This window comes from Sphingobium sp. FW305-3-2-15-F-TSA7 (assembly GCF_058787155.1).
Window position 1 is genome coordinate 1 of sequence record NZ_JBYSZM010000043.1, and the last position, 57428, is coordinate 57428.

At 64.0% G+C, this 57428-nt stretch carries 49 protein-coding genes and 2 tRNA genes (1 of these 51 running past the window's edge); 16 read left to right on the plus strand and 35 right to left on the minus strand.

What is annotated here, in order from left to right:
• Positions 1–73: 73 nt before the first annotated feature.
• From AC3WN8_RS26155 to AC3WN8_RS26165, 3 genes are read right to left on the minus strand one after another with little or no spacing between them, the layout of a single operon-like run.
• Complete coding sequence (locus tag AC3WN8_RS26155) at positions 74–808, minus strand: TadE/TadG family type IV pilus assembly protein (protein WP_492672446.1); 735 nt, start codon at positions 806–808, stop codon at positions 74–76.
• On the minus strand, positions 805–1398 hold the full coding sequence (locus tag AC3WN8_RS26160) for a TadE/TadG family type IV pilus assembly protein (RefSeq protein WP_492672447.1): 594 nt from the start codon (positions 1396–1398) through the stop codon (positions 805–807). The genes AC3WN8_RS26155 and AC3WN8_RS26160 overlap by 4 nt, the downstream gene beginning before the upstream one ends.
• Complete coding sequence (locus AC3WN8_RS26165; RefSeq protein WP_492672448.1) at positions 1395–3320, minus strand: TadE/TadG family type IV pilus assembly protein; 1926 nt, start codon at positions 3318–3320, stop codon at positions 1395–1397. The genes AC3WN8_RS26160 and AC3WN8_RS26165 overlap by 4 nt, the downstream gene beginning before the upstream one ends.
• Before the next feature lie 105 nt (positions 3321–3425).
• Here AC3WN8_RS26165 and AC3WN8_RS26170 point away from each other — a divergent pair, with 105 nt between their 5' ends.
• Both AC3WN8_RS26170 and AC3WN8_RS26175 read left to right on the plus strand, forming a co-directional pair.
• The gene (locus AC3WN8_RS26170) at positions 3426–4085 is read left to right on the plus strand and encodes a squalene/phytoene synthase family protein (RefSeq protein WP_492672449.1); all 660 of its coding nucleotides are present in this window, start codon (positions 3426–3428) and stop codon (positions 4083–4085) included.
• Positions 4086–4145: 60 nt separating this feature from the next.
• Complete coding sequence (locus AC3WN8_RS26175) at positions 4146–4619, plus strand: EF-hand domain-containing protein (protein WP_492672450.1); 474 nt, start codon at positions 4146–4148, stop codon at positions 4617–4619.
• Here the strand turns inward: AC3WN8_RS26175 and trmFO are convergent.
• On the minus strand, positions 4561–5946 hold the full coding sequence (trmFO, locus tag AC3WN8_RS26180; RefSeq protein ID WP_492672451.1) for a methylenetetrahydrofolate--tRNA-(uracil(54)-C(5))-methyltransferase (FADH(2)-oxidizing) TrmFO: 1386 nt from the start codon (positions 5944–5946) through the stop codon (positions 4561–4563). The two genes, AC3WN8_RS26175 and trmFO, sit on opposite strands and share 59 nt — an antisense overlap.
• A 146-nt stretch (positions 5947–6092) precedes the next feature.
• Between trmFO and AC3WN8_RS26185 the strand changes: the two genes are divergently transcribed.
• From AC3WN8_RS26185 to AC3WN8_RS26195, 3 genes are read left to right on the plus strand one after another with little or no spacing between them, the layout of a single operon-like run.
• The gene (locus AC3WN8_RS26185) at positions 6093–6524 is read left to right on the plus strand and encodes a DUF488 domain-containing protein (RefSeq protein ID WP_492672452.1); all 432 of its coding nucleotides are present in this window, start codon (positions 6093–6095) and stop codon (positions 6522–6524) included.
• Between the two features lie 10 nt (positions 6525–6534).
• Complete coding sequence (locus AC3WN8_RS26190; RefSeq protein WP_492672453.1) at positions 6535–6924, plus strand: VOC family protein; 390 nt, start codon at positions 6535–6537, stop codon at positions 6922–6924.
• Positions 6906–7571 carry a lysoplasmalogenase family protein gene (locus tag AC3WN8_RS26195; RefSeq protein WP_492672454.1) on the plus strand — a complete coding sequence of 222 codons (666 nt, stop codon included), beginning with the start codon at positions 6906–6908 and terminating at the stop codon, positions 7569–7571. Before AC3WN8_RS26190 ends, AC3WN8_RS26195 begins: the two co-directional genes overlap by 19 nt.
• Here AC3WN8_RS26195 and AC3WN8_RS26200 read toward each other — a convergent pair whose 3' ends face one another.
• The 4 genes from AC3WN8_RS26200 to AC3WN8_RS26215 form a co-directional block, all read right to left on the minus strand.
• Complete coding sequence (locus tag AC3WN8_RS26200) at positions 7572–8435, minus strand: cupin-like domain-containing protein (RefSeq protein ID WP_492672455.1); 864 nt, start codon at positions 8433–8435, stop codon at positions 7572–7574.
• Positions 8432–9586, minus strand: coding sequence for a GNAT family N-acetyltransferase (locus AC3WN8_RS26205; protein ID WP_492672456.1), 1155 nt, complete (start codon positions 9584–9586; stop codon positions 8432–8434). The genes AC3WN8_RS26200 and AC3WN8_RS26205 overlap by 4 nt, the downstream gene beginning before the upstream one ends.
• Positions 9587–9712: 126 nt before the next feature.
• Positions 9713–12466, minus strand: a complete 2754-nt coding sequence (gene gyrA, locus AC3WN8_RS26210; protein ID WP_492672457.1) for a DNA gyrase subunit A — start codon at positions 12464–12466, stop codon at positions 9713–9715.
• Between the two features lie 150 nt (positions 12467–12616).
• The gene (locus tag AC3WN8_RS26215) at positions 12617–13372 is read right to left on the minus strand and encodes a YaaA family protein (RefSeq protein WP_492672458.1); all 756 of its coding nucleotides are present in this window, start codon (positions 13370–13372) and stop codon (positions 12617–12619) included.
• A 195-nt stretch (positions 13373–13567) separates the two neighbouring features.
• Here AC3WN8_RS26215 and AC3WN8_RS26220 point away from each other — a divergent pair, with 195 nt between their 5' ends.
• Complete coding sequence (locus tag AC3WN8_RS26220) at positions 13568–14809, plus strand: hypothetical protein (RefSeq protein ID WP_492672459.1); 1242 nt, start codon at positions 13568–13570, stop codon at positions 14807–14809.
• 129 nt (positions 14810–14938) lie between these two features.
• On the opposite strand, the gene AC3WN8_RS26225 is transcribed toward AC3WN8_RS26220, so the two are convergent.
• The gene (locus AC3WN8_RS26225) at positions 14939–15424 is read right to left on the minus strand and encodes an Lrp/AsnC family transcriptional regulator (protein WP_492672460.1); all 486 of its coding nucleotides are present in this window, start codon (positions 15422–15424) and stop codon (positions 14939–14941) included.
• Positions 15425–15595: 171 nt separating this feature from the next.
• Here AC3WN8_RS26225 and AC3WN8_RS26230 point away from each other — a divergent pair, with 171 nt between their 5' ends.
• Positions 15596–17251: a sensor histidine kinase gene (locus tag AC3WN8_RS26230; protein ID WP_492672461.1), complete on the plus strand. Its 1656-nt coding sequence runs from the start codon at positions 15596–15598 to the stop codon at positions 17249–17251.
• Positions 17244–18299 carry a polysaccharide deacetylase family protein gene (locus AC3WN8_RS26235; RefSeq protein ID WP_492672462.1) on the plus strand — a complete coding sequence of 352 codons (1056 nt, stop codon included), beginning with the start codon at positions 17244–17246 and terminating at the stop codon, positions 18297–18299. The genes AC3WN8_RS26230 and AC3WN8_RS26235 overlap by 8 nt, the downstream gene beginning before the upstream one ends.
• Positions 18300–18302: 3 nt before the next feature.
• On the opposite strand, the gene AC3WN8_RS26240 is transcribed toward AC3WN8_RS26235, so the two are convergent.
• The 5 genes from AC3WN8_RS26240 to AC3WN8_RS26260 form a co-directional block, all read right to left on the minus strand.
• The gene (locus AC3WN8_RS26240) at positions 18303–18899 is read right to left on the minus strand and encodes an HD domain-containing protein (protein ID WP_492672463.1); all 597 of its coding nucleotides are present in this window, start codon (positions 18897–18899) and stop codon (positions 18303–18305) included.
• A 143-nt stretch (positions 18900–19042) separates the two neighbouring features.
• Positions 19043–19119, minus strand: a tRNA-Pro gene (locus AC3WN8_RS26245).
• Positions 19120–19227: 108 nt separating this feature from the next.
• Positions 19228–19302, minus strand: a tRNA-Ile gene (locus AC3WN8_RS26250).
• 159 nt (positions 19303–19461) lie between these two features.
• Entirely contained in the window at positions 19462–19701 is a 240-nt protein-coding gene (locus AC3WN8_RS26255; RefSeq protein WP_492672464.1) for a hypothetical protein, read from the minus strand.
• Positions 19702–19800: 99 nt separating this feature from the next.
• Positions 19801–21156: a M20/M25/M40 family metallo-hydrolase gene (locus AC3WN8_RS26260; RefSeq protein ID WP_492672465.1), complete on the minus strand. Its 1356-nt coding sequence runs from the start codon at positions 21154–21156 to the stop codon at positions 19801–19803.
• Positions 21157–21359: 203 nt separating this feature from the next.
• On the opposite strand from AC3WN8_RS26260, the gene ettA reads away from it, so the two are divergent.
• Both ettA and AC3WN8_RS26270 read left to right on the plus strand, forming a co-directional pair.
• Positions 21360–23039: an energy-dependent translational throttle protein EttA gene (gene ettA, locus AC3WN8_RS26265; protein WP_492672466.1), complete on the plus strand. Its 1680-nt coding sequence runs from the start codon at positions 21360–21362 to the stop codon at positions 23037–23039.
• Between the two features lie 28 nt (positions 23040–23067).
• Positions 23068–24360 (plus strand): O-antigen ligase family protein, encoded by a 1293-nt coding sequence (locus AC3WN8_RS26270; RefSeq protein WP_492672467.1) that lies wholly within the window; start codon positions 23068–23070, stop codon positions 24358–24360.
• Here AC3WN8_RS26270 and AC3WN8_RS26275 read toward each other — a convergent pair.
• From AC3WN8_RS26275 to AC3WN8_RS26285, 3 genes are read right to left on the minus strand one after another with little or no spacing between them, the layout of a single operon-like run.
• The gene (locus AC3WN8_RS26275; protein WP_492672468.1) at positions 24341–25510 is read right to left on the minus strand and encodes an ABC transporter permease; all 1170 of its coding nucleotides are present in this window, start codon (positions 25508–25510) and stop codon (positions 24341–24343) included. The two genes, AC3WN8_RS26270 and AC3WN8_RS26275, sit on opposite strands and share 20 nt — an antisense overlap.
• On the minus strand, positions 25507–26439 hold the full coding sequence (locus AC3WN8_RS26280; RefSeq protein ID WP_492672469.1) for an ABC transporter ATP-binding protein: 933 nt from the start codon (positions 26437–26439) through the stop codon (positions 25507–25509). Before AC3WN8_RS26280 ends, AC3WN8_RS26275 begins: the two co-directional genes overlap by 4 nt.
• Entirely contained in the window at positions 26436–27404 is a 969-nt protein-coding gene (locus AC3WN8_RS26285) for an HlyD family secretion protein (RefSeq protein WP_492672470.1), read from the minus strand. Before AC3WN8_RS26285 ends, AC3WN8_RS26280 begins: the two co-directional genes overlap by 4 nt.
• A gap of 69 nt (positions 27405–27473) precedes the next feature.
• On the opposite strand from AC3WN8_RS26285, the gene AC3WN8_RS26290 reads away from it, so the two are divergent.
• Both AC3WN8_RS26290 and AC3WN8_RS26295 read left to right on the plus strand, forming a co-directional pair.
• Positions 27474–28088: a TetR/AcrR family transcriptional regulator gene (locus AC3WN8_RS26290; RefSeq protein ID WP_492672471.1), complete on the plus strand. Its 615-nt coding sequence runs from the start codon at positions 27474–27476 to the stop codon at positions 28086–28088.
• A gap of 560 nt (positions 28089–28648) precedes the next feature.
• Positions 28649–30466, plus strand: coding sequence for a gamma-glutamyltransferase family protein (locus tag AC3WN8_RS26295; RefSeq protein WP_492672472.1), 1818 nt, complete (start codon positions 28649–28651; stop codon positions 30464–30466).
• Between the two features lie 263 nt (positions 30467–30729).
• Here AC3WN8_RS26295 and AC3WN8_RS26300 read toward each other — a convergent pair whose 3' ends face one another.
• Positions 30730–32376, minus strand: coding sequence for an ArnT family glycosyltransferase (locus tag AC3WN8_RS26300; RefSeq protein WP_492672473.1), 1647 nt, complete (start codon positions 32374–32376; stop codon positions 30730–30732).
• Positions 32377–32456: 80 nt separating this feature from the next.
• Here AC3WN8_RS26300 and rfbF point away from each other — a divergent pair, with 80 nt between their 5' ends.
• Entirely contained in the window at positions 32457–33230 is a 774-nt protein-coding gene (gene rfbF / locus AC3WN8_RS26305) for a glucose-1-phosphate cytidylyltransferase (protein WP_492672474.1), read from the plus strand.
• 5 nt (positions 33231–33235) lie between these two features.
• Entirely contained in the window at positions 33236–34318 is a 1083-nt protein-coding gene (gene rfbG / locus AC3WN8_RS26310; protein WP_492672496.1) for a CDP-glucose 4,6-dehydratase, read from the plus strand.
• Here rfbG and AC3WN8_RS26315 read toward each other — a convergent pair.
• The 10 genes from AC3WN8_RS26315 to AC3WN8_RS26360 all read right to left on the minus strand — a co-directional run bounded on the left by AC3WN8_RS26315 (position 34270) and on the right by AC3WN8_RS26360 (position 45585).
• Complete coding sequence (locus AC3WN8_RS26315) at positions 34270–35232, minus strand: class I SAM-dependent methyltransferase (protein ID WP_492672475.1); 963 nt, start codon at positions 35230–35232, stop codon at positions 34270–34272. The two genes, rfbG and AC3WN8_RS26315, sit on opposite strands and share 49 nt — an antisense overlap.
• Positions 35229–35651, minus strand: a complete 423-nt coding sequence (locus tag AC3WN8_RS26320) for a GtrA family protein (protein ID WP_492672476.1) — start codon at positions 35649–35651, stop codon at positions 35229–35231. The genes AC3WN8_RS26315 and AC3WN8_RS26320 overlap by 4 nt, the downstream gene beginning before the upstream one ends.
• Positions 35648–37474: a thiamine pyrophosphate-binding protein gene (locus tag AC3WN8_RS26325; RefSeq protein WP_492672477.1), complete on the minus strand. Its 1827-nt coding sequence runs from the start codon at positions 37472–37474 to the stop codon at positions 35648–35650. The genes AC3WN8_RS26320 and AC3WN8_RS26325 overlap by 4 nt, the downstream gene beginning before the upstream one ends.
• Entirely contained in the window at positions 37471–38493 is a 1023-nt protein-coding gene (locus AC3WN8_RS26330; RefSeq protein ID WP_492672478.1) for an NAD-dependent epimerase/dehydratase family protein, read from the minus strand. The genes AC3WN8_RS26325 and AC3WN8_RS26330 overlap by 4 nt, the downstream gene beginning before the upstream one ends.
• On the minus strand, positions 38490–39809 hold the full coding sequence (locus AC3WN8_RS26335; protein WP_492672479.1) for a hypothetical protein: 1320 nt from the start codon (positions 39807–39809) through the stop codon (positions 38490–38492). Before AC3WN8_RS26335 ends, AC3WN8_RS26330 begins: the two co-directional genes overlap by 4 nt.
• Positions 39806–40828, minus strand: a complete 1023-nt coding sequence (locus AC3WN8_RS26340) for a glycosyltransferase family 2 protein (protein WP_492672480.1) — start codon at positions 40826–40828, stop codon at positions 39806–39808. The genes AC3WN8_RS26335 and AC3WN8_RS26340 overlap by 4 nt, the downstream gene beginning before the upstream one ends.
• Complete coding sequence (locus AC3WN8_RS26345; RefSeq protein ID WP_492672481.1) at positions 40825–41958, minus strand: capsule biosynthesis protein; 1134 nt, start codon at positions 41956–41958, stop codon at positions 40825–40827. The genes AC3WN8_RS26340 and AC3WN8_RS26345 overlap by 4 nt, the downstream gene beginning before the upstream one ends.
• A complete protein-coding gene (locus AC3WN8_RS26350) occupies positions 41955–43871 on the minus strand; it encodes a polysaccharide biosynthesis/export family protein (RefSeq protein WP_492672482.1) in 1917 nt (638 codons plus the stop codon). Before AC3WN8_RS26350 ends, AC3WN8_RS26345 begins: the two co-directional genes overlap by 4 nt.
• Complete coding sequence (locus AC3WN8_RS26355; RefSeq protein ID WP_492672483.1) at positions 43868–44707, minus strand: inositol monophosphatase family protein; 840 nt, start codon at positions 44705–44707, stop codon at positions 43868–43870. The genes AC3WN8_RS26350 and AC3WN8_RS26355 overlap by 4 nt, the downstream gene beginning before the upstream one ends.
• A gap of 71 nt (positions 44708–44778) precedes the next feature.
• A complete protein-coding gene (locus AC3WN8_RS26360) occupies positions 44779–45585 on the minus strand; it encodes an aldolase/citrate lyase family protein (protein WP_492672484.1) in 807 nt (268 codons plus the stop codon).
• A 163-nt stretch (positions 45586–45748) separates the two neighbouring features.
• Here AC3WN8_RS26360 and AC3WN8_RS26365 point away from each other — a divergent pair, with 163 nt between their 5' ends.
• Together AC3WN8_RS26365 and AC3WN8_RS26370 are read left to right on the plus strand one after the other, a co-directional pair.
• On the plus strand, positions 45749–46471 hold the full coding sequence (locus AC3WN8_RS26365) for a M23 family metallopeptidase (protein ID WP_492672485.1): 723 nt from the start codon (positions 45749–45751) through the stop codon (positions 46469–46471).
• 253 nt (positions 46472–46724) lie between these two features.
• Positions 46725–47423, plus strand: coding sequence for a S1 family peptidase (locus tag AC3WN8_RS26370; RefSeq protein WP_492672486.1), 699 nt, complete (start codon positions 46725–46727; stop codon positions 47421–47423).
• A gap of 382 nt (positions 47424–47805) precedes the next feature.
• Here the strand turns inward: AC3WN8_RS26370 and AC3WN8_RS26375 are convergent, their stop codons facing one another.
• The 7 genes from AC3WN8_RS26375 to AC3WN8_RS26405 form a co-directional block, all read right to left on the minus strand.
• Positions 47806–48372 carry a hypothetical protein gene (locus AC3WN8_RS26375; RefSeq protein WP_492672487.1) on the minus strand — a complete coding sequence of 189 codons (567 nt, stop codon included), beginning with the start codon at positions 48370–48372 and terminating at the stop codon, positions 47806–47808.
• 40 nt (positions 48373–48412) lie between these two features.
• A complete protein-coding gene (locus AC3WN8_RS26380) occupies positions 48413–48934 on the minus strand; it encodes an SCO family protein (protein ID WP_492672488.1) in 522 nt (173 codons plus the stop codon).
• Positions 48931–50376, minus strand: coding sequence for a linalool dehydratase/isomerase domain-containing protein (locus tag AC3WN8_RS26385; RefSeq protein ID WP_492672489.1), 1446 nt, complete (start codon positions 50374–50376; stop codon positions 48931–48933). The genes AC3WN8_RS26380 and AC3WN8_RS26385 overlap by 4 nt, the downstream gene beginning before the upstream one ends.
• A gap of 310 nt (positions 50377–50686) precedes the next feature.
• A complete protein-coding gene (locus AC3WN8_RS26390) occupies positions 50687–52360 on the minus strand; it encodes an alpha/beta hydrolase family protein (protein WP_492672490.1) in 1674 nt (557 codons plus the stop codon).
• A 391-nt stretch (positions 52361–52751) separates the two neighbouring features.
• Entirely contained in the window at positions 52752–53276 is a 525-nt protein-coding gene (locus AC3WN8_RS26395) for a hypothetical protein (protein ID WP_492672491.1), read from the minus strand.
• A 23-nt stretch (positions 53277–53299) separates the two neighbouring features.
• On the minus strand, positions 53300–55282 hold the full coding sequence (locus tag AC3WN8_RS26400) for a S9 family peptidase (protein ID WP_492672492.1): 1983 nt from the start codon (positions 55280–55282) through the stop codon (positions 53300–53302).
• Positions 55283–55289: 7 nt separating this feature from the next.
• On the minus strand, positions 55290–57428 hold the 3' portion of the coding sequence (locus tag AC3WN8_RS26405) for a TonB-dependent receptor (RefSeq protein WP_492672493.1). Its footprint extends 105 nt past the window's final position; only the last 2139 of its 2244 coding nucleotides appear in the window; its start codon lies beyond the right edge, outside the window — the gene reads right to left on this strand; the stop codon is at positions 55290–55292.

Genomic DNA, 57428 nt, shown 5'->3' on the forward strand with positions numbered 1-57428 from the left:
CCAACACTTCCTCGGATTCATCAAACTCGCCAGCATCATGCTATGGCTCAAATGATTAAATCGTCACCACAGCCTAGCAGAAGCGAATCTGGGCGTCCGGTACCGCAGGTGTGGGGTTGTACACATTGGCGTATTTGCCTGTTTTCGTGCTGTCGCCCGTCAAGTCACGTTTATCCCGAACCAGAAATGCCGCGTTATATTTGATCTGCGGCGTACCGAAATATGCTGTGCTGATGAGTGGTTCGTATTGGTAGGTGATTTCCACGAACATAACCGCACTGCCCGCAGGTGCCGTCATGCGGTTGTCCGCTGGCCCCATGCCGAGAAATGCGGTTCCGCTGGCGCCCGTGCCCTGCGTCCCGTACGTACCCAGCGTGCCGTAGGCGGACTGGATGAGGGTGCCGTTCTTTTTCAGCGTGCCCATGCACCGTTGCCAGTGAATCCATTGCCCTCCCGAGCTGTTTCGCTCCAGGCTCGAAAGCACGATTCGCGCCTTGCTGGAGATGTTCAGCTTGCCTGCCTGCTGAGTGGCGGCCGCAAACGTATCGACGACGTCGACTTCTCGAATCTGGGTTTGCGAGAGCGCGCCATCCTGACCGATACGCGACGTGTTATCCGCCATCGAGAGCGCGATCTGGCTAATTCTCATATGAGCCATGGCAAGATTGGCTGCCTCGATACCGCCCGCACCGACTGCCAGAACGATAGGGAGGGCATAGGCAAATTCGACATATGCAACGCCGGAGCGCGCACTGGCGATGCGCGACATGAGTGTACGAAGGCAGCGAAGGCCGATCGATATCTTCATGATGCGCAGACCACGACGGGGATGACCTGGTTGCCATAGGGCTGATTGCGGAGCACCGTCGTGGCAGTTGCCGTATTGTTGGCGGACCATCCGAAAATCTTGATCGGCATTATTCGAGGATAGGTAACGGTCACTGTGTAGCGTACGATATCGTCCGGCCCACCCGATCCATCCTTGCCTCGATCAAGGTCGAATGTGCCGTTACCATTGAGATCCTGATAGCATTCGTTGCTTGAACGTATTCCATCATTGTTTGAGTCTGTGAAAGGTTCCGGATTTCCGACATCCGAAAAAGTAGAATAGCTCTTTCGAGCGCTGATAAAGGTTGCGTTCTTTGATATGGTTTTCACCTGATTTTCGACCCGTTGATCGATCGCCGTGATCTTGCTGCTGGCGTTTTCGAGTGTCGAGTTACGACCCGCCTCATTTAGGGCGCCCTGCAGCACCGCGACGATATAGGCCTGATAGCCAACTTCCAGACATCCGCAGACCGTGAGGATCATGACGGGTGCTATCATGGCGAATTCGACGGCTGTCACGCCTTTGCGATCGGACGTGAATTGCCGGAGTCGGGAAATGGCGTCGATCATTTCTGTAGCCTCAGTTCGGCGATCTTTGCCGCGATCTCCTTGAATTTGTCCTTCAAGGCCTGATCGGTCGAGGCAATGAATGCCTTCCCGGAATTGGCGCAGCCGCTCAATTCTGTCGTGATCGCCGGTGCATAGGCGACCACCCAGATCGTGATGTTCTTTGCCTTTGCGGCAGCACAGATCGCGCTGAAGCGCAGATTGTGGCGTGCTTTCATATTCGCCAGCGTGGGGGTGGTGCCGCTTCCCATCACTCTGCGGTCGAGCTTTTCAAATCCGTAAAGACTGTAAATGCCCGGATCCGGCCGCATCTCGCCATCCGTCATATAGATGATATGGCGGCTGATCGGCTTGCCATTCGGGGCGGTCGTATTCTCGCTGCCGAAGATGCCGGTGGGTGACAACACGCGCGCGCCCCACAAAATGCCAATGTCGTGATAGGTGCCACCATCGGCAACGAAGCCATTGGACGCCAGCAGGTAGCTCTGGACCTGGGCCAGCGTCATTGTCGTCAGCTTGGACACTTGCTTGGGGCAGACATCGTCCGGATTGCTCGTTGCGTCCGTGTCGAAGATCATCTTGCCGAATTTTGGCCGCCAGCTGGATGCAGTCGAATCGGGAATCTTGTCGATATCGAGATCGATCGCGCCACTGGGGATCGGCGTAAATGAAGTCGCTGCCGTCGTATCTCGCTCTTCCAGGCACCCCGGCCAGGTCACTGTTTCTGTGCTCAGTCCAGTCGCTCCGGCCAGCGTCGGCAATTGAACGAGGTCGTATTCACCGGATGTCAGCACATGGCCGGACGATCCGGTGGCGATCGTTATTGGAGTCTTGACTTTATATTGACTGACATCGATGCTTTCCGATCTGTATATCCAGTTCGTAAATTTGAATCCAGGCAGATAGGTGTCGACGATCTTATCGCGCCGGCATGTTTTGTTGCCACTTCCGGAAATATTTGTTGAACCGCCCCAATCTTTTACGACGTATCTCGTTACGGTGCGAGTGTTTGGTAGATTTCCGACGGCGGGTAACGGAGTTCCTGCTGGATTCGGAGCAAACCCAGTAAATGCTTGATTGCTTCCGTATTTAGAGCAATTTGAAGACGATATTGCAGATCCATAAGTTTCGATTACTGGTGCTGCGGAAGAATTTGGCTGATCTGCATATGAGGCGGTCGAGAATTTAGCGACGCGTGAACGATAATTATGTGCATCGTTTATATACGTGCTGGGCATCAAGGTGCCCATGTTCACTGTCGTTGAATAAGGAACGAAAGCAAATCGCAAACGCGCTTCGTTGCTTATGGCGCCATTGATCGTTGTGTAGAAATCCTCAACCGCAGTTCGCAATGCCTTGATTCTGGCGTTCGTTTTTTCGACGTCGCCGTTGTTCAGGCATGTTGCATCGGTATCGCTCGCCGCGCAGTTCATCGTGCCGCTAACGTCGAGCACGAATACGACATCCGTGTTCGCGATCTCCAGGATCGCCTCGCAGCTTACACTGATCGCGATCGCGGGCTTGTTGAACAAGCGCATGAGCGTCATGGGGACGGTTGCGGTTGCGTCTGCTTCGACCTGACCAGCGGCGGTGCCACGGGGGGTGAAGTCGATGCCAGTTGTTCCGAACGAACCAACCGGATAGTTGAAACTGAAGAAATTTTCAGCCTGCGTCTGCGCAGCCGTCTCTGTATCGAAATTGGCGGTTGTCATGGCCTTTCGACCTGCCAACGCCCCCGCGTCGCAGGCCTGCTGGAGGCGTGACTTGACCATGTAGAGGCGCGCCATGTCGAACGCGGAGCCGACCATGCCGATGATCGGGATCATCGAGATCGCCATGATCATCATTGCATTGCCACTGGTATCCGCCGCGAAACGCATTATGCGCCGCGCCATGCTCCGTTGCCTGTCCTGCCGCTTCTTCATGCCCCAACCCGATCCCCACGAGGCGTGCAGGGCACACCTCATCGTGCACCCTTGCCAGCAATTGACTAACAACTGGTTTCCTGAACCGGCGGGGTTGTAACTGTAGTGGTTGATGCGGAACTCGCTCTGGCCTTGGTCCATGCGCCTGCACGGAAACGAGACTCCTTAAGATTGCTCTTCGCGCTCGATGCTCGCCTTGGCGGCATCGTCCGGGCGACGCGTGAGCCATTGATCGGTGAGATGCGGTTGACCTGGTGGCGTGATGCGCTTTCGGCACTGGGCAAGGCTGATGTGCCGGCGGAACCGCTGTTGCGCGACATGGCCATGCTGGTTGAACGGCACGATCTCGACACCGATCTGCTCGCGACGATGGTCGATGGCTGGATCGAATTGCTCGCACCCTTTCCTGTCCCAGATGATGCACTTCTAGCGTTTGCCGGCGCGCGAGGCGGTGCGTTGTTTCGCACGGCAGGCCATATATTGGGCGCCGATATGTTCGACCCGCTCCAGATGGCCGGCCAGGGCTGGAGTTTGACCGACTTCGCCTGCCATTGCTCGGATGCCGACACCACCCGCCGCGCTATGCTGTTCGCCGTTCCAATGCTTGAAACCGCATTCGCGACGCGCTGGCCCAAACAGGCGCGGCCACTGGGCATGATCGCCACATTAGCGCGCCGCGATGCGCGCGCCGGCGGGCCACCGGCCAGGCGCGGCTCGCCCGCGCGCCAGTTCGCGATGCTGCGGCACCGTTTGACCGGTCGCTGAGGCTTTACGCTGCGGCCCGCGCCGCGCTAGCATGGCCGTTCGCGCATAGGGGAGGGCGAAATGGGACGGTTCGTGGCCGGTGTGGCGTCTGCATTGCTGCTCGCGGGGGCATTTTTCCTGTGGTGGCAGGGGCGGGCGAGGGACGATCTGCCACAGCCGAAACAGGTCGCTGCGCGCGATCTGAGCCTGCCCTTGCTGGGCGATGCGATGGCTCAGCCGCCGGCGGCGAGCGACAAGACGCGCGAGGAAAAGCGCTTCAACCGCATCGACAAGGACAAGAATGAGGAGATCGCGACCGAGGAATATTTCGCGAGCCGGCGCAAGGCGTTCGCGAAGCTCGATGTCGATCGCGACGGCCGGCTGTCGTTCGACGAATGGTCGATCAAGACGCGCGAGAAATTCGCCAAGGCCGATGCCGACAGTTCCGGACGGCTGACCCGCACCGAATTCGCGACGACTGCGGTGGTGCGAAAGGTCAAGCCGAAGCCGGATTGCCCGCCGGCGCGGCCGGTTTCGGAGGAGGAGGAGAGCTGATCGCTTCCTCGCCGATCCATTCCGCCAACGCGGCGCGCGCGCGATCGGTATAGAGCAGCTTGCGATCCGCCTTCTTCGTCTTGCGTTCGAGCGCGAGCGGCGGGAACAGACCGAAATTGACGTTCATCGGCTGATAGTCGTCGATCGCGGCGCCGCCGGTGATATGGCCGAGCAAGGCGCCGAGCGCCGTGGTCGGCGGGGGAGGTGCGAGCATCTCCCCCAATATCTCGGCGGCGGCGAAACGGCCGGCGAGCAGGCCGACCGCGGAGGATTCCACATAGCCTTCACACCCGGTGATCTGCCCGGCAAAGCGGACATGCGGCGCGCTTTTGAGCCGGAGTTCGCCGTCGAGCAGCTTGGGCGACTGGATGAAAGTGTTGCGGTGGAGGCCGCCCAGCCGCGCGAACTCGGCCTTTTCCAGTCCCGGAATCGTGCGGAACAGGCGAACCTGTTCGGCATGTTTCAGCTTGGTCTGGAATCCGACCATATTCCACAAAGTGCCCAGCGCATTGTCTTGCCGCAACTGGACGACGGCCCATGGCCAGCGGCCGGTGCGCGGATCGTCGAGGCCGACGGGTTTCATCGGGCCGAAGCGGAGCGTGTCGAGGCCGCGTTCGGCCATCACCTCAATCGGCATGCAGCCCTCGAAATAGGGTGTGTCGCGCTCCCATTCCTTGAACTCGGTTTTTTCGCCGTCCATCAGCCCCTGGTGGAAGGCCAGATACTGGTCCTTGGTCATCGGGCAGTTGATGTAATCCTTGGTTTCGCCCTTGTCCCAGCGGCTCGCCATCCAGCAGATATCCATGTCGATGCTGTCGCGGTGGACGATGGGGGCGATGGCGTCGAAAAAGGCGAGCGCGTCCGCGCCGGTCTCAGCGCCGATGCTTTCGGCAAGGCGCGCCGCGGTAAGCGGGCCGGTGGCGACGATGGTCAGGCCCGAGACGGGAAGCGCATCGATCCGCTCGCGGACGATCTCGATATTGGGATGGGCTTCGAGCGCCGCGGTGACGCCGGCCGAAAAGCCGTCGCGGTCGACCGCAAGCGCGGAGCCGGCGGGCACTTTGTGGATATCGCCCTGCGCCATGATCAGCGAGCCGAGCGCACGCATCTCGGCATGGAGCAGCCCCACGGCATTGCTCGACGCATCGTCCGAGCGGAAGCTGTTCGAGCAGACCAGTTCGGCTAGCCCCTCCGTCTGGTGTGCCGGCGTCATCTCACCGCTGCCGCGCATTTCGGAGAGGCGTACCTTCACGCCGGCATTGGCCAGCTGCCATGCGGCCTCGGAGCCGGCAAGTCCGCCGCCGATGATATGGATCTGATGGGTCATGGGTGGCCTCTAAAGCATCGCGCGGAAAAGTGGGAACCGGTTTTCCGCCCAAGCGATGCGGCCGTCAGAATCTACAGCAAGTTTCGCGATCCGCGGATCGCGAAACTTGCTGTAGGCAGAGCGGGCGTCTTTGCTATGCTGCGTTCATGAAGCTGTTCACCATCGGCTATGAGGGCGCGACGCAGGATGCGTTCGTCGCTGCGCTCCAGGCTGCCGGCGTGGCGCGCGTGATCGACGTGCGTGCGGTCCCGCTGTCGCGCAAGCCCGGTTTCTCGAAGAATGTGCTGGCCGCGGGGCTGCGCGAAGCAGGCATCGACTATGTCCATCTGAAGGCGCTCGGCACGCCACCCGAAGGGCGCGAAGCCGCGCGCAAGGGCAATCGTGCCGGGTTGGAGCGCGTCTATGCCGGCCAGCTCGAATTGCCCGAGGCGATGGTGCAGGCGGCGCAGATGATCGAACTGGCGCGTGAAAAGCCGAGCGCCTTGCTCTGTTTCGAGCGCGATCCGGGCATATGCCACCGCACCTTGCTTCACCAGGCGGTCGCCGCCGATGCCGAGATCGTCGATCTCTATATTTGAGGAGGATGCCATGCTCGACCATATTGGTGTCGCGGTTTCGGATCTGGCGCGTTCGCGCGCCTTTTACGCAAAGGCGCTGGCCCCGCTCGGCATCGTCGAGATGATGGAAGTCGGTCCCGAACTCACCGAGTCGAGCGGCACGGCGGTCGGTTATGGTGCGGACGGCAATCCCTTTTTCTGGATCGGCGACAATGAACGCGTGGGGCAGGGGACGCACATCGCCTTCCGCGTCGAGGATCGTGCGATCGTCGACGCCTTTCATACCGCCGCTCTCGATGCCGGGGGCCGCGACAATGGCGGCCCCGGGATCAGGCCGCATTACGGCTCCGATTATTATGCCGCATTCGTGCTCGACCCCGACGGGATCAACGTGGAGGCAGTGTGCCACAAGCCGGCCTGAGCAGCATGACGCGCGCGTTGATCGCGCTCAGTATCGCCTTTGGTCTCAGCTATATTCCGATCCTCGGGCTCTCCTGGTCGCCTGGCCTGACCATTTTTTGGAAGGGTGCGGGCGTAGCGCTGCTCGCGGTCGCGGCGGCGATCGAGGCGCGGGGACGTGACGGCTGGCTGCTGGCGTTGATGCTCGCACTGGGCGCGCTTGGCGATGTGCTGCTCGAACTCGCTGGTCTGACCGTTGGTGCGATTGCCTTCGTGGCCGCGCATATCGCGGCGCTCGCGCTTTACCTCACCAATCGCCGGCCAGTGATGACGGGCAGCCAATATGCCCTCGCGCTGCTCGTGGTGCCGCTTGGCGCCTTCATCGCCTGGTCGTTGCCCGCCGACCGGGCACAGGCGCCGGGCATCGCGCTCTATGCCCTGTTCGTGGCGGCAATGGCCGGCGCTGCATGGGCGAGCCGATTCCCGCGGTTGCGGACCGGGCTCGGCGCGATGATGTTCCTGCTGTCCGATCTGCTGATCTTCGCACGGATGGGGCCGCTGGAGGGGGCGGTCTGGGTCAGCCCTGCGATCTGGCTGCTCTATTATCTCGGCCAGCTTCTGATCTTCACGGGGGTGACGCGCTCGCTGCCGCGTCCGATTTCGGCCTGATCAGGCGCCCTTGATCGTTCGGACCGCCTTGGCATAGGCGCGATGCGCGATCGCCTTGGTGCGGTTGCGCTCAGGGAAGCGGCCGGGCGCGCGCGGATCGAGGCCGAGCTTGCGAAGATAATGGTTCGCCAGGCGCGCATCCGCCTCTTCCATGCTCCAGTCCGATCGCCACGTCACCGAGAGCGAGATCGAGACTGCCGGGCCGTTCTGCACCCAGTGCGGCGCCTTGACCGGCACATGGATGGCATCACCCGGCGTGAGCGTGAAGGCACGCCCCTTGGCGGCGAACGCGTCGTGCCAGGGCAGGTTGCGATGATGTTCGCCGCGGTGGAACGCTTCGTGTGCATAATGGCTGGCGAGTTCGGCGTCGTCGGGCGGGAAGACCGTCATGATCTTGTTGCCGCGGATCTGGAGCAGGATATTGTGCTCGGGATCGAAATGGAACGGCGTGACCGCGCCAGGCGAGGAGACGAAGATGAACGCCTCGAGCTTGCCCATCGGCCCCGTCACCGGATCGATAACCGGCACGATTTCTGCGAGCGCGCCGTTCAGCAGCGCGGCGTAGGCGGGATCCTGCTCGACATTCTTGAGCACCATCCAGGATCCGTTCTCCTCGATCGAGCGGATCGTATCCTCGATGCCCAGGCCATTGCCCGGCGTCGCCGCGGGATCGACGCCGATCGGCAGCGCGCCACTGTTATATTCGACGCTTTTCGCGGGCAGGCGCGAACCCAGCGTGGCGAGCGACTCCAATGTCAGCAGCGGATGCGTCAGCAGCCGGTGCGGGATGATCGCGGGCGTTTCGGGATAGGCGGCGGCCAGCGCGGCGCGGGATGCGTCGTCGAAAGCGAGGATATCGGTCATGTCGCGCCTTTCCGGTCGGCGAGGAGTGTACGGAGCGCCGCGGACGCGTTTTCGGCGGTGCGGCACAGTGCGAATTCGGCGCGACGGGCAAGGCCCGACAGCGGCAGGGTGATGCGGACGATCGAACGGCGTTCGGTCCAGAGCCGGTCGATCATCGGATGGCCTTCGGCGGCGCAACTGTCCATCCAGCGGATGGTGTCCGAGCCGAGCACGCGCGTGATGTTCGCAAGCTCGATCAGCACGCCGGGAGAGAAGCGGGCGAATTCCTCGTCATAGGCGATCTTGTAGGAGAAGCTGCCCGGCGGTGCGGCGAAGTTGACCAGCATGGCGATAGCGCGGCCGTCGATGTCGATGCGCAGTATATCGAGCATGCGCGCATCGGCGGCGCCGGTGACGACATCCTCGAAGAAACTGCGTGTGGCGATATCGTTGGCCAGTGCCTCACCGTCGCTGCCTTTCCAGCCAGCGCTTTCGAGGCGCAGGAAATCGGCTGCCCAGGCGGCTGCATCGTCTCCCGGGCCGAAGGCGCGGGTCTCGACCCGGCCCAGTTCGGCAAGGCGGTTGGCAAGGCGTCGGAATTCCTTGCGCTTCTTGCCGCGGATCGCCCGGTCGACATAGGCGTCGGCGTCGAGCTCGCTCTCCAGCAGCGCGCGTGAGCGGCGGTTGACCGTGTCGCAAGGGCGTCCGCGTGCGGCGGCGGCGGCGATGAAACCCTGATGCACCGGGCCATGCTCGGCGATATGGGTGATGTGGAGGAAGCCGCGCGCCCAGTCATGACCGTCGAACAGGCTGATCAGCGCCGCGGCGGCCTCGGTCTCATGCCCGGTCCGGATCAGCGGCGTACCGAGGAAGCTCTGGCCATGGACCCAATTCTCGACATGCGATGCGGGCATCCGGCCATAGCGCTGCGCGATGACGACGGGCATGAGCGCGATCATCGCGCGGCCCGCCATGACCATGGCGATGCGGATGTCCGCGCCATCCGAAAGATGCTTCAGGCTGGGCAGCATGAACCAGGGGTGGAGGAAACAATTGGGCTCGGCGGCATGACGCGCCAGATCGCGCCATCCGGTCAACTGCGCCGAATCGAGCGCCGCCGGCACGACCAGCGTCGCCGCCGGCGCGGGGCCGGCGGGCAGACCCCGCGCCATTGCGGGGATTCCAGGCTCTACACCCATGCGGATTGCCGGCAGCGGACCATGTGCCGGCCTTAGGCCATGACGCTTAATTTTCCGGAAAGGCGATGGGTTAACAGCGCGCCGGGCGCTGGCCGGCGATCACTCGCCGGCCGGCTCGTCCGCAGTGCCGTTTCCGGCTTCGCTTTTCGCTTCGGCTGCCGTCCCGGTTTCCTCGCCGGTCTCGGCGTCGTCGTCGCTTTCCTCGATCTTCGCGGCGCTGACAACATGTTCATTGTCCGAGACGTTGAACAGGCGGACGCCGGCACTGCCGCGACCGATGACGCGCAGCGTGTCCAGGCCCATGCGGATCAGCTTGGCCTGATCGGTGACCAGCATGAGCTGTTCATGCGCATGCGCCGGGAAACTTGCCACCACCGGGCCGTTGCGGCCGATATTGTCGATATTGGTGATGCCCTGGCCGCCGCGATTGGTGCGGCGATATTCATAGGCCGAGCTGCGCTTGCCATAGCCATTGGCGCAGACGGTGAGGATGAACTCCTCCGCGTCCTCGAGCTGCTTCATGCGCTCGGGCGACAGCGTCGGTTCGTTCTCATTGTCCTTCCACGGCGCTGCGCGAAGATAGGCTTCGCGCTCCTCGGTGGTGGCGTCCGAACCGCGCAGGATCGACAGCGAGATCACCTCGTCGTCTTCCTTCAGGGTGACGCCGCGCACGCCGGTCGACGTGCGGCTCTGGAATTCGCGCACCGCCGTCGCCTCGAAACGGATCGCCTTGCCCTGGCGCGTGGCGAGCAGGACATCGTCCTCCTCGGTCAGCAGCGCGACGCCGATCAACCGGTCGGTCGCATCTTCGTCGAAGCGCATCGCGAATTTACCGTTGGTCGGCACGTTCGAGAAGGAATCCATGCTGTTGCGGCGGACGCCGCCATGCGCGGTGGCGAAGATGACGTGGAGCTTGCTCCACTCCGCCTCGTCCTCGGGCAGCGGCAGCACCGTCGAGATCATCTCGCCCTCGGCCAGCGGCAGCAGATTGTTCATCGATCGGCCGCGCGTGGCGGGCGCGCCCTCGGGCAGGCGCCACACTTTCATGCGGTAGACTTTGCCGTGCGTGGAGAAGAACAGCACCGGCGTGTGGGTGGACGTGACGAACAATTCGGTGACCGCGTCCTCGTCCTTGGTCGCCATGCCGGCGCGGCCCTTGCCGCCGCGCTTCTGCGCGCGGAAGGTGTCGAGGCTGGTGCGCTTGATATAGCCGCCCAGGGTGACGGTGACGACCATCTCCTCGCGCTCGATCAGATCCTCGTCGTCGATGCCGTCGGCCGCCGGCGCGATCTGCGTCCGGCGCGGCGTCGCGAACTCGTCGCGGACCGCCTGGATCTCGTCGCGCATCACGCCGTAGAGCTTGATGCGATCCGCCAGGATCGAGAGCAGCTCGGCGATGCTGTCGGCGAGGATCTTGAGTTCGTTGCCGATTTCGTCGCGGCCCAGCGCGGTCAATCGATGCAGGCGCAGGTCGAGGATCGCGCGGACCTGGAGTTCGGACAGCTTGTAGCTGTCGCCTTCGACCTCATGGTCGACCGCTTCGACCAGGCGGATATAGCCCGCGATCTCCGCGACCGGCCATTCGCGCGCCAGCAATGCCGCACGCGCTTCGGCGGGGCTCGACGAACCCCGGATGATGCGGACCACCTCGTCCAGGTTGCTGACCGCGATGACGAGGCCGAGCAAGAGATGCGCGCGCTCGCGCGCCTTCATCAGCTCGAATTTCGAGCGGCGGGTGATCACCTCTTCGCGGAAGGTGACGAAGGCCTCGATGATGTCGCGCAGGTTCAGCAATTCGGGGCGGCCGCCGCGAATGGCGAGCATATTGGCCGGGAAGCTGTTTTGCGCCGGCGTGTGACGCCAGAGCTGGTTGAGCACGACATCGGGCGTCGCATCGCGCTTCAGGTCGATGACGATGCGCACGCCGAGCCGGTTGGATTCGTCGCGAATGTCCGAAATGCCTTCGATCCGCTTGTCCTTGGCGGCTTCGGCGATCTTTTCGACCAGATTGTTCTTGCCGGTCTGATAGGGGATTTCGGTGAGCACGATCGAACGGCGGTCGCCGCGACCTTCCTCGACGACATGCTTGGATCGCATGATGATCGAGCCGCGCCCGGTGTGATAGGCGGAACGGGCGCCATGCTGGCCCAGGATCAGCGCGCCGGTCGGGAAATCGGGACCGGGCACGATCTGGATCAGATCGTCGATAGTGACCTCTTCACCGCCGAGCACGCCACGATCGATATAGGCCAGGCAGGCGTCGATGACTTCGCCCAGATTGTGCGGCGGGATGTTGGTCGCCATGCCGACTGCGATGCCGCCGGCGCCGTTGACCAGCAGATTGGGGAAGCGCGCGGGCAGAACCTGGGGCTCGGTCTCGGACGCGTCGTAGTTCGGCGTGAAATCGACGGTGTCCTTGTCGAGATCCTCGAGCAGATAATTGGTCACCTTGGCCAGGCGGGCCTCGGTATACCGCATCGCCGCCGGCTCGTCGGGATCCATCGATCCGAAATTGCCCTGACCATCGATCAGCATCACGCGCATCGACCAGTCCTGCGCCAGACGGGCGAGGGCCATGTAGATCGCGCTGTCGCCGTGCGGGTGATATTTACCCATGACGTCGCCGACGATGCGGCTGCACTTGCGATAGGGACGTCCGGCGACATAGCCCGCTTCCTGGCAGGCGTAGAGAATGCGGCGATGGACGGGCTTCAGGCCGTCGCGCACATCGGGCAGCGCGCGGCTGACGATCACCGACATCGCATAGTCGAGATAGCTCGACTTCATTTCGTCGACGATGTTGATCGGGGTAATGTCCGAAGGGTCGGCGAGGACGGTCTCGTCGGTGCTCAATTTGGTGCTTTCAGATTTGTTTCGTGTCGATGACACGTCCTAGCCCATGGGCGACGGCAGCGCCACCCCTCGCGCGTACGTACGCGCACGCGCGCGAGGATGTGAATCGGAGCGGGCAGGCGGCCGATGCGGCCTTTCTCGAACGGATTCTCAGCGCCGGATGAAGCGCCAGAGCGTCTCGTCGCTGCCTTCGGGCTCGTAGCGATAGCCGTCGGTCTCGAAGCCCTTGAGCGCTTCGACGTCGCGGTGATGATGTTCGCAGATGAAGCGGGCCATCATCCCGCGCGCGCGCTTGGCGGCGAAGCTGTTGAAGCGGAGACCGGCCGGCCCTTCCTCGCGGAAATCGATGGTGATCACGCGGATGCCGGGATCGAGTCGTCCCTCGACCGCGCCCCAATATTCGCGGCTGGCGAGATTGACGATAGTGTCCGACCCCTCGGCTTTCAGATCGGCCATGGCGAGATCGGCGATCCTCTGGCCCCAGAAACCGTAAAGGTCCCCGCTCGCCGGCGCCCAGCGCGTGCCCATTTCGAGCCGATAGGGGCGGATTTCGTCGAGTGGCCTGAGCAGGCCGTAGAGACCGGACAGGATGCGGACATGATCCTGTGCGAAACGGATCGCCGGCTCGTCCAGCGTCCGCGCCTCGAATCCGACATAGACGTCGCCGGCAAAGGCGTAGATTGCGGGCCGCGTCGGCAGGTTGGCGAAATTCGCGTACCGCTCCACGTTCAGCACCGCGAGATTTTCCGAAATGTCCATGATTGCCATCAGCCGCTGTGCGGAAAGCGTCGCGGCGGCATCGGCGAGAATCGCCGATTCGGATTCGAAACGTGGGCTCGTCGCCGCAAAAGGCGGAATTTCAGAGCCATAGTCGAGCGATTTTGCGGGGGAGAGGAAGGCCAACATTGCGCGCCGGGTAGACCATCGCCATCGGCCGCGTCAAAGTGATAGCGCACAACGACGTTCAAGTGCGATTAAGCGCCGGAACTCCAAGAGGAACGCGTGGTTGTGAGGCTTGTGCCACAAGGCGGGCGCGATTAGGCAGCGTTTGAGAACGCGCGGCGACAGCGCGGCCATGCGATCAAGATGGAGAAACGATCAATGAAATTGGTATCGAAGACGGCGCTCGGACTCGCGCTTGCGCTGGGCTCCGTGTCGATGGCGGCGATTCCTGCGCAGGCGCAGAAGAAGCCCAAGGAAGAAAAACCGGCCCCGCTCAAGCTGAGCAAGGAATTCCGCGAAGCGGCGGGGCCTATCGACAAGGTCTATAAGGCGCAGGATTGGCCGGGCACGATGGCGGCCGTCGATGCTGCGGAGCCCGCGGCGAAGACGCCCGAGGAAATCTATACGCTGAACCAGTATCGCCTGGATGTCGGCACCAAGATGCAGAATGCCGCGGCGCAGGAAAAGGCGATCAACGCTATGCTCGGTACCGGGCTTCTGCCTGCCGCCGATGTCGGAAAATATCGTTTTTTTGCAGGCAAGTTCGCGTCAGACCGCAAGGACTATGTGAAGGCGGAGTCTGACTATGCCGCCGCCGCGGCCGCCAACTACAACACCACCGACCTCTATCTGAGCCAGGCCAAGATCTATTCGGATACCGGCAAATATCAGCAGGGTCTCGCCGCGCTTGAAAAGGCGATCCAGACCGAGGAGGCCACCGGCAAGAAGGCGCCCGAAGACTGGTACAAATTCGGTTTCGGCCAGGCGTACAAGGGCAAGCTCAACAGTGAAGTCACCCGCTGGACGGTGATGCACGTCAAGGCTTATCCGTCGCCCGAGAATTGGCGCACCGCACTGATCGTGTTCCGCGACAGCCAGAACCCGACCGACAAGCCGCTGATCGATCTCTATCGCCTGATGCTCGCGTCCGACTCGCTGGCCGGCGAGAAGGATCATTATGAATATGCCTTCCTGGCGAGCCGCGCGGGCCTGCCGGGTGAGGCCAAGCTGGTGCTGGATCACCTGAAGGCGAGCAAGACGCCGGGCACCAGCCCCGACGTCAACGAGCTTCACAAGGAAGTGACGGCCAAGGTCGCTGGCGACCGTGCCTCGCTCGCCACTGAAGAGAAGAGCGCGGGCAGCGCCGCCAACGGCGTGAGCGCCGCGGGTGTCGCCAATGCCTATCTCGGCTATGGCGATTATGCCAAGGCCGCGACGCTTTACGAACTCGCGCTCAGCAAGGGTGGCGTCGATGCCGACGAGGTCAATACACGCCTCGGCATCGCTCTGGCGCGCCAGGGGCAGAAGGACGCCGCCAAGGCTGCCTTCGCCAAGGTCCAGGGCACGCCGCGCGCCGGCATTGCCCAATATTGGGTGGCCTGGCTCGACAAGACTGCCTGAGCCTTCACAAGCGAAGAAAAGGGGGGGGCGGTGCCTGTGTGCCGCCCCCCTTTTTGTGCCTGTCGATTAGAGCATCGCCCAGAAAGATGGGCAGTGACCCTGCACGGAATATGATTCGTCGGCGCCCGATCAGAGCAGCTCGACATCCTCCAGCGGGACGCCGGGTTCGTATTTGGAACGCCGGATGGTCAGGGAGGTCTTCACGCTGATCACATTGGGTGCTGGCGTGAGCTTTGAGGTGAGGAAATTCTGGAAGCTCTGGAGGTCGCGTGCGACGATCTTGAGCAGGAAATCGATCTCGCCATTGAGCATGTGACATTCGCGGACCTCGGGCAGGTCGGCAACATGATGCTCGAATGCCTGGAGATCGGCCTCGGCCTGGCTGCGGAGGCTCACCATCGCGAAGATGGTGATGCCGTACCCCAACGCCGCCTGATCGAGCCGGGCATTATAGCCCTGGATCACCCCGGCATCCTCGAGGCTGCGGACTCGCCTGAGGCACGGCGGGGCCGTGAGCCCGATCCGCGAGGCGAGTTCGACATTCGTCATGCGTCCGTCGCCCTGCAAAAGGGCGAGAATCTGACGATCGAGATCGTCGATGGACAATTGCGCCATTCTGAAGAACTTCCATTCCCGTATAGCGCCAACTGTATAATTTAATTACGAGCCATTGCAATTGTCCCACATTGCAACGGCGATTTTTCACACCTTCCCCTGACGGGTCCCCTTGGCTATCCACCAATCTCATGGCCGTGGCGTCGCCCGGCAGCCCGAGGGGACCATAGTTTGCGGTTCGACGACATGGCGGCAACGGTGATTGCGCGATCGGGCGCGACGCCGGAGGCACGCCGGGTCGCCTGGCGCCAACTCGTCGATCTCGTCGCCCAATCCCGAACTGACGACGATCAGGCGGATACCGTCTACGGCACGTTGCGCGCCTGGCGCGGCGCGGTTCCCGCATCCGACCGCGCACAGGCTGCACGCGCGCTGGCCGGTCGCCGTGTTCCGCCGGCATTGTTCGTCTTCTTCGCCGAGGACGGGGCCGGCATCGTCGCGCCATTGGCGCGCACGGTGCGATTCGATGCCGATCAGTGGAAATCTCTGCTGCCGCGGCTGGCGCCCCCGGTCCGCGCACTCCTGCGTCATCGCACCGACCTCGATCCAGTGGTCGGCCAGGCGTTGGCGAGCTTCGGCGCGACCGATATGGTCATCTCCGGCCCGACATCCGAACGCGTCGCCGCGGAGCAGGAGCGCCCCGGCCCGATGGAGGGGCCGCCCGAGCCCGATCCGCTGACGGGGGGCGTCCAGATTCGCGAACTGGTCGATCGGATCGCCGCCTATCGCCGCGACCGCCCGTTGCCCGCTGCCGAAGCGGGGCCGAGCATCGAGCCGCCACACGCCGACAATTTCCGGTTCGAGACCGGATCGGACGGCATCGTCACCTGGGTGGAAGGCGCGCCGCGCGAGCCGCTGATCGGCATCTCGATGGCGGCGGTGGCCGATGCGCACGATCACGGCGTCGACGGTCACGTCGCCGGCGCCTATCGCCGGCGCGCGCCGTTCCGCGACGCGCGGCTTTCGGTCGCGGGTGGTGGTGCCTCATCGGGCGAATGGCGGATTTCAGCGGTTCCCTTCTTCAATTCCAAGGATGGCCGATTCACCGGTTATCGCGGCACCGCGCGCCGGCCGCGAATCGACGAGGTCGCGCGTGTCCCGGCGGGCATGGGGCTTTACGGATCGGCGCTGCCACCCGAATCGTTGCGCCAGCTCGTCCATGAACTGCGGACGCCGCTCAATGCGATACTGGGCTTCGCCGAGATGATCGACCGGCAGATGCTCGGCCCCGCGGCACAGGATTATCGCGCCAAGGCGATCGAGATATTGGGTGAGGCCCGCCGGCTGCTCGGCGCGGTCGACGATCTCGACACGGCGGCGCGCGTGGACAGCAACGCATTGCGGCTGGAGCGTGCACGCGTCGACGGTGCGGCGCTGCTCGAACGCATCTGCGGAGAGCTTGCTCCGCTCACCGACGATCGCGGTGTCCATCTCCGCGTCGCGGTTGCGCGTGGCCTGCCTGCGCTGTCGGTGGACCCGGCCGCGCTGGAGCGCATGTTCTCGCGCCTGCTTGCGGCCGTGATCGCGGTCACCGCGCGCGGCGAGGCGCTGAGCGTCAAGCTGGAGCCGGAGACGCCGCAGGTCGCGCTGCGGGTCGGGCGACCGCGCGCCCTGGGCGAGCAGGACGAGCGCGCATTGCTCGATCCCGGGTACAGTCCGGACGGCGACTGGCCGGAAGCGCCGCTGCTCGGGCTGGGGTTCGCGCTGCGGCTGGTCCGCAATCTGGCGCTGGCGGCGGGGGGGCAGTTTGTGATCGGTGCGGACAGCTTCGCGCTCATCCTCCCCGGTGCGATCGGCACGCCGGCTGCGGGAGAGAATAGTGGCTAAGGCCATGGCCGGGGACATGACTGTCGGCGAATCGAACAAGGGCGTGCGGATCGATATTCCGCCACCGGTGGCCGCGCATGCGCCGCTGGCACGGGATTTCGGCCGTCGATTCTTCGTGGTGTGCGACACCGAGGAGGAATTCGACTGGACCAAGCCGCTTGCGCGCGAGAACGTCGCGACCGAGACGGTCCGTGCGTTGCCCGAGGGGCAGGCGATGTTCGAGGCGAACGGCGTCGCGCCCTGCTATGTCGTCGATCATCCCATTGCCGACAGCGACGAAGCGGTCGCGATCCTGAGGCCTTGGCTGGAACGCGGCAGCTGCACGATCGGGACCCAGCTCCACACCTGGGTCAATCCGCCGTTCGAAGAGGAGTTGACGCCGCGCAACAGCTTTTGCGGTAATCTTCCGCCCGCACTCGAACGCGCCAAGATCGTGGCGCTGACGGAGCGCATCGCCGAGCGTTTCGGCAAGCGGCCCGACATCTATCGCGCCGGCCGTTACGGCATTGGTCCGAACAGCGCTGCGATTCTCGAATCGCTCGGCTATCGGCTCGACGTCTCGGTCCGCAGCCTGTTCCGTTATCATGGTGAGGGCGGCCCCGATTTCCTGGATTTCGGGCTCGAGCCTTTCTGGGCGGGGCCGGACGGCACGTTGCTGGAAGTGCCGCTGACCGCGGCGTTCATCGGGCACCTGCGCGGATTCGGCCGGTCGCTCCACCGGTTCAGCCAGCGTATTCCGCGCGGCGAGGGTGTCCTGTCGCGCACAGGATTGTTCACGCGCGTGCCGCTGACCCCGGAGGGCTATGGCGCGGCCGAGGCCTGCGAAGCGATTCGCGTGCTGGCGGGGGAGGGGACGGATATCTTCAGCCTGTCCTTCCACTCGCCGTCGCTGGAGGCCGGATATACGCCCTATGTCCGCGATGCGGCCGATCTCAGAGCATTTTACGGCTGGTGGGACGCGGTGTTCGCGCAATTCGTGAAACTGGGGATCCAGCCGACCGGATTGAACGAGATCGTCGACGCGGCGTGGCGTAACCGGCCCGCCTGACGGTCAGCGGCCCACGCCGCCCACAGCGCCGGAATCGCGCAGCAGCTCGATCTCCCATTGCAGATTGGCGTGCGCGTGCGGCTCCCAATCCGCGAACCGGTTCGTCCTGAATATCCGCATGGCGTTGTAGCGTTCGAGGACGAGGATACGGTTGGCGGTGTAGATATCCCGCGGCACGAACGCATATTCCATCCTGATCCGCTCCGCGTAGCGACCGTAACCGCTCTGGGATGCCGCGAAGATGCCGAGATCGAGGTCATTGAGAAGATTCTGCATCGCAGAGCCGCATTCATGACGCTTGGTGCCGCGGATCAGCTCAGCGACGCGCTGAGCGTCGATATCCACCCCCTGCAGATCGCGAAGGGCCTGTTCGGCCGATTTCTCCTCATTGTCCGCAGCGCGCGGGTCGTAGACGATGTCGTGCAGCCAGATCGCCGCGATCATCTCCCGACTGGCCTCGGTGGTCGGGAGATGGGACAGCATATGCTCGATGTGCGTGCGGGTGTGGTAATGCCGATGTGGTTCCGCCAGCTGGTATAGCCAGGTGGCGGTGACGGATGAAGGGAGGTCGAGCGCCTCCAGGGATTCGGTGACGTTCATGGACGATCATCCTCGGTGTCGCGCGCAGCATGCTGGAATGGCGCGAGCGTGTCACCGGGTGACTCGCGGTATTGGCGAGGATGGAGCGATGCCTGCTCCGGCTGGCCCAAAGGCATGTGCTGAGAATCGTCATTCCCAAGCGATGGTCGGGGAGACAGGATTCGAACCTGCGACCCCCTGGTCCCAAACCAGGTGCGCTACCAGCCTGCGCCACTCCCCGACGCGATAGCCCTTAGCAACCTCAATCGGTTCTGCGAAGGCCTGAATGATCAATAAAGCAAGTGTCGGTTTGTTACGCCTGACGGGCCCTGGAGCCGTGGCCGCATACTGGTGGGCCCGGAGGGATTCGAACCCCCAACCTAGCCGTTATGAGCGGCCAGCTCTACCATTGAGCTACAGGCCCCCAAGGTGTGGAGCCGCGATAGCGGAGCGTCCGGCACCATGGCAAGAGGGGAGCATCCGCTGTTTCTCTGATCAATTGGTAGACAATAAAAAACGGGCGATCCGTATCCGGACCGCCCGTTCTTTTCGCATCCACCCGCCGAAGCGGGCAGGCACTGAATTAGGAAGCGCTCGCCGCGACGTTCGCAGCAGCGTTGTCGACCGCATTCGCGGCGTCTTCCGCAACGTTCGCAGCGCCATTGGCGGCGTCGAGCGTCAGGTTGCCAGCGGCATCCTCGAGGTTGTCGGCAGCGGCATCGACGTTCTCGACAGCGTTCTCGACGGCGTTCTCAGCAGGCTTGTCGCAGGCGGCCAGGGTCATCAGGCCGGCGGCAGCGAGAACGAAAGACATTTTCTTCATTCGGTTTGCTCCCATAGCATTTGTCGCGGCCGGCCCGAACGCCGTCGCGAGCCGACCCAAATAACGATGAATCCTGCACGGTCAACGACAAATTGAGGATTAACGGTTAACGGGCCCGAGTTCTTCGGGTGCATTGGCCACGATCGACAGCATTGCGGTCCATGCCGCGACGTTCTGTCGCAGTTGTTCCGGATCGACCTTGTCGAGCGTATCGTCGGGTGTGTGATGCACGTCGAAATAGCGGGTTCCGTCCTGTTCGAGGTCGATCACGGGCACGCCGGCACGCACCAGCGGCGCGATGTCCGCCCCGCCGCCGGCGGGGGCCTGGTTGCGTCCGATGCCCAGCGGCGCGAGTGCGATTGCCAGCCGGTCCGCAACCGGCTTCGCGGCATCGGGCAGCTTCACCGCGAATCGCCAGACGCGGTCCGCGCCGAAGTCCGATTCGGCGGTCAGGGCATGGCGCTCGTCCTTGCGGCGCGCGAAATAATCGGGACCGCCGCAGCCGCCCACTTCCTCCGCACCGAACCAGACGACGCGGATCGTGCGGCGGGGTTGGCCGGCATCCATGATCCGCTTCGCTGCCGCAGTGGTGATGCCCAGGCCCGACGCGTCGTCGATCGCACCGGTGGCGAGATCCCAGCTGTCGAGATGACCGCCGATCGTGATGATTCCCGCATCGGGATCGCTTCCCGGCACTTCAGCGACCACATTGCCCGACTGTCCCTTCTCGGCGCGGCTGGGGGTCAGCAGCAGCTTCATCCGCACCGGCTTTGCGCGCGCGAAGATGCGTTCCAGATTCTCGGCGTCGGGGATCGAGAGGGCAGCGGCCGGAATCGGCTTCGTACCCTCGGGGAACACGGTGCCACCGGTATGCGGATTGCGGTGATAATCGGTACCGATCGAGCGGATGATGATGCCGACCGCGCCCTTGTTCGCGGCGATCGCGGGGCCGTTGCGGCGCAATCTGCCGAAATAGCCGTAGCTCGACCCGTCCTGCGTCCGTTTCATCGCATGGCTGACAAAGGCGATCTTGCCCTTGAGGCTGCCGGCCGGCGCCGCTTCCAGATCGGCGAGAGTTGGAAAATAGACGAGCTCCGCCTCGATGCCGCTGGCTGGCGTGGCGCCGCTATTGCCCAGCGCGGTGATGGCGAGTTTCGCGGGAAAGGGGGCAAGGATCGATCCGCTTTCCGCGCCGCGCGTCCAGACTGGCATCTCGCACATCTCGATCCGGACATTGCGGAAACCCAGTGCTTCGAGTTTCGCCTTGCCCCAGATGCGGGCGCGTTCCTCGGCCTCGGTGCCGGCCTGGCGCGGGCCGATTTCGGTCGTCAGCCCTTCGGTGATGTCCCAGGCGACATCGTCCTTGAGCGCGGCATCGCGGAGTGTCGCGGCATCATTCGAGGCGGCGGACGCGAGCGAAGGGGCGGCAAGTGCCAGCAGGATCAGCTTTTTCATGGGCTTGTTTCGTAACTCCCCACTTCCGATATGCAAGTGCGCCGGAGCATCGCGCGGAAAAGTGGGTACCGGTTTTCCGCAGAAAGCGATGCGACAACAAATAATGAGAGCAGCCTGCTCTGGCGGCGTTTGCCAAGCGTTTTTGCCTCCGCTAGGGCTGCCGGCGAAATTCAGCCACATCTATCCGACGGAGTCCCGCGCCGATGGCCGCACAATATGCTTATGTCATGAAGGGGATGACCAAGAGCTTCCCCGGGGCCCAGAAGCCTGTCCTCAGCAACATCAACATCCAGTTCTACCAGGGTTCCAAGATCGGCATCGTCGGCCCCAACGGTGCCGGCAAGTCGACGCTGATCAAGATCATGGCCGGCATCGACACCGACTTCACGGGCGAGGCCTGGCCGGGCGAGAACATCACCGTCGGTTATCTGGCGCAGGAACCGCAGCTCGACCCCACAAAGACCGTGCTCGAGAACGTTAAGGACGGCGCGCGCGAGACTGCCGACCTCGTCGATCGTTTCAACGAGATTTCGAATCTGATGGCGGATCCGCCCGAAGACGTGGATTTCGATGCTCTGCTGACCGAGATGGGCGAGCTGCAGGAAAAGATAGACGTGGTCGATGGGTGGACGCTCGACAATCAGCTCGAGATTGCGATGGAGGCATTGCGCTGCCCGCCCGGCGACTGGTCGGTGGAAAATCTTTCAGGCGGCGAGAAGCGCCGGATCGCGCTGACGCGGCTGCTGATCCAGAAACCGGATATCCTGCTGCTCGACGAGCCGACCAACCATCTCGACGCCGAAAGCGTCGACTGGCTGGAGAACCACCTGAAGGAATATGCGGGTGCGGTGTTGATGATCACCCACGACCGCTACTTTCTCGACAATGTGGTCGGCTGGATCCTCGAGCTCGATCGCGGGAAATATTTCCCCTACGAAGGCAATTATTCGACCTATCTCGAAAAGAAGGCGAAGCGTCTGGAGCAGGAAGACCGCGAGGACGCCGGGCGCCAGAAGGCGATCAAGGAAGAGCTGGAATGGATTCGGCAGGGACCGAAGGGCCGCCAGACCAAGTCCAAGGCGCGTATCTCCAAGTTCGACCAACTCGTCGCCGCGCAGGAGAACCGTACGCCGGGCAAGGCGCAGATCGTCATCCAGGTGCCTGAGCGCCTCGGTGGCAAGGTGATCGAGGTCAACGGCGTTTCCAAGGCCTATGGCGACAAGCTGTTGTTCGAAGATCTGTCCTTCACATTGCCCGCGGGTGGCATCGTCGGCGTGATCGGGCCCAACGGCGCCGGCAAGTCGACCTTGTTCAAGCTTATCACCGGTCAGGAAACGCCCGATACCGGCAAGATCGATATCGGCGAGACCGTTCGTCTGGGCTATGTCGATCAGAGTCGGGACCATCTCGAAGGATCGAAGAACGTCTGGGAAGAGATTTCGGACGGTCTCGACTATATGAAGGTCAATGGCCACGATCAGTCGACGCGCGCCTATGTCGGCGCGTTCAACTTCAAGGGGCAGGATCAGCAGAAGAATGTCGGCAAGCTCTCGGGCGGTGAGCGCAACCGCGTTCACATGGCCAAGATGCTCAAGCGTGGCGGCAATGTGTTGCTGCTCGATGAGCCAACCAACGATCTCGACGTCGAGACGCTGCGCGCGCTAGAGGATGCGATCGAGAATTTCGCGGGTTGTGCGGTGGTGATCAGCCACGATCGCTTCTTCCTCGATCGCCTCGCCACCCACATCCTCGCCTTCGAAGGCAACAGCCATGTCGAATGGTTCGAGGGCAATTTCGGGGCCTATGAGGAAGACAAGCGTCGTCGCCTGGGCGATGCTGCCGACCGCCCGACTGCGCTGGCGTACAAGAAGCTGACCCGCTAAAGTATCGCGCGTGGCGGGGCGCGTGGACATGGGACAGGGGGACGGGAAGGCGGGCCTCAGGCCGGCCTGGATCGTCTGTCTGATCGTCGTGCTGGCACCTGCGATCATGGCGGTGACGACTTGGACGCCGGACGGCTATTTCTCCTTGCCGCTCTATTTTTGGCGCTTCCTCGCTCCGCCGGTGATCGCGATCGAACTGGTGGCGATCGCCGTGGCCTGGGCCTCGGGATACCGGCCGCTGGCGACGATCCTGGCGCTGCCGGGCTGGGCGGCGGCGGCGCTTGGCCTGCTTGTCGCGATCGATATCGGTGATGCGTTTCTCATCGCGTCCGATCGTAACGGGGCGCTGATGCGCAGCGCGATGACGCTTGTCCATCTGATGTTCGGCTTCGCCGTCGTGGACCTGCTGCGCGCCCGTGGTTTCGAGAATTATCGCGCACTCTGGTGGGCATTGCTCGGCGGAGCCATGCTCTATGTCGCGATCATGATCGCCTTCGTCTGCGCAATCGTGCAACCGCTGCGCTTCGACTGGCTTCATTTCGGGCTGGGCGTCGTCAATATCCGCCATGCCGGCTTTTATGTGATGGTGGGCGCTGCCATTGCCTTCGGGATCGCCGCCACCGAGATTCGACCGCGCTTCTATTGGCTTGCTGTCGGCGCGGCGACATTATGTTGCGCGGAATTCTTTTGGTCCGGATCGCGTGCGCCTGTCGCGGTGCTCCTCTTGTCCTGCATTGTTGGGGCCGTATTGATCCCGGCGCTCAGAACGCTGCGGCTGCCGTTCGCGATGGCGGTGGCTTACGGCGGAGGGGCTGCGCTTTCACTGCTGCATACGCCGCCGCTCGGTAATTACGGGCTGACGCGCATGGTGACGTCGGGGTCGGCCGCAACGATGGACGGCGTCACCAGCGGTCGGGTGGAGTTATGGCGTGTCAGTATAAGCGCGCTGCTCAACCATCCTGTCACCGGGCATGGCCAGGGCCAGTTCATCGTGGCGACGCCGGATGCCGGGTTGGCGGTCTATCATCCGCACAATGTGGTGTTTCAGGCACTGGTCCAGTGGGGGATTGGCGGCACGTCGCTTTTTATAATATTGGCCTCAATGCTGTGGTGGCGAATGCTGCTCGGTGTACGCCGTACCGGTTCGCGCGCGGCGCCGGCATTCCTCGCAGTCAACGCCTTCATCATCTATGCGATGGTCGATGGCGTCTTCTTCTTCGTCTATCCGTCGATGATTCTGGCATTCCTGTGCGCCGCGGTACTGGCGGCTTCGCGGCCGTTGGAAATGCGGGCCGCCATGCCTAATCCAGAGTCTGCCTGAAACGCGCAAGCGCGACTGCCGCCGCCACGACGACGAAGGCGCCGATCCCGGCGATGTCGACCCACATGTCGGCAGCGCCATTACCCTTGAGCATGATGCCGCGGACGATGCGCAGGAAATGCGTAAGCGGCAGCATTTCGCCGATCCATTGCGCCCAGTCGGGCATGCCGCGAAACGGGAACATGAAACCTGAGAGCAGGATGTTGGGCAGGAAGAACAGGAACGTCATCTGCACCGCCTGGAGCTGATTCTGCGCGACGGTGGAGAAGGTGTAGCCGACCGCGAGATTCGCGAGCACGAACAGGGTGGTGAGCGCCGCGAGCAATATCATGCTGCCTTCGATCGGCACGCCGAACAGGAAATGCGCGGCAGTGATGATCAACACGGCCTGGAAGAAACCGACCGCGACGAAGGGCAGGATCTTGCCGAGCATGATCTCCGCGGGACGGATCGGCATCGACAATAGGCTTTCCATGGTGCCGCGCTCGATCTCCCGCGTGACCGCGAGCGAAGTGAACATCATCATCGTCATGGTCAGAACGATGCCGAGCAGGCCGGGCACGATGTTGAGCTGGGTGCGACCCGTAGGATTGTAGCGGCGATGGACGACCAACTCGAAAGGGTCGGGGCCGGCGCGGACCATGGTATCCGGCCCGCGTAATTCGCGACGAAGGGCGGTTTTCGTTATGCCCTGAAGCGCGGCGACGGCATTGCCTGATGCGGATGGATCGGTGGCGTCCGCCGTCACCAGCAATTGCGGCATATCGCCACGGCGGAGATCGCGTTCGAAATTGGCTGGAATTTCGATCGCGAACTGGACGCGGCCCGATGCGAGCAGCGCATCCAGCTCGCGCTGGGTCCGCACCACGCGCGCAATGTCGAAATAGCCGCTGTTCGAAAGGCTTGCGACCACCGCGCGACTGAGCGGGCCATTGTCGCGGGCATAAACGGCGGTGGGCAGATGCTTGGGATCGGTGTTGATTGCGTAGCCGAACAGCAGCAACTGCATGATCGGCACCGCGATCATCATGCCGAAAGTCAGCCGGTCTCGCCGCATCTGCGAGACTTCCTTCACTGTCATCGCCCAGACGCGCTGCCAGAAACCGGGAGATGCGAGGATGCGGGAAAGGGCGGCAAGACGGGTGGTCATTGGAAATTGTCCGTTGCTTCGCCCATCAGGTGGATGAATACGTCTTCGAGCGTCGGTTCGCCGCGACGCGCGGTGATGCCGGCTTCCTTGGCGATCGACTGGACGGCGGCATCGAGTTTTGCCCGATCGATGCCCGAAACGTGAAGCGCGGTCCCGAACGGTGCGACCATCTCGACACCGTCCATCGCTCTCAGTCGCTTAGCCACCGCGTCGAGACCCGTGCCGCCGACCGTCCAGGTCGACAGCCCGACCTGCGCAATCACGTCGTCGGTGGTGCCGGTCGCGAGCAGGTCGCCATAAGCGAGATAGGCGATACGATGGCAGCGCTCGGCCTCATCCATATAATGGGTAGAGACCAGCACGGTAATACCTTCGGCGGACAGTGCGTAAATCTCGTCCCAGAATTCGCGGCGTGCGCGCGGATCGACGCCCGCCGTCGGTTCATCGAGCAGCAGCAGTTTCGGATCCGGCAGGATGCAGGCGCCAAGTGCGAGACGCTGCTTCCAGCCGCCCGAAAGCTGGCCGGCGAGCTGATCCGACCGGCCCTCCAGTCCCAGCCGCTCGATCGCCTTGCGCGCCGCACCACGTGGATCGGGCACGCCATGGACGCGCGCGACGAACTCCAGATTCTCGCGGATCGACAGGTCGGTATAGAGGCTGAAGCGCTGGGTCATGTAGCCGATCGAGCGTTTGATCGCTTCACGGTCGGTGAAGATGTCATGGCCGAGGCACGTGCCGCGTCCGCTGTCGGGCGTCAGCAGGCCGCAGATCATGCGGATGGTGGTGGTCTTGCCCGATCCGTTCGGCCCGAGAAAGCCGTAGATCGTGCCGGTCGGCACTTGCATCGACAGATCCTTCACGACGGTGCGGCCACCGAAGGATTTGGTCAGATGTTCGACGTCGATAGCGAGATCGGGCGTTGCCGTCATTTGAAGCGGACATCGATCGGCTGGCCGGCCGCCAGCCGACCGGTATCGCCCAGCGGCACCGCCTCGATCAGATAGACCAGCCGCTCACGGTCGCCGCGCGAAAGAATGACGGGCGGGGTGAATTCGGCATCGCGCGAGACGAAGGCGATGCGCGCTGTCAGCTCGGTCGGGCAGGAATCGCACGAAACCGAAACGGTGCGCCCGACCTTGGCCTCCGCCAGCCGGGCCTCGGGGACGAAGAAACGTACCCTGAGGCGCTCGGGTGGCAGCAGGGCGATCACCGGCTGCCCGATGCCGACGACTTCGCCTGCGCGAAAATAGACCTGTTCGACACTGCCCGAGGCCGGCGCTGCCACACGGAAGCGGCTCAGGCTGACATCGGCGCCGCGCCTGGCGGCGCGGGCCTGGACGAGCGCCGCCTCGGCGGCCCGAATCTGACCGGCGCGCGCGACCTGTTCGCCCTGGGTGATGCGGCCGCGCGCTTCGGCGAGTGCCGCCGTGTCGCGGTCGCGCGCCGCGCGTGCCGCATCGAGCCGGGCCTTCGAAACGAAGCCTCTGCCGGCGAGTGCGCTGTTCCGTTCGAAATCACGCTGGGACAGAATGGCGGTCGCCTGTGCCTGTCGAACCGCCTGTTGCAGTACGGCGAGATCGGCGGGGCGCTGAACCGGCGCGAGCGTATCGGCAAGCTGTGCGTCGGCCTGGATCACCTGCGCGCCGGCCTGGTCGGCCTGGGCCCGGGATTCGGTATCGTCGATCTCGAACAGGGGTTGGCCGACTTTCACCGCGCCGCCTTCCTCGACGGAGAGAGTGCTGATCCGTCCCGCGCGCTCGGCGCCGACGAACAGGAGCTGCGCCTCCATATAGCCGGTGAAGGGCTTCTCTTCGCGCTGGCCGCATCCTGACAGCGCGAGCGCCAGCATGGCCGGGATCGCGGCCATCGGCAGGGATGTCACGCGCAAGGTCATGCTAGACTCGCTATTGACTGACTGGTTGGTCAATATCATAATGTGCACCATGTGCAAGAGTGGTGCGAGATGAACGAAGGCGTGCGCAAGCGGCGGAAGGAAGCGCGTCCGGGCGAGATTGTCGATGCCGCGCGCGACGAGTTCGTCGCCAAGGGCTTCAGCGAGGCGCGGATCGACGACATCGCCGCGCGGGCGGGCGTCTCCAAGGGGCTGGTCTATGTCTATTTCCCGTCGAAGGAAGCACTGTTCGAGGCGGTGATCCGCTCGGCCGTGTTGCCGGTCATCGATCAGGCAGCGGCCCTGATCGCCGCCGACCAGACCACGCCCGCGCCGGACCAGCTTCGCATGGCGATCGGTACATTCTATCGCGAGCTGGTCGGCACCGATCGGCGCCGGCTGATCCACATGATCATCGCCGAAGGGCCGCGTTTTCCCGAAATGGCGCGCTTCTATCACGCCGAGGTGCTGAGCAAGGGCAAGGCAGCACTGCGCACGCTGATTGAACGTGGTATCGCGCGCGGTGAATTCCGGGCCGGGGCGCTTTCGCGCTATCCTGAGATCCTGATCGGCCCGGCGCTGATTGCGGCGGTGTGGAAGTTGCTGTTCGAGCCCTATGAATCGATCGATCTAGACGCGTACAGGGACGCGCATGTCGATACGATGCTGCGGGCGCTGGCGGCGTGAATTCGCCTTGCTACGCTATATCCGAGAGGTAGATTGATTGGATATGAGCCGTTCCCGTCAATCTCGTTTCCTGACAGCCGGGTTCTTTGTGTGTTTTGCCATCTGGTACACGACAGTCAGCTATGCTGGCCCGAATGTTTACCGATTTGCAGTTGGTGAAATCGGGGAGTGGATGTTGTGGTCATTGACGCTTCTAACGGCTGGCGCGTTAATCCTATTGCCTTTTGTTCGAGCTGAAGATCATTCAGCCCCTCGTTGGGGAAATGCCGCAATCTGCTTTGGTGCTGTGGTCTTTTCCGATTTGCTCTGGCGAAACCGGATGTTCGGGGCGTCATCGGATCTCACGAAGATTCTGGGCCTCGCTCTCGATATGGCTACGCCTGTAATCCTGGGGCTGGGATGTGTTGCGCTGGTCGTGGCTTGGAGATCGGTACGCCCGATGTCGACGAATGCCAGAGCGAGGAATGACGAGGCGATGTAATGTCCGTCTTCACCCATCTCGGCCGTTCCCGTTTGCGGCGCCGCACACTAGTCTTCCCGGCAATATAGGGGAGATTCGCATGAAGCGTCGTACGTTCATCGCCGGCGTGCCCGCCGCCGCAGTCGCGCTGTCGCTGAACGACGCGTCGTCGGCGCAATTGGCGCCAGCTGCCGGACAGCCTGGATTCCAGTCACAGGGTGCGGAAGATTATGCGCGCTCCGACGTCCATGCCGGCGACCGGCCCGTCGGCGCCAGCTTCGCGTCGCGGTCGACGGTCTATGGTCGTTCGGGCGCGGCGGGCTCGTCGCATCCGCTCGCCACGCTGGCGGCGATCGAGATATTGAAAAAGGGTGGGTCGGCGGTCGATGCGGCGATCGCGATGAACGCGTGTCTCGGTTTTCTTGAACCCACCGCCTGCGGGATCGGAGGCGACGTTTTCGCGATGCTCTGGGATCCCACGCAGAAAAAGGTCGTCGGCATCGCAGGCTCGGGCCGATCGCCGCGTGCGCTCAGCCTGGAAACCGCGCGATCACGCGCGAAGGATGGTACCTTGCCTGCTTATGGTGCGGTGACCGTGTCGGTGCCGGGCGCGGTCGATGGCTGGTGGACGCTGCATCAGCGCTACGGCAAGCTCAAATGGGCCGAATTGTTCGAGTCCGCCATCGCCTATGCCAGTGAAGGCGTGCCGGTGCCTGAGGTGATCAGCCATTATATACGGCGCGGCATGGCCAATTTCGTCAGGCCGGGGCGCGGCATCGAGGAAGTCGAGAACGCGAAGAAGACTTTCGGTACGGGGCCGGGGGTGGGGGAGATCTTCCGCAATCCCGATCTCGCGCGCACCTATCGCCTGATCGCGAAAGGGGGACGGGACGAGTTCTACCAGGGGGCGATCGCCGAAACGATCGATGCCTATTTCAAGCGGATCGGGGGCTGGCTGTCCAAAGCCGATCTTGCCGCGCACAAAGCCGAGTGGTCGCAGCCCTACGCTACCGACTATCGCGGCGTCACCGTCCATGCGCTGGGCGCCAACACCCAGGGTATCGCGACCTTGCAGATGCTCAACATGATCGAACATTTCGACATGCGCGGCGCCGGCTTCCAGTCGGCGCGATCGATCCATATCCAGGCGGAGGCCAAGCGCCTCGCTTACGAGGATCGCGCCCGATACTACGCCGATCCGAATTTCTCCAAGGTGCCGGGCGAATGGCTGGTGTCGAAGGAATATGCCGCCGAGCGCGCGAAGCTGATCAACCCCGGCCGGATCAATCAGAAGGTCGATCCGGGCAGGGCGCCGAGCCGTGGCGACACCACCTATTTCACCGTTGCGGACGCGTCGGGCATGATGGTGTCGATGATCCAGTCCAATTTCCGCGGCATGGGATCGGGGCTCGTCGCCGATGGACTGGGCTTCATGTTCCAGGATCGCGGCCAGCTTTTTTCGCTGCAGTCGGGCCATCCCAATATCTACGCGCCCGGTAAGCGCCCGTTCCAGACGATCATTCCAGGCTTTGCGACCAAAGGCGATGCGCCATGGCTGTCCTTCGGGGTGATGGGCGGCGATATGCAGCCCCAGGGCCAAGCGCAGATCATCGTCAATCGCGTCGATTACGGGCTCGATGCACAGGCGGCCGGCGATTCACCGCGCTGGCACCACGAAGGTTCGTCGCAAAGCATGGGCGAGGATTCACCCGGGCTCGGGCCAACAGGGATATTGCGCCTCGAAAGCGGTGTGCCCGATACGACGCGCAAGGCGCTCGTCGATATGGGCTGGGTGATGGCCGAATCCGATGGTGGCTTCGGCCGCTACCAATGCGTCGAGCATCGCATGAGCGGCAGCGAGCGTGTCTATGCCGCGGCTAGCGAGATGCGGGCCGACGGGCTGGCGCTCGCTTATTAGGCTCCAGACCCATTATTTATGAGGCCGTGATGGTATGAGATCGGGATGAGCCGCCAGGAGGAGCGCGCAGGGCGTGGCATCGCCACATCCAAGCGGTTCGACGCCGCGGATCGCCCGATATGATACCACCCTTCGGGCGAGGGGGAATTGGGCTCCTGGCGTCGTTGCTCGATTGCCGGATAGCGATGCTATCCGGCGCACTCGCGCCTAGCCATGAGCCTAATTCGCCTTCGTCACGGCCTCATCAATAATGGGTCTGGACCCTAAGGCCCGGTCGCTCCGGCCAGGCGGACGACATGCACGACCGGTCCGCTGCTCGACCCAGGAATGGGCTGGAATTCCGCGACGATATCGCCGCCGCGGATCAGTTGCTGATATTGTTCGAATTCGGGCCTGAAATGTGGATCGGTGCGGTAACGGCCATAGTGGCTGAATATCGCGTAGTCGGTGCGGCAGGTGGGCAACAGTGCCGGATCGACATGGCCGAGATCGACCAAGGGCTTACTGGCGCGCAAACCCTCGACCTTCGAATAGCGTATGCGACCGCCAAGTGCTGCGCGCACGTCCACGCAGCCCGCGCTGCCAAGGGGAAACAGGAAGCGCCAGGGACCGTTGGTCAGGTCGAAGGCGGCGTCCTCGATCAGGATGCTGCTGCCGGCCGGCACATGGCCGCGTACCCAGGCCGATGCCATCTGTCGCGTGTCGTGGGTGCGTTCGCGCGCCTCGATCAGCGCGGTGTGGATCATCGGTATCCCCAGCAGCATGATCGCCGCCGGTTCGATCCAGGGCATCGGGTGCGCCATGCGTCGGCGCAGCCAGTCGGCTAGCCCGCACAGCGCGAATGCGGCGAGCAACATCAGGAAAGGCAGCAGCGGGACCAGCCAGCGCTCCCATCGCAGCGCTTGCAGGCAGATGATCGCCAGGAACAGGAGAAAGCCTGGCGCGACGGCGAAGGCGATCAGGCGATCACGCCATGCCGCCAGAACTGCCCCGGCCGCGACGAGCGCCAGCCCGATCGGCCCCATGGAGGTCAGCAGCGGGTGCCCGATATACCAGGCGAGATTGGCGAAGATGCCACCACCGGTGGCGCCGGGATGTTCCGGTCGCGCTTCGCCAGCAAGGTTGCGCAGCACCGTCGGATAATCGAGCAGCAGATAGGGTGAGGCGATCACCAGTGCCGCCGCCGCAGTCACGCCGAACAATGCCAGAAATCCGATCTGTCTGGCCGCATCGCTCCGGTCCCGCGCGATGCGCCAGAACCCGGCGCAGATAGGGGAGAGCGCGATCACCGCGCCGGGCCATTTGGTCGCGGTGGCGAGGCCCACGCAGATTCCGGCGAAGAGATAGGCGCGCCGCCGACCGGTCTGCGCGATATCGATGGCGCAGAGAGCGCAGAGCAGCATGAACAGGCTGGCCTGCATGTCGGTGCGGATGATCTGCGAATATTCGATATGGACCGCGTTGACCGCAAGCAAAGCGGCGGCAGTGAGCCCCAGCCGCGTGCCGCCCAGCCGCCGGCCGAGCCGATAGGTCAGATAGACGCAGCCGATCGCGCACGCGGCGATGAACAGGCGTCCGGGCAGGAAGACGATGCCCGGATCGGCATAGAGCGCGCCGGCGATGGCGTCGGCATCGGCGAACCTCCCGGTGGCGAGCCCGATTCCGCCGACGGCCAGGCAGATCAGCGCCAGGCAGTAGAGCGTGGTTGTGCCCGGATGACCGAACCAGCCCGGATTGAAGCTCTGGTTCCGGAGCATTTCGAACGCGGTCATCATGAACAGCGGTTCGTCCGGATCGTTGAGCGCCGGCAGGCCGAAACCGATGCCGTGCAGGCGCAACGCCGTCGCCACGCACAGGATCAGCAGCAACAGCAGCGGGGTGGACGTGATGCGGAGGCCGGCGATCCTCATGCTGATGCTCCGTTGCGGGCCGGGCGTGCCGACTCCGTCATGGTCGATGTGGCCCGTTGGTCCCTGATGCAGGAGTTGCAATGCGTACCGTGATATTGGCCGGCGGCCTGGGAAGCCGGCTGGGTGAAGAAACGGCCGTCCGGCCGAAGCCGATGGTCGAAGTCGGCGGCATGCCGATCCTGTGGCATATCATGAAGATCTATTCGGCCGCCGGATTCAACGATTTCGTGATCTGCCTTGGCTATAAGGGCTATCTGATCAAGGAGTATTTCGCGAACTACTTCCTGCATACCGCCGACGTCACGATCGACCTGCGCGGCGGTAACGGCATGGAAATCCATCATACTCGCAGCGAGCCATGGCGCATCACCTTGGTCGAGACCGGTCCATCGACGATGACGGGCGGTCGGCTGGCGGCGATCCGCCCTTATCTCGAACCCGGTGAACCCTTTTGCTTCACCTATGGCGATGGCGTCGCCGACATCGATATCGCCGATCTTGTGCGTTTCCATAAGGCGCATGGGCTGCGCGCGACGATCACCTCGGTCTCGCCACCGGGGCGCTTCGGCGCGCTTGAGTTCGATGAAGGACGTGTCGTCGATTTCCGCGAAAAGCCGGCCGGCGACGGCGGGCAGATCAACGGCGGCTTCTTTGTCGCCGATCCGTCGGTGCTCGATCTGATCGACGGACCGCAGACCGTATGGGAAGCCGAACCGCTCGAACGGCTGGCGCGCGGCGGTGAACTGATGGGTTATCGTCATGAGGGATTCTGGCAGCCGATGGATACGCTGCGCGACAAATTATATCTCGACGACCTCTGGAACAGCGGCGACGCCCCGTGGAAGCGCTGGTGAGCGGTATGGGTGAATGGCGTGGCCGCCGCGTGCTGGTGACGGGGCATACCGGGTTCAAGGGCAGCTGGCTCAGCATGTGGCTGCATGCGCTGGGCGCGAAGGTGACGGGTTTCGCGCTGCCGCCGCCAACGCAGCCGAGCCTGTTCGATGCGGCGCGGCTCGGCGAGTTGATCGACCATGTCGAAGGCGATGTGCGCGATGCTGCGGCAATGCGCGCGGTGGTCGATCATGCGCGGCCGGAGGTGATCTTCCACCTGGCAGCCCAGCCGCTGGTCCGCCTGTCCTATGACGAGCCCGTCGAAACCTATGCGACCAACGTCATGGGCACGGTCCATCTGCTCGAAGCCGCGCGGACGGTGCCGGGCGTCGCGGCGGTGGTCTGCGTCACCAGCGACAAATGCTACGAGAACCGGGAGTGGATCTGGCCCTATCGCGAGAATGATCCGATGGGCGGGCACGATCCTTATAGCAGCTCCAAGGGGTGTGCCGAACTTGTCGTCGCGGCTTATCGCCGATCCTTCTTCCATCAGTCGGGCCCTGCGGTCGCTTCGGTGCGCGCCGGCAATGTCATCGGCGGCGGCGACTGGGCGGCAGATCGCCTGCTGCCCGATCTTGTTCGCGCGTTCGAAGCGAGCGTTGCGCCGCTGATTCGCTCGCCCGATGCGGTCAGGCCCTGGCAGCATGTGCTGGAGGCGCTGGGCGGCTATCTGCTGATCGCCGATCGGCTGCTGGCGGGAGAGGCGCAGTTCGCCGATGCCTGGAATTTCGGGCCCGCCGACGACGATGCCCGGCCAGTGTCTTGGATCGTCGAGAGGATGCGCGCCGCCTGGGGTGATGGCGCCTTCGATCCCCAGGCCGATACGGGGTCGCGCCCGCATGAGGCCGGCCTGCTGCGGCTCGATTGCTCCAAGGCGCGCACGGCGCTGGGCTGGCGCCCCGCGCTGACGCTCGATCAAGCGCTCGACTGGATCGTTGCATGGCACAAAGCGACCGGCGTGGGAGACGATGCCCGGGCAGTCACACTCTCGCAGATCGCGGATTATGCTGCGGTCTCCAGGCTTTTCGAAACGCGTGCGGCCGCTGCCTGAACAGGTGCGGTCGCGATGGTGATGATGTTGCCGAGGCGCAGCCCGATCGCGCGCCGCGGCAATGGCAGGCGGTCGAGCTTGAGCCCGACCATCCACGCTGCCTGGCGGACAAGGAAGTCCAGGGGGAAATGGTTGACGCTGCGTTCGACGGCGATGTCGGCATAGCCGGCGCGCGTCAGCAATCCCTTCATCACCTGCGGATTGTAGAGTTCGGGATGCTGGAGGCAGAAGGGCGGCCAACGCACCCCCATCAGCGTCCGCAACAACGACCGTTCGTTGTGCGTGACGATCATCAATGTGCCGCCCGGGCGTAATTTCGAGCGAAGCTGTGCGAGCATCGCCAGCGGATCGAGCAGGTGGTCGAGGACATGCACCATCACCGCCAGTCCGATCGAAGCGTCGGGCACCGCAGACAGGTCGTCCATATCGGTGAGTAACGTGGTCGGTCGGCCGGCGGTCGCGGCGCGTAGGGCATCATGTGTCGCACGATTGGGCTCGAACAGCCAGAAATGGCCGAATTCGCCGGTTTGAGCCGCCTCGGCGGCGATATGACCAATGTCGGGCCCGATCTCGAGATAGCCGCCGCGAAGCCTGCCGCGCCTGGCGGCGAGATCGAAATAGCCGCGCTGGGTGGCGGCTATGGCATCGCTGGAGACGACCTCCATATTGGGTGCCATTTGCGAATAGAGGTCGGAGAGCTGCGTGCCGTCGAAAAAGACCGGTGCGTAAAGCAGGCCGCAACCGGTGCAGCGATGATAGGAGAAGAACAGCTTCTTCTTGAACAGGCCGGACCAGAAGGGGCGCAGCGCGTCGAGCGTCATCGCCTCGGCACGCTCGGTGCTGGACACTTCCTCATGTGCGGTGGTGGCGCCACAGATCGGGCACGCGCGGCGCGGGAAGTCGGTTCGAGTCATGTGCGGTCGCCTGTCGGTCTGAAGGTAACGCGGCTGTGCCAGAAATAGCTGCCCACGATCAGGATGGCGTTGAAGCCGAGTTGTGCGATGACGGGAGGCAGCCCAGCGGCCTCAACGAGCAAGGGCAGAGCGAGCCAGTTCGCGGCATAGTTGATGAGATAGAAGCTCGAAAAAGTACCGAATTCGCGCGCGACATTGCCGTTCGTGCGGAAGACGCCGAGCTTGTAGGTGGCAAAGGCGAAGCACAGGCTCACCGCCTGGGCGATGGCGAGCGCGATCATATAATGGGTGCGCAGCGCCGGCACGCTCCACAGCAGCAGCGGATAGATGGCGAGGCCGAACGCGGTGTTCATCGCGCCCGCGATCAGAAAGCGCAGCGGGCGCTTTCCGCCGCGAATGAGCGTGTCGCGCAGCGTCATGCTTCGTCCAGCAGGTCGATCAGCATGTTTTCGCGAAGCACGTCGCGCGGCAGGAATGGGGAAAGATCCTCGAGCGCGGGTGAGGTGATCCGTCCGTCGGGATGCTGCTTCGCGCCGAGCTTCGGGGCAAAGGCGACATGCTCGTCGACCACGATCTCGCACACCACCGGCCCGTCGGTCGCCAGTGCGGCGGCAATGGCGCCGGGCAGTTCGACTTGGGTTTCCGCGCGATGATAGGCGAAGCCGAAGGCGCGTGCGACCTTGCCGAAATCGGGGAAGGTCACGTTGCTCTTGGGGCCGCCGCCAACCTCGACGCCGTTGAAGAAATTGCGATGCGTCTGGAAGATCGAGACATAGCCGTTATTGTTGAGCAGGAAGACCTTCACCGGCAGGTCGTAGCCCGCGATCGTCTGCATCTCCTGCAGGTTCATCATGATGCTGCCGTCGCCCGCGATACAAATGACGCGCTGCTGGTTGCCCGTCGCCGCGCACACGCCGATCGCGGCAGGCAGGTCGTAGCCCATCGTCGCGCAGCCGGAGTTGGTCCATAGCCGCTGGCCGCGCTTGATCTCCGCCACCTGGAAGCTGACGACGCAGGCGCTGCCATTGCCGGTGACGATGATGTCGTCCTCGTCCAGCGCGCCGAACAACGCGTCCATCGCGACATAGGGATGCAGCGCGGGGCCATGGCTGCGATATTCGGGAAGCACGGTCGGAAAGCGCCGCACGCGTTCGCGCGCCCAGCCCAGCCATTCGGTTTGTGCTGGTGTCGGGCCGCCATGATCGGCGGCCAGCAGCGCCGGGATCAGGTCGGCGAGATCGGCGACGACCGGCATGTCGGGGGAGACATTGGGTTTTTGAAGTTCGAGCGGATCGATATCGACCCAGATCTTGTACGCTTCGCGCGCGAAGCTTGACCAGTTGTAGCTCACCTGGCGGATGTTGAGCCGACTGCCCAGGATCAACAGCACGTCCGCGCTCTGCGTCACCATGTTGCCGCCGCGGTCGCCCACCGTACCTGGGCGACCGGCATAGAGCGGGTGATCGTTCCACAACGTGTCGTGCGCATTCCAGCCGGTGACGACGGGTACGCCCAGTCTCTCGATCAGCCGCAGGAAATCGGCATGGGCGCCGCTCAGCCGGACGCCCGCACCCGCGAACACCACCGGCCGTTCGGCCCGGCGCAGTTTCTCCAGGATCGCATCCGCCGTCGTGGCCAGATCGGTCTGTTTCCAGGGCTCGTCCAACTCGGCGGGGTCGAAACCGGGCAGCAGGTCGTCGGGATCGATCTTCGCTGCCTGGACGTCGAGCGGAATGTCCAGCCAGCATGGGCCCGGCCGGCCGCTTGTCGCCAGATACAGCGCCTTCTCCAGATGGTAGCGGATCGAGCGCGGATCGGTGACCATGGTGGCGTATTTGGTGATCGGGCGCACCAGTTCCTCGATGTCGAGTTCCTGGTCGCCATATTGGCGCAGGGGCAGGCCGGTCGAGCGCACCGTGGTTTCGATCTTCACCTGGCCCGAAATCACCAGCATCCCGATCGAATCGACATAGGCGCCGTAGACGCCGGTGATCGCGTTGGTACCGCCCGGGCCCGAGGTGACGTTGACCACCGGCAGGCGATTGGTCAGCCGGTAATAGGCCTCCGCCGCCATCGCCAGCGCCTGTTCGTGATGGGTGAAGATCGTCTCGAGCTCAGCATGGGTACCGAGCGAATGGTTGAGGTGCATCGCGCCGCCACCGGTCAGCATGAAGACATGGCGCACGCCATGTTCGGCCAGCCGGTCCGCCACCCAGGCGGAAAGCTTTATCGTCTTGGTCATGATTTCCATCCGTTCCAGATCGCCGTGCGGCGGATCGCTTCGTCGAGGTCGATTGTGGGCGCGACGCCGAGTTCGCGGCGGATCAGCGCGGTCGAGGGCACATAGCGGCCGGCATTCCAGCCCGGATCGGGCTTGCCGAGGATCTCGACGCCGCCGCCGCCGAGCAGCGTGTCGATGCGCCGTGCCAGGTCCGCGATCGAGATCGCGTCTTCCGATCCCATATTATAAGCGGCGCCGGGCTCTCCCGCGATCAGCAGCGTCCAGAGCCAGGCGGTCAGATCCGCGGCATAGAGATAGGATCGCACCGCTTCGCCGCTGCCTTCGATCACCAGCTTGCGCCCGGCCAGCGCGTCGCGGATGAAATTGCCCGCGGCGAAATGGATATCGAGTGACAGCAATGGGCCGAGCAACGCGAAGATGCGGGCATTGACCACATCCAGGCCGAACTGCTTGCCGTAGATGGCGCAGAGCATTTCCGCGGCGCGCTTGCCCTCGCCATAGGCGAATCGCGGGTCGCGGGGATCGGGGCCGCCCATCCAGTCCTCGCCGACATGGGTGAGCTTCCAGGGCTGGATGCCGTAGACCGCGCCCGAACTCAGGAAGAGCAGGCGGGCTTTGTTTTCCACGGCCAGATCGAGCGCGCGCCGGGTGCCCGCGACGATCGTGTCGAACATGCGACGTGGATCGTCTCTGTTGAGCGCGGCACTGGCGTCGGTTGCTGCATGGATGACATGGGTGAAGGTGCCGCCGGTGCGAGGGTGGTCGAGAATGTCGCCGGGCAGCATGCGGCAAAAGGCGGCAAGGTGCGGCGCCCTGGCTGCAAAGGCGGCGGGGTCGCGGCTAAGGAGGGTGATGTCGATGCCGAGGCCAAGGCGCCGGTCGGCGTCGCGGAGTGCTTCCAGCATCCAGCGGCCGATGAAACCGGTCCCGCCGGTCATGAAGATGCGCGCGCCCGCCAGGCGCGGCCAGAGTGGTGCGAGCGTCGTGAAGACGGCGTCGAGGTCGCGTTCGAGGATCATGCCAGGGCCGCCCGGGCAAGGCCGAGCGAGGGGCGCTCCGACCGGTGCGCGCGGATCACGCGGGCGAGGCTGTCGAGCGCGAGCGCCCAGAGCAGCAGCACGACCAGCCCCGGCCGGATGAAATGACCCATTGCGAGGCCGAAGCTTGCCGTCACTGGCCGTTCGCCCAGCCAGCTGTTCGCCGACACGTCGAGGATCGTCGACAGCGGCCAGTCGGCGGCGATGCACAGCAGATAGGCGCAGACGATCGCGACGATCGGGCCGGGACCGCGCCAGCGCTCCATGAAGACGAGGAACAGCAGGAAGGTCTGGGTGTAACCGCCGGGCGACTGGGTGACGAGATAGGCGGCGAGCAGCAATGTCGAGATGCGGTGCAACGGCAGCGCGCGGGGCTGGAGCCAGGCGCCGGCCAGGCAGAGCAGGGTCAGCGCCTGGCTGGCGCGGATGATGATCGGCACGATCGTCTCGATCGCCTCCACCGTGCGCGACGGGACGAAGCTGAGGATCGGGATCTGCGACATGCGCACCTGGAGCAGCGGCGCGTAGCTGGTCGAATAATGGACCTCGTTCCACACCTGTCCGCCCTGGAAGATCACCCAATCGGCGGTGTTGGACGCGAGCTCCATCGGCGTGCCGCTGCCGACGATCGCCAGCGTGACGAGATAAAGCGCGACGGTGGCGATGCCGGCGGCCTCCAGCATGCGCCAATGCCGCTTCACCGCGAGCGCGAGCACGGGCAGCAGCAGATAGGGTTTGAAATTGATCGTGACCGCCATCGACAGCCAGCGCCAGCCGCGCGAGCGCGTGATCCGGCCATAGGCGATCACGAAAAAGGCGAAGGCGACCAGGATCAGGTTGCCGCGCTCTAGCGTGAACAGCAGCGGCAGGCCGAGCGCGAAGGCGATGGTGCGGAACGGGGCGGTGCGCGGATCGGTGCGGCGCAGGCTGATCCACACCAAAGCGACGTCGATCAGATAGAATGCGATGATCGTGCCGCGCGCGAACCAGTCGCAATCGCGCGCGTAGAAGGACGACTGGAGATAGCAGCCCGGCATGCTGAACAGGTCGAGAAAGACGAAGGACAGCGGCGGGTAGATGCTCCGCCACACATTATAGGCGCCCGGATGGTTCGCCCAATAAGCGGTGTTGAACCAGTCCATGAAGGTGTCGTTGGTGTCGAAGACGAAGGGCTGGGGCAGAAAGCCGTGCTCGAAGAAGAGCGTCGCGGTCCAGACCACGCTCGCCACCACCGCGATCGCCAGCACGATCTCCGGCAGCAGGGCGGTCAGCGCGATCGTGCGCCGGCGCGCTGTCACGGCCGCGCCGCCGTCACGGGCTGGACGATCGTGCGTGCGGCGGGTCGTGCGCGCGCCGGCGGAAAGTTCAGCCGTTCCTCCTCGATCACGAGCGGCACGTTGCGCGTCCGTTCGGCGAGCATGCGGACCTGCTCGCCGATCAGGCCCAGGAAGAGCAGCAGCACCGCGAACATGGCAAAGGCGGTCGTGAAGCCCAGCAACGGCCAGGCGGGGCCGCCGAGCAACGCCGCGCCGATCGTGCCAACGAGCAGCAGCAGCGCCACCGCCCCGGCATAGAGCGAGAGCAGGATCGGCATGCGCAGCAGTGACTTGGCCGAACCGGCCAGCCCGGACAGCGCGAAGGAGGTGAGCGAGGCGAGATTGTTCTTGGTCTCTCCCGCGGCGCGCGGCGGGCGATCGAACGGTACCACGGCCAGGCGGAAGCCGCTTTCGATCACCATGCCGCGGAAAAACGGCTCGGGCTCGTTCCAGGCGGCGAGCGTGTCGACCACGGCGCGGTCGAACAGGCCGAAGCCGGTCGCGCCGGGGACGATCGGATAATCGGCGAAGCGGCGCAGCAGCCTGTATCCCCAGCGGCGCGCGGTGGTAAGCACGAACGAGGCGGCTTCCGAATGGCGCTGGCCGAGCACGACCTGCGCGCCCGCACGCCATTGACGGATCATTTCGCCGATCAGAGCAGGCGGATCCTGGAAATCGGCGCACATGCCGATCACCGCCGCCCCCTCGGCCTGATAGATCGCATAGGTGGGCGACCGCATCTGGCCGTAATTGCGATTGTTGAAGATCGCACGGATGCGCGGATCCTCGGCGCACAGCGCGCGCATCAGCTCACGCGTGCGATCGGTCGACCCATTGTCGATCAGGATGATCTCGTGCGAGCGCGCGTGCAGGCTCGCCTCGGCGGTGACGGCGGCGCAGATCGCACGGACATTCTCCTCTTCATTGAAGCAGGGAATGACGATAGAGAGTTCGGGCGAAAGCTCGGGCGTGTCTGCCGCCGGCGGGGCGGCTCCGGTCATTGCCCCGCGTCCGTCGGTGGACGTCGCCGGAAAAGCGCGATGCCGGTCGACGGTGCATAGATCTCGGTAAAGAACACACCGACCAGCAACAGGATCAGCAGCGCCACGGCGGGCACGTTATAGTGGCGAGCCGCGTCGAGATGCGCCGATTCCACCACCTGCACGTCCGACGCGGTCTCGGCGGCCAGCGTCTCGACCGCGACTTCCTCCGACGAGCGCGCATAGACTTCGTACAGCGCCTGGGCGAAGCGATAGTCGCGATAACGGTCGAGATATTCGCCCGAAATCTCCGACAGTCCGGCAACGTTGGGGCCGGCGGCACCCTGGCCGGGCTGTACGGTGCGCGAGATCTGGGCGCGCAGCGATGCCACTTCGGACTGGGCCGCGAGAAGCTGCGGATTTTCCGCACCCTGAAAGCGCTGCAAGGTCTGGAGCTCGACCAGCTTGGCCTGAAGCCGCGCCTCCAGCCCGGTGCGCAGCGCCAGTGCGGAGCCGAGCTGCGCTTCGGGTTCGGCCAGGTTGTTGCGGCGGCGGAACGCGTTCAATGCCGCTTCGGCCTTGACCACGCGGTCGCCAGCTTCCTCGAAGCGTTCGAGCACGATCTGGCGCTTGCGGGCGATCCGGTCGCGGCCCAGCGCGATGATCCGGTCGCTGAGCGCACCGACATAGGCCTTGGTCAGCGCCTGTGAGCGTTCCGCATCATGCGTCCGCGTCTCGATCTCGATGATCCCGCCGGTCAGCGAATGGATATCGACCTTGCGCGCCAGCGCGACGCGTGCGTCCGCCGTCGTCGCATAATCGGCGGACGGGCCGACGAGCTTGAGCCGGCGGATGACGTCGTCGGTCACTTCCGCGCTGCGGCCGACGGCCAGATAGAAGTCGATGGGCTGCTTGGCGCCGCCGAACAGCGAAGCGAAGCTTTGCAACTGCCCGCCGACCGCGTTGAGCATCGAGCCGAGCCCGACGCTGTTATTGTCCTGCGGCGTCACCTTGGCGCGCGCGACATAGGGCTGCGGGAGAACGCACAGCAGCGCGAGCAGCAGTGCGAGCACGGCATAGCCGATGCGGCGGCGGCGGTCGTCGGCGACCAGGTCGGTCGCCGACTGCCAGAGCTGAAGGGGCCGGCTCATTCGGCGAGCGTCTTGATCGTGGCGGCGCCGGCGAGGCCGCCGAACAGGCTGCCGGTGATGTCGCGCACGCGCGCCCAGAATTCGCCGCGATCTGCGTCGATCGGCACGAACACCAGATCGCCGGGCAGTGCGCGTTCGCTCAGCGCGCGCCGGCCATGCGGGGCAAGCACGGTGCCGTTGGCGCGGACGATGAAGATCTCGCTCTTGTCGCCCAGTTTCTGCACGCCGCCCGCCGAGCGGACGAAGTCGCCGATCGTGGCGCCCTCGCGATAGGCGAAGGAGGCGGGGCTCGGCACCGCGCCGAACACGCCCACCGTCACCGGCCGCGACGGCACATAGATGGAATCATTATTCTCGAGCACGAGATCCTCGGGCAGGGCGGCGGCGGTCACCGGCAGGTCGAAGACCAGCCGCCCGTCGGGCTCGCGTTCGCGGAGCTGGTCGACGACCGATCGGACCAGTGCCAGATTGGCGGGATTGCTGAGTTGCGCGCGATTGACCGAGGTGACGGGCTGCGCGGTCAGCAGCAGTTCGAGATCGCGGATCGCGCGATCGAAGCTGACGCGTTGCTGTTGCTTGACGCTCTCGCGCGTGATCACGCTGGCATAGGGAAAGGCGTCGCGCGTCAGCCCGCCGGCCTGGCCGACGACATCGGCCAGCCTGGTGCCGGGCGCGAAATAATAACGGCCGGGCTTCGCCACTTCGCCGCTGATCGTGACGAGCACCGATTGCTGCTGCAGCGGGCGGGCGATGCCGACATTCGAAAGCACGCGGACGATGTCGCCGCGGCTGGCCCGGCGCGTTCCCGCTTCCTCCGCCGAAAGCTGCTGCCAGCCGGCATCGCGCTGACCGAGCGAATCCAGCACCATCAGGCGGCTGCCATCGGCGACGGTGTTGATGCCGCCGGCATAGAGCACGGCGTCGTTCACCGTCTCGCCGGGGCCGACCTCGAAGATCGCCTCGCGATTGACACTACCGATCACCGCGACCTGAGCGCCGGCGGGCGCGACATAGATGACGTCGCCATTCTGGAGCGCGGCGTCGCCGCTCTTGTCACCCTTGAGCAGCAGATCGTACAGATCGAAGTCCGAGACGAGCCTGCCGCCCCGGCGCAGCTGGATCGAGCGGAAGCTGCCGCCGGCGGACGGCCCGCCCGCGGCAAGCACGGCATTGACCAAGGTGGACAGGCTGCTGACCGTGTAGGATCCGGGCGTCGCGGCGAAGCCGGTGACATAGACGGTGATGCCGCGCAGCCGGCCGACGGTCACTTCGAGGTCGAAGCCGCGATACTGGCGCGAGACCTGGCGGGAGATCACGCCCTGGACGTCGCCGTAGCGCACGCCGCCGACATTGATCGCGCCGACGCGCGGCACGAAGATCCGCCCCTCGCTGTCGATGACGAGCCGCAGGTTCGATGCCTGGACCGATCCGGTCAACCCCAGGACCAGCTCATCGCCGGGATTGAGACGGTAATCGGCGGGAAGGGTGGTGGTCGGCGGCGCGGTGAAGTCGCGCGCGTTCGGCAGCAGCAGGTCCGCGCCGAAACGGCGCAGCGGCTTGCCGACGATATCCGAAACGAAAACCTCGAACTCGCTGGCGGGCGTCAGCGGGCGGGGCGGGTTCGGCGCGCGCGTCGCACCGTCCACCGGTTCACTGCCATCCTTTGGCGGGGTGGGCGACTGGCCTTCGATGATCGCGGGCTGGAAGCTCGGGGTCTGATCGGCTGGCGGCAGCGCGACCTGGCCGGCGGTCGCGCCGCGCGCGGCCGATCCGGACGCCGTGCCGCCTTGCTGCTGTGCGCCGCTTGCGACGGGGGACGCGAACTGGGCGGTGGTGCTTGCCGGCAACAACAGCGCCGCACAGGCACCGCCGATCAGCAGCCGGTGACGCAGAGGGGAAGGGAAGGAGATCATGCCGCGCGCTGTTCCAATTGATTGAGGCCGAGTTCGGCACCGAGCAGCGTGTCGGCCGCCAGCGCCCACAGGCGCCGATCGGACGCGGCGAGCAGCCCGGCCTTGCCGTCGCCGACGCGATAGGGGCTGCCGTCCCAGCGGGTCGCATGTCCGCCCGCCTCGGCGAGGAACAGCATGCCGGCGGCATGATCCCAGGGAAGGGTGCGCTGGAAAAGCGCGACGTCGTTCTGGCCGAGGCAGAGCCGGGGATAATGTTCGGCCGCGCAGCGCGGGATCGGTACCAGATCGAGCCGTCGCGCGGCGCGGGCATGGATATGGGCGCGCAGCTCCGCGCTCATGAACTGCGTCGCCAGCGCGGCCACCGGCCGCTTCCGCCCGGTCGCGCGGGCGCGGACCACCGCGCCGTCACACCGCGCGCCGCCGCCGCGGACCGCCTCGCACATCCTGCCGCTCACCGGATCGAACAGCCAGCCGGCGACGGGAATACCGTCCTCGACCAGCGCCACCATCAGTCCGAAGGGTTCGCGTCCCGCCGCGAAATTGGCGGTGCCGTCGAGCGGATCGATCAGCCAGACCTGCCCGGCGCCGATGCCGCGCAACAGGCCCGGACTTTCCGCCGCGGCCTCCTCGCCGACGATGCGGGCGCCGAGCCCCAGCGCGTCGAGGCCGTCATACAGGCGCAGCTCCGCTTCCCGGTCGGCGCGGGTGACCACCTCTCCGGGCGATTTCTCAGTGATGTCGTCGGATGCGAGCATCCGGAAATAGGGCATGATGGTGGTTGCGGCGACGTGGCGCAGGAGCGCAGGCACGCGATCGCGCAGGACGGGAGATGGCAAGGGCGGGCTCACGACAGGGGTTCGGATCGGCGAAAGGGGGCGGAGCCAGGCCGCCCCCGGCCATGGATCGGTCAGGCCGCCACGCTGGCGAGCGGCGCCCGGCCGGCCGAACGCTCGCGCATCATGCGGATGCGGGCGCCATCCTCCTCGGCGATCTCGCGGTAATAATCGCGCTTGTTCTCCAGCCAATCGAGTTCGAACGCGATCGCGCCGGCGACCGCCTCGTTGAAGCCGTCGCTCTCGGCGACGGCGCCGTCGAAGACGATCTTGCGCGTTTCGAACCGGTCGAGCCGCACGCGCCGGATCTCGCGCAGCGCCGGCAGCGCCTCGGGCGCGACCGAACCGCCGACCACCAGTTCGAGATCGGCGTCGGCGCAGGCGCGCGCGACCTTCAGCACGGCGTCGGTGATCTGGCGATCGTTGATCGCCTTGCGCTGCAATCCGCGCGACAGCGTGAAATCGACGCGGCCGAAGACGATGCCGTCCACTCCGGCGCGGGCGACGGGCAGGATCTCGTCCAGGTTGCGCAGCGTCGCTTCGGTTTCCAGGTTGAACAGGAACTGGGTGGTATGGCCGGTATCGCCATGCGTCTTCGTCTTGGCCTCGACGAATTTGGTGAGCGCATAGGCGGTCTCGACCATCGGCGCGATGATATAGTCGACCCCGTAGAGCTTGGATGCATGCAGGTCCGAAATTGCTTCGCAGCCGCCGATCTTGAGCGCGACCTTCAGATCGGCGCGATGGGCGAGTTCGAGCAGGCGGAGGAACTCGTCGGGGCGGGTGCCTTCCGCTTCGAACTCGGCCTTCACCGCGACCATGCCATGGCGGTCGCGGCCCTTTTTGAGCATGTCGAGCATACGGCGTTCGGTGGGGGTCAAGGCGGTTCTCCCTGAAGTACTCGGTTACAATCGAACGTAAGACGGAGCCCCTTCGCCGATCCCGCAATCGATCGTTCACTTTTCGGTGATATGCTCGTGGGATGCCGCTTTTTCGGGACGGACGCTTCCGTGACGGCTGCCGAAGCGCTAAGAACCTGCCCCCATGCTCAAGCTCAATGCGCCAATGCATGTGTTTCGTCTGGCCTCGATCGTGGCGATCACGCTCACCGCCGCGACGTCGTCCATCGCCAGCGAACCGCAGAAATCCGGGGGTCATGCGGAGTCCGTCCTGCCGTCCGGCGACGGTTCGGCATTCCGGCAGCGGATGATGGACTGGTCCGCCGACGCACCGGAAGCGACGCCGGAGTCGCGGCCTGCGCCTCAGCGCTCGCGCCCGATCGACCTGCCGCATCTGTCGTCGCGCTTCGGCCCGCGCAGCGATCCGCTGCGCGGCGGCCATGCCCGGCATGCGGGCGTCGATATTCCGGCGCCGCTGGGCACGCCGGTGCTGGCGTCGGCCGATGGCGAGGTCCGCTATGCCGGCAGTGCCGGCGGCTATGGCAATATGATCGAGATCGCGCATTTGGGCGGTATCCGCACGCGTTACGCGCATCTTTCCCGGATCCTGGTGGGCGAGCGCGCGATGGTGCGGCAGGGGCAGGTGATCGCGCTGATGGGATCGACGGGACGATCGACCGGCAGCCATCTGCATTTCGAGATGCGGGAAAATGGCACCGCGATCGACCCGCTGCCGCATCTGGGCGATGACGCGCCGCAGCGCCCGATGATGCGGACCGTGCCGGCGAAGCCCTTCGTATCGGCGTTTGCGCGTGCGCGTCAGGTCAATGCGCAGCCAGAGGCGGTCGCAAAGGGCGTTCGTCCTTAGGGGTGGAATTGAGCCAGATTATGAGGCTCATCTGTCGCCTGAGCCCGCTGGTTCAACTCATCTCATGTCGTTCCCGCGTTCTCGGGAACGCCGATATTGTATCTTGCCGGAGGTAGCCGTCTGACCCTCCTTGGCAAACGGAGAATGGCAGCTTTGCGCCTCATTATAGCCGTTCGCCGACCAGATTGTTGATCCCGGAAGCTGCCGTTCTTTCGGAATGCCGGCAGGCACAGCGAAAGTCCGAGCTTGGGACATGATTTGCTACCGGCTCGATACCGACCTGCTCCGCCTCGACAAGGCCCATTATGCCGACCGCAACTCGCGGCGCATGGTCACCGGCGTCAAAATCAATGCCGGCCTCAATGTCGATCGCCGCTACATCCGCGCGCTCCTCCACTCGATCGAGACGCTGGGCCTGGCCGACGCACAGCCCAAGTTCACCGGCCTCGGAGGCAAGGGCGCGCTTGCCGCGCATCTGCGCGGCAAAATCGCCTCTGTAAGCCATCTCAAGGGTGCGACTGATCTCGTCGTGCGTGCGTTCGTGCTGCGCTACAACAAGAGCTTCGGCGGCACGCCGATCACGCTCGTCCCGACGGCGGAGGAGCGGCGCGACCGCTCAGTCTGGGTGGTCGATCACATCGACCAATATGGTAGCGCCTCCTTTCTCAAGGGCGTCGGCCTGGTGACTGTGGCCCATTGCGTGAACGGCCTGAGCGAGGTCGAGATCCTCCACCCATCCAAGCACACGACGACCTTTTCGGCGAAGGTACTCAAGCGTCACGACCATCGCGACCTGGCGATACTCGACACTAGCACCATCCCCGCGACCGAATATTTCGAGCTCGACGTCGCGACTACGCCGCTGCTAGTCGGCGATCCCGTCACCGCTGTCGGCTATCCCCATTGGGGCCGGGCGACCGGCTCAACCATCGCCCCGGTTTCGTCAGCCTGATCACTCCGCAGTCCGGCGTCCGCAAAATCGAAGTGAGCCAGATGCTGACTAAAGGCATGTCGGGCGGACCGATTCTCGATGCTAATGCTCGCGTAGTCGGGATAATTCACAAAAGGGGGCCCCGGCGAGGGACGTCAGCTAGCCATCCATCTGAGCATGCTACAGGAGTGGCTCAAGCAATGAAATCCGTCGCGCCTTTCGCACCTCGGCAATTAGGTCCGGCCTCGTCGCCGCACTACGATCGGCTTTGAGGCGGCTGCCGCTAGTCTATTTCCCGCCGCGCGGACGCCGACTTTTGTTGGGAGCAGTCGTTCAGTGAATATTTCGGTATGGCCGGGTCTGGTCGACACCGGCCGGTCCACCCGGACCGGCTGAACGACGGCTAGGCGTTGATAGCGGCAACGACGATGCCCTGACGGGATCGCGCCCCAGCATCCACAAGCAGGCAGAAGATCGTCATCGAGATCAACGCGCTTGCTGCGATCATATCCGGGGATGCCGAAGCGCTTGTCCGTGACCATTCGCTTCCTAGGTTCATGGCGAGCAACATGATCGCGAAATAAGCAGTGGCTATGGTCATTCGGCCTAGAAAGGACAGGATCGTCCAACCGAGGCAATCCTGGGTGAGCGCCCATATGCAGGCCCCGACCGCCATGCAAATCGTCGATCCCGGGAGCATGACGAAATGCTGCACCAGCGACGGTAGCTGCGGACCGGCCGCGCCGCTGCAAATTTTGCCGAAGGCGAGGAAGGCCGCGCTACCGTCTATCCACAACCCTATCATCGGCAGGATCAGGGCGAGAACTCGCTTCGCTACGGTCGGCAGACAAAAGCGGGGGGTAGCGACCGCGTCCGGCATGGTGGACAACCTCCGCGCGCGATGGCCCGGCGATATATCCCGGGCAGTGTCGCCGATCATCGCGATGCAACAGGGGGGATGCTGGTGCATGCTCGAAGTCCAGAGCCGTCGCCGCCGTGTCGGCGATCGATCAATCGCTGATCGCGGCATCGATCCGCGCGGCAATCATGGCGGCATCGAGGGCATCGACGAAATGTGCGGCGAGCGATCCGTCGGGTGCCATGAGATAAGTGATCGCGGAATGCGGCATGTCATAGTCGCCCTGCTCTACGGCCCGTCGCTTGGCAAAGACGCGATAGGCTGCTTTCATGCGCTCGATGGCATCGATCGAACCGGTAAGCCCCGTAAATCGAGGATAGGTGCCCAGAAAATCCCGCATCCGCTCTGGCGTATCGCGCTCGGGATCGACCGTGACATAGAGTGGTTGCAACCGAGCGGCATTGTCGCCGAGGAGATCGAGGACAATGCTGAGCTTGGCCAGGGCGCGAGGGCAGACGACCTTGCAATGGGTGAAGCCGAAGAAGATGAGAAGATAGCAGCCTCGCCAGGATCGCTCGGTCACGGCCGCTCCAAAATGGTCGACCAGCTTGAAACCGCCACCTACGGTGACCTGCGGGCGCACGACCCGCTCGTGCGGCTTTTCCCCGCTCACTGGACCGACGCCAGGACACGGAAGCTTCTCGATCGGTCGATGCGACCGTTCAGGCGGATCATGGCCGTTCCCTCGGATATCAGGGAAACCCCGTCTTCGGTGAGTGCGGCGCAAACCGCCGCGCGATCGACACCGGCTTCGAACGGTCCGATCAGGATGTCGGCTGTGGCCGATGGCGACCCGCACGGTGGAGCGAGCGTGAAATGGAGGTGATTGTCCGCGGGATCGACGAAGGCCGCGCAGACGTCGATCTCCGGATTGACCTCGCGCAGCGCCGGTTGTGCGAAGCGATCGCTGGACCACTGCTCCTCGTAGAGCGTCTTGAGGCCGCCCGGAGGGCATAGCCGCGCGAACGCCAGCAGGGCATTGCCCGTAAGCGGATCCATCATGCGATAATTGCCATCGTCGTCCAAAGGGCGATCCTCGCGCGGATAATAAAGCCCGCCATCGCGCCAGGTCGGGCGCATGACACGGTCTGCCGTCGCCAGTAGGCCATCGCGGACCGCCTCGTCGCCGATTTCGGCTGCCCAGGCGGCAAGCCACCCGAAATGAGCAAAGCTCGTAACCCCTTGGTCTGGGGCGAGGGCATCATTGAGCACGGCATCGTTCACGCGGATGGCGACTTCGGAATTGCCGCGGCGCTCGATGAACCTGTCGATGCTCCGATAATATTGCTCTTCGACAAAGTCGCCGTTCCAGCTGTGCATCAGCGTACCGCACCAGCCATCCCATACGGGAAGGCGCGGAGATATCGCGGGATCGAGCTTCCCAGGCACAGCCTCCCGCCGCCAGTCAAGCACCATGAAATTATAATGGCCGTCCTCAGTGAGGATGCCGAAATCCTGCCAAGCCTGGCGATATGCGGCGCTCACGTCGGACGCCAGGGTCGTGCCGTACAGTAAATCGTGCATCCGAAAGCCGATTATTGGTACCTGATTGCAGACTTGGAAGATCAGCCCCGGTTCGCACGCGACACCCAGAAAGCCGCTCTGGGCGCTTTGCCAGTAGATGTGATCGTTCAGTGACTTTTCGTCATAGTCGAAGCGGTAGCCTTCGCCGCCCCAGAACATCGGTTTCAGGCGGAAGCTGATAGCGCCGGGTTCCGCATATTTCGCGTCATCGAACATATAATGGTACATCAGCGTCATCGCGTGAAGATAGCCGCTGTACATGATGTTATCCTTCGCCACGGGATCAGTGGTCTGGACGGGCTGCGGCATGTCGGGAAAATCCGGGTTTCCGCCCGAGCTTGTGTTCCGCCAATAGGTCCAGACCTCCGGAGACAGCATTTTGCCGATCAGTTGATCCATGATCGGCTGGAAGACGCCCGGTGCTGCCGGCAGCCGATGGCGGTGGGCCATCGCCACGGCCATGAACATATAGCCGAGCTGATACCGATAGGCGCCGAAATCCTCCTGCATCGGGCGTGCCGCCGCCATCATCGACCAATCGTTACTGGGCAGGGAGGCCAGATTGCGGATATGCCGCAGGTGACCGCGTTGTTGCTCGTCGAGGGCGGACAATCCCGCTTCACGGCGTGGCGACGGTCGCGACGGGTCTTTTTCCGCAATGGTGCCGATGGTTGGTGAAGAGGCTTCCGAAATCGCTTGGCGATGTTCCATGATGCAATACTCTCGTTAAAATCTACTGCAAGTTACGAAGCAGGTGGATCCGCGATCCTTATTTGTCTGCATTCAAACTCGGTCTTGCTGCGAGATCATCTTGACTGATTCAGGCGAGAAGCAATGATCGCTATCTATGGCTCGGCGGCATGTGAATGTGGAACCACGCCATGACACGGGCGACATAGTCGAAGATCGTCGGCATTGAGCGGACGCCATGGCCTTCGTGGGGATAGGTGACCAAGGCGCTTTCAATTCCGACGCCTTGCAGGGCGCGGTGAAACTCGAGCGCCTGGCCAGGTGGGGTTATTTTGTCTAGCGCACCGCAGATGTTCAGGGTCGGCGTCCTCACCCGATCCACATAATGTATCGGGCTGCGCGTGAAATATTTGCCCGTCGGGTTGCTGAGCTGGTCCTTCAAGAACGTCTCCGCGAAAGTGGGGACGTTGCAGGTCAGATGCTCGCTGACCCAGTTCGTGACCGGCGCCACCGGCACCGAGGCGGCGAACCGCTGGTCCTGGGTGATCAGCCAGGCGCTGATGTAGCCGCCGTAGCTGCCGCCGGTCACGCCGATACGCTGGGGATCGATAATGCCGGCGTCCTGAAGGGCATCGAGACCGGATAGATAGTCGTGCGTGTCGCCACCGCCCATATCGCCGAAGACCAGCCGGGCAAAATCCTGTCCGCGGCCACTCGATCCGCGCGGATTGGGCTGGAACAAGGCATATCCCGCCGCCAGCGCCATCTGGGGCAAAGCGGACCGGCCGATATAGACAGGGCGATAATATGCGACGGGACCGCCATGAACCTGCATGATCACCGGATGAGGGCCGGGACCAGGTGGCGTGAGCAGCCAGCCCTGGATTTCGAGACCGTCGGGGGCCGTCCAGCAGAAGTCGCGTGCCGAACCGAGTCCATCGACGGCTGCGGCGGTCTCGGGCGTGCCAAACTGTCGGACCCGGCGTTCTTCCCCCCGCTCGAAGGCGGTCAGGGTCGGCGCCTCGAAAAAAGCTTCGCAGAGGAACAGCATGTCTTCGGGATGATTGCCGAGCGGGGAGACCTCTGGGAAATAGGTCCCGGATGGCGAGCGCTCGCGGGCACGCCAGATCTCGCGGCTCCGTTCGTTCGCCCGGTCCAGCAGCCCGATCACCGTATCAAGGCCGTTGCCTGCGACAAACAGAAGTTGTTCCTCGCCACGCCAATGCAATTGCACGATGTCGGCACCGAGGCTGGAAGGTCGCGAGATCGCGCCGCTCCCGGTGTCGATCAGTCGCAGATCGCCGGCGATGATGTTCCGGTCGCTGCAGACGGCCTCGACAACAGCGATGGTCTTTCCGGATGACGTCGCGGTGATGAGGCCGAGCTGGTCCGCGGGCTGGAAAAGCGCGCGCGCCGATCCGTCTTGGATCGCGATGAGGCGTACGTCTGCCGAATACCACCAGGTTTCTTCCGGTCGATCGGAACAGATGGCGGCGACATGATCGCAGCCGCACCACACGCCCTGCCAGATGTTGACCCCGTCAGCCGTAACCCGTCTCACGGAATTGCTGGCAAGGTCATAGACCCACAGGCTGCGCCAAGGCGTCGCTTCCGGCGCGCCTTCGACGGCGGGAGCCCAGGCCGGCCGCTCGCCGGATGCACTGTCGAGGTCGACGGCGCGCGCGCCTTGGGCACCGGCGAGTTCCGAGCCATAGGCGGCAACGCCGAGCAGCAAAGCCGTGCCATCGGGTGACCAGTCGAGATATTCGATGAAGCCCTCGATTTCGGGCGTGGGCCGATCGGTCCGGCTGTCGACATCGAGCAATCGGAGGCGGTTGATATAGGCCTGCTCGCGGTCCGACAGGAAAGCCAGCGTTCGACCATCGGGAGACCATTTCGGCATACTGTCCGATCGCGGTCCGGTGGTGACGATATCGAGGTCGCCGGTGGCGACGTCGACCAGTGCGATCCTGGTCGACGGCGCGCCCTCGAGTTTGTCGCAGACCCACGCGGCTGCGGCCGCCCTGCGTCCATCCGGGCTGGTCGCCAGTTGGCTGAGCGTACTGGTCTCGCCGGTGCTAGGGCGCAGCCATGACCGTGTGCGGGTCTCGGCTTCCTGGAATAGCGGATGGGAACGGAAATCGACTTGCATGCGGGGTTCTCCAGCGCACTCGAGGGGCGGTGCCACAGGGGTGAGTTCTTATCTCGAAAGGTGATCAGCCGACGGGCTGCCCGGCGCTCGACTCGAGTATGGGCTTCTGTGCTTCCAGCGCGGACTTGAGATGATGGTCCATATCGTGCTGCGACTGGGCCATCATCGCGGCAACTTCGACTGCGGACGTGCCCCGATCGATTTCGAGATCCCGGGTGCCGTGGCAGTCGATATGATAGTAGCTGGTCTGCCCGCCGCCGACCGCTGAATAGGTCGCGTTGACGACGGTGCCGTGCGCGTGCTCGCCAAGATAATAAGCGCACAGGCTCAGCCGCCGGGCCTCGTTGTCACGTTCGGTGACATAGGTGCGGCGTTCATCGGGATCGTCGGCTCCCTCCCGCCACATTCGATATCCGCCCAAATAGGCGGCGGGGTCGTCGTCGAGCGGCGCCACGCAATAGCCTTGCGCCTCGAACCTTTTGCCGTGGCCGAGGCCGATGACGATATCCTCCCATATCGCTGCCACCGGGCAGTCGAAGGGCACGGCAACATGATGCGTCGACGTGACCCGCACCTTCATCTTGGACATCATCCTCTCGTCCTTTGCTGAGGTCAGAGAAAGCGCTCGAACCAGTCGAGCAGCGCTTCGTTCTGGCCGACGCGAGCGCTGAGCGGGCCGTGGGAATCGCCCATGTGGTTGCAACGTGGGATCCGCACGAGCTCGGTGGTGCATCCAACGTCGATCAGGACGCGGAAAAACTGCTCCGCCTCGGCTATGGGGCAGCGATAGTCCTCCTCGCCATGCAGCAGCAGCGTCGGCGTCGTGCAGCGATGCGCGTAGGTGATTGGCGATCGCGACCGGAAGACATCGGGGATCTCGTGCGGCAAGCCACCGAGGTCAGAGGCGAAGGCCTCGCCGGCGTCGCTCAGATAGTAGAGGCTCGAATAGTTCGTCACCGAGGCCTCTGCGACCGCAGCGCGGAAGCGATGGCTGTGGCCCACGATCCAGGCTGTCGCGAAGCCGCCATGGGACGGCCCCCATACGCCGAGCCTCTCGGGGTCGGCCAAGCCGCTGGCGACGACAGCATCCGCCACGGCCATATGATCGGGGAAGCCCTTGCTGCCCCAGTCGCCCATGATCTTCCGTTGAAACGCCTCGCCATAGCCCGCCGAGCCACGGAAATTGGCGAAGACCACCCCCCAGCCGCGTGAAACGAGCATATGGAAGTCGTACCGGAAGGCGTGACCCGCCGCGAGGAAGGGGCCTCCGTGAATGAACATAATCGTGGGCAGCGGCCCTTGGGTATCCTGCCGGGCAAGGAACCAGGCATCGAACTCGAGTCCATCCGGGCTCACGACCGGCAGATGCCGGATCGTCAGCTTTGGCCAGCTGTCGAGGACCTTGTCGTTGAATGCCGTCAACCGTGCCTCGTCGCGCGACGGCAACCGGGACAAGTACAGGTCGCCGGGACGATGGGCGTCGCTAGCGAGGAAAAGAAGCGCATAGGTGGTGGCCCCGAGCAACAGGCAGGAGCGATTGCCTGAGACAAGCGGGACCAGCTGCGGTTCTCCCTTGAGTGCGATCCGCCAGATCTGGGTTTCTCCGCCGACCTGGACGGTGGCGAACGCCGTGTTCTCGTCGATCACCTCGACACCGCGGGTGAAGGAAATTTCCCAGACGGGCGTGTCTTCATGGACGCGCATGCCGATTTGGGCATCCAGGCCGGGGGTCCGGCACACATGGGCACGCGTCTCGAGATCGAATGTGTAAAGCACCGGGACCGGCACCGTGATCTTGGAACGATAGGCGCCGAAGAGCAGAAGACTCTTGCCATCGGGTAGCCAGGTCGTCGCCGCGACGAACCAACCATCTTCTAGGACCTTCGTCACTCGGCCGTCGGCGAAATCGAGGATGTGCGGCAGCGGCCCACTGCCGCCGCCGGGCTTGGCGGCACCTTCGATCGCGCCGAATAGCAGGCGATCTCCCGAAGGACTGAATTCGGGTTGCGAACAATTACCGAGCCCCGATGTCACGCAGTCGATCGTTCCGCTGGCGAGATCCAGGATATCGATCCGTTGGCTGATCCCATCGACGAAGCCGATGCCTTCGACACGATAGCCCGGCTTCGTGATGCGGTGCAGGCCGGAGGTTGGCGGCTTGATCGAAACGATCGTGGCCGCCAGTCGATCGCCTTGGGGCGACCATGCGAGCGGGGGCTGCGGCATGCCGTTGGAGACAGCGATCTCACGCAGGTCATCATTGGTGAAATCGTGGATGCAGATCCGCGGCGGCCCGTTGTCGACGCGGATATAGGCGAGCTTCGTGCCGTCGGGGGACCAGGCCGGGCCATTTGCCCGGACATCCCCGACGACGAGAGGTGTCTGCGCTTTGCTCTGCGTATCGACCAGGATGAGTTCGAAAAACTCGCCATCGGTCGCGACATCCGGGCGGGAGACTATCGTAGCAGCTTGGCATCCGTCGGGAGACAGGCGCGCGTCGCGCACGAAACGCAGCGCGAGCACATCCTGGGGCATCAACTGATCATGGTGGTTGCCAGCGCGCACAGGTTTCAGCTGGGTCATGTCGATATCCATGATCTGATCAAAAATGCGTGGTCAGCACGGCACCGAAGGTACGCGGGCGATTGACCGAGACACGGGCGGGACCACCAGCGAAGGCGAAGCTGGTCGTCGCCGACAGCTGGCCGCGTTTGTCGAAGATATTTCGAACGTAGAAGTCGAGCGACCAGCGATCGGTCGCGAGCGACGAGCGGAGGTCGAATGTGTTGAAGGCCGGGAGAGTATATTGCGGCATGCTCAGACTGGCGTCGAAGCTCGCGCTGCGCCTGCCGAGATATCGCCAGCTCGCGCCGATCGAACCCTTGAGATCGCCGCGTTCGAAGATGCGGTAGTCGGTGGCGGCGGTCAGGGACCAGCGGGGGGAATTCGGCAGGCGCTCGCCGTCGCGACCGCTGACATCGGGCGCGGGGGCGGTCAGCTTGGCATCGATCCACGCGCCAGACAGGCTGGTCGTCCAGCCAGCGGTCGGCCGGGCATTGAAAGCGAACTCGACGCCTTGGCTACGGGCGGTCGCCCCGTTCGCGAAGACGCCGATGCCGTTGACGATCGTGCCGAGCTGGATCTTCGACCAGTCGATACGGAACGCTGAAATGTCAGTGGTCAGCCATGCCGCCGGCTGCAGCTTGACGCCCAGTTCGTAGTTCCAGATCGTGTCCGGGTCGAAGGTGCTCGCACCCAGCGGCAGCCCGGTGACAGGGTCGGAGATGACGAGATTGGGACCGCCAGGCCGATAGCCGCTCGACACCCGGGCATAGATCATATTCTCGTCCGAGAAATGGTAGCGCATCGTGCCGAGATAGGTGACCACGGTGTCTTTCGCGGACGAGCCGGGATTGGACGTGCCGAGCAGGCCGCTGCCGATCTGCTCGAACGTTTGGCTGTTGCGGCTCAGCCGCAGGCCGATGGTGGCATCGAACCGGCTCGTGAAATGATAGGTCGCGTTGGCGTAGCCGGCGATCTCGCGATAGGTTGCCGGGAGGTCGAACTCGCCGATGGCGAAGGGGAGTTCGGTCCCGCCGGAGAAGCCGGCGAGCCGCTGATATTTTGAGATGTCCTCGTCGGTATAGTAGAGGCCGACGATATATTCGAGGGTGCGCCTGCCGCTCGAGGCAATCTTCACCTCTGCAGTCGTCTTGTGCAGTGATAGCCGAGAGGTGATCGAAGCGGAGTCGATGGGGAAGAAGGCGCCGAAGATCGCGGGATAAGCCTCGCTCGCATCCTGGACGATATCGTTGACCAGGCGCTGGCGGCCGACCGTAGCCTGGAGCGTCGCCGGTCCGAGATCATATTCTCCGCCCAGCGAATAGAGCTCGGCCTTCTGGTTGAAGCTGGACGCTTCCGGTTGGAAGTTCGTGAAGTCGCCATACACAGGCTTGCCGGTTACCCGATCATAATAGACTTCGCTGGAGCCATCGCGGTCAAGCCTTTGAATGAGCGCGGTGGCCTGGAGCGTCAGCCGGTCGGTCGGGGTGAAGGCAAGCGAGAAGCGACCGACCTGCTTGTCGTGCCGATCGATGCGGCGCTCGGCACGTGCCACATTGTCGACGTCTCCATCGTCATGGGCGTGGAGACCCGTGATGCGGATCGCCAGCTTGTCGGCGACGAGCGGTACATTCACGGCTCCGCGGATCGCGTAGATCTGGGCGCGGCTGCTCGTTGTACCTTCGATTTGCGCTACACCGGTCGCGCTGGAAAGATCGGGCGGTGTCAGCACATATTTGAGTAGTCCGCCGAGAGCGCTGGCGCCGTAGAGCGTCCCTTGCGGCCCTCGCAAGAGTTCGACGCGCTGGACATCGAATGTGCCGAGTTCGAGGCCGATTTGTGACAGGCCAGAATAGGCCGACCCGGAGCCGAACGGCACATCGTCGATATAGGTCGCGACCGTTGCGGCGGTATCGAAGCCGAGCGAGATGCCCCGAATGTTGATCTGGCTCTGGCCGGCGCCACCAAAATTATAGGTGGTGACCCCCGGAAATTGAGCGGTGAGGTCTTCGACCTGCTGAATTCCCCGGCTCGTCAACGTCTCACCCTTCACAACGACGAGTGACTGCGGAACGTCGCGGATCGATTCCTCGCGCTTCTGGGCCGTGACGACGATGTCTTCGACAGGCTGTTGTTCCGGCGTGTCCTGGGCGCTCGCCGGCTGAGAAAGAAGGAGCGC

Bases quoted from the DNA above. Each gene is read 5' to 3' on its own strand.
- AC3WN8_RS26155 (WP_492672446.1), bottom strand. From the start codon at position 808: ATGAAGATATCGATCGGCCTTCGCTGCCTTCGTACACTCATGTCGCGC.
- AC3WN8_RS26160 (WP_492672447.1), bottom strand. From the start codon at position 1,398: ATGATCGACGCCATTTCCCGACTCCGGCAATTCACGTCCGATCGCAAA.
- AC3WN8_RS26165 (WP_492672448.1), bottom strand. From the start codon at position 3,320: ATGAAGAAGCGGCAGGACAGGCAACGGAGCATGGCGCGGCGCATAATG.
- AC3WN8_RS26175 (WP_492672450.1), top strand. From the start codon at position 4,146: ATGGGACGGTTCGTGGCCGGTGTGGCGTCTGCATTGCTGCTCGCGGGG.
- trmFO (WP_492672451.1), bottom strand. From the start codon at position 5,946: ATGACCCATCAGATCCATATCATCGGCGGCGGACTTGCCGGCTCCGAG.
- AC3WN8_RS26185 (WP_492672452.1), top strand. From the start codon at position 6,093: ATGAAGCTGTTCACCATCGGCTATGAGGGCGCGACGCAGGATGCGTTC.
- AC3WN8_RS26190 (WP_492672453.1), top strand. From the start codon at position 6,535: ATGCTCGACCATATTGGTGTCGCGGTTTCGGATCTGGCGCGTTCGCGC.
- AC3WN8_RS26200 (WP_492672455.1), bottom strand. From the start codon at position 8,435: ATGACCGATATCCTCGCTTTCGACGACGCATCCCGCGCCGCGCTGGCC.
- AC3WN8_RS26205 (WP_492672456.1), bottom strand. From the start codon at position 9,586: ATGGCGCGGGGTCTGCCCGCCGGCCCCGCGCCGGCGGCGACGCTGGTC.
- AC3WN8_RS26215 (WP_492672458.1), bottom strand. From the start codon at position 13,372: ATGTTGGCCTTCCTCTCCCCCGCAAAATCGCTCGACTATGGCTCTGAA.
- AC3WN8_RS26220 (WP_492672459.1), top strand. From the start codon at position 13,568: ATGAAATTGGTATCGAAGACGGCGCTCGGACTCGCGCTTGCGCTGGGC.
- AC3WN8_RS26225 (WP_492672460.1), bottom strand. From the start codon at position 15,424: ATGGCGCAATTGTCCATCGACGATCTCGATCGTCAGATTCTCGCCCTT.
- AC3WN8_RS26240 (WP_492672463.1), bottom strand. From the start codon at position 18,899: ATGAACGTCACCGAATCCCTGGAGGCGCTCGACCTCCCTTCATCCGTC.
- AC3WN8_RS26255 (WP_492672464.1), bottom strand. From the start codon at position 19,701: ATGAAGAAAATGTCTTTCGTTCTCGCTGCCGCCGGCCTGATGACCCTG.
- AC3WN8_RS26260 (WP_492672465.1), bottom strand. From the start codon at position 21,156: ATGAAAAAGCTGATCCTGCTGGCACTTGCCGCCCCTTCGCTCGCGTCC.
- ettA (WP_492672466.1), top strand. From the start codon at position 21,360: ATGGCCGCACAATATGCTTATGTCATGAAGGGGATGACCAAGAGCTTC.
- AC3WN8_RS26270 (WP_492672467.1), top strand. From the start codon at position 23,068: ATGGGACAGGGGGACGGGAAGGCGGGCCTCAGGCCGGCCTGGATCGTC.
- AC3WN8_RS26275 (WP_492672468.1), bottom strand. From the start codon at position 25,510: ATGACCACCCGTCTTGCCGCCCTTTCCCGCATCCTCGCATCTCCCGGT.
- AC3WN8_RS26280 (WP_492672469.1), bottom strand. From the start codon at position 26,439: ATGACGGCAACGCCCGATCTCGCTATCGACGTCGAACATCTGACCAAA.
- AC3WN8_RS26285 (WP_492672470.1), bottom strand. From the start codon at position 27,404: ATGACCTTGCGCGTGACATCCCTGCCGATGGCCGCGATCCCGGCCATG.
- AC3WN8_RS26290 (WP_492672471.1), top strand. From the start codon at position 27,474: ATGAACGAAGGCGTGCGCAAGCGGCGGAAGGAAGCGCGTCCGGGCGAG.
- AC3WN8_RS26295 (WP_492672472.1), top strand. From the start codon at position 28,649: ATGAAGCGTCGTACGTTCATCGCCGGCGTGCCCGCCGCCGCAGTCGCG.
- AC3WN8_RS26300 (WP_492672473.1), bottom strand. From the start codon at position 32,376: ATGAGGATCGCCGGCCTCCGCATCACGTCCACCCCGCTGCTGTTGCTG.
- rfbF (WP_492672474.1), top strand. From the start codon at position 32,457: ATGCGTACCGTGATATTGGCCGGCGGCCTGGGAAGCCGGCTGGGTGAA.
- rfbG (WP_492672496.1), top strand. From the start codon at position 33,236: ATGGGTGAATGGCGTGGCCGCCGCGTGCTGGTGACGGGGCATACCGGG.
- AC3WN8_RS26315 (WP_492672475.1), bottom strand. From the start codon at position 35,232: ATGACTCGAACCGACTTCCCGCGCCGCGCGTGCCCGATCTGTGGCGCC.
- AC3WN8_RS26320 (WP_492672476.1), bottom strand. From the start codon at position 35,651: ATGACGCTGCGCGACACGCTCATTCGCGGCGGAAAGCGCCCGCTGCGC.
- AC3WN8_RS26325 (WP_492672477.1), bottom strand. From the start codon at position 37,474: ATGACCAAGACGATAAAGCTTTCCGCCTGGGTGGCGGACCGGCTGGCC.
- AC3WN8_RS26330 (WP_492672478.1), bottom strand. From the start codon at position 38,493: ATGATCCTCGAACGCGACCTCGACGCCGTCTTCACGACGCTCGCACCA.
- AC3WN8_RS26340 (WP_492672480.1), bottom strand. From the start codon at position 40,828: ATGACCGGAGCCGCCCCGCCGGCGGCAGACACGCCCGAGCTTTCGCCC.
- AC3WN8_RS26345 (WP_492672481.1), bottom strand. From the start codon at position 41,958: ATGAGCCGGCCCCTTCAGCTCTGGCAGTCGGCGACCGACCTGGTCGCC.
- AC3WN8_RS26350 (WP_492672482.1), bottom strand. From the start codon at position 43,871: ATGATCTCCTTCCCTTCCCCTCTGCGTCACCGGCTGCTGATCGGCGGT.
- AC3WN8_RS26365 (WP_492672485.1), top strand. From the start codon at position 45,749: ATGCTCAAGCTCAATGCGCCAATGCATGTGTTTCGTCTGGCCTCGATC.
- AC3WN8_RS26370 (WP_492672486.1), top strand. From the start codon at position 46,725: ATGATTTGCTACCGGCTCGATACCGACCTGCTCCGCCTCGACAAGGCC.
- AC3WN8_RS26375 (WP_492672487.1), bottom strand. From the start codon at position 48,372: ATGCACCAGCATCCCCCCTGTTGCATCGCGATGATCGGCGACACTGCC.
- AC3WN8_RS26385 (WP_492672489.1), bottom strand. From the start codon at position 50,376: ATGATGGCGGCGGCACGCCCGATGCAGGAGGATTTCGGCGCCTATCGG.
- AC3WN8_RS26395 (WP_492672491.1), bottom strand. From the start codon at position 53,276: ATGTCCAAGATGAAGGTGCGGGTCACGTCGACGCATCATGTTGCCGTG.
- AC3WN8_RS26400 (WP_492672492.1), bottom strand. From the start codon at position 55,282: ATGGATATCGACATGACCCAGCTGAAACCTGTGCGCGCTGGCAACCAC.